Origin of the sequence: Pseudomonas sp. 44 R 15, assembly GCF_900004965.1 — a bacterium.
Taxonomy (GTDB): Bacteria; Pseudomonadota; Gammaproteobacteria; order Pseudomonadales; family Pseudomonadaceae; genus Aquipseudomonas; species Aquipseudomonas orientalis_A.
Window position 1 is genome coordinate 1 of the sequence record NZ_CVTU01000112.1, and the last position, 57671, is coordinate 57671.

The following is a 57671-nucleotide window of genomic DNA, read 5'->3' on the forward strand; positions in this document are numbered from 1 at the left end:
GTGTGCCCGAACGCAGGCTTGAATCCGTGGGCCGCCGCAATGGGCCATCCCTGGCCCAGTGCGGCTAACCCGGCGTCCTGCCGGGTTGCCCACGTATTCAAGCCTGCGTTCGGCCAGCGTGGTTTAACGGGGCGCCTGAGATCAAGATCAAGAGCGACTCGCTGCGCATCGTGGTTACGGGTGGCGCGGCTGCGTTGTGTAGGAGCGAGCTTGCTCGCGAAAAACGTCAACGATAACGTGTGCGTCCTGAATGAACGCGGTGCCTGTGGGTTTTTCGCGAGCAAGAGCTAGGCGCCCCCCTCGCTCCTACAAAAAAGCCTTGAACTGACTGGCCTCAGGGTAGGCCATGGTGTCAGAGCGCACTCAGCAGGACTTCGATCTCGTCGAAACTCGGTCGCGCCAGCACCTGTGGCTGACAGCAGCGGATTTGCAGATCAACCAGCTCATCCGCAACTGCGCCCTCGACCCGCTCCAGCAACTCCCCCAGCAGCACGCCGAACGCGCGTACTTCAATGCGCTGCAGCGCTTTGGTTTCCGCGGTGTCCGCCGTGGCATGGAAGGACGCCGCGCCAAAGTCCCCAAGCAAACAATCACCCGCCGCATTCCATAAAATATTGTGGCCATACAGGTCGCCGTGGGTAATGCCGTGCCGGTGCAGGTGCGCGGCGACTGAGGCGATACCGCGCGCCATGCGCAGTGCCACGTCCAGGCTGAAACGGGTGTCGGGTGCGTAGATGTCCCGCGTGCAGGACGCCAGGCTTGGCAACGCCGCGAGGTTGCGGTAACTCGGGTCGATCAGGTCCATCACCAGTGCAGCCTGGTCATCGGGGTGATCGCTGACGCGGCCTTCGACCTTGATCAGGTTGGGATGCAGCCCGGCGGCGATGCACGCTTGCATTTCATGCAGCGGTGAACCGTCGCTGGTGATGCTGCCTTTGTACAGTTTGACCGCGACCGGCAACGCCCGGGGTTTCCACAGCGCCTTGCGAATAATCCCCGACGCCCCTTCGCCGAGCACTTCGCCCAGTTGCAGTTCGGCCCAGGGAATGTCCGGTGTTCCGTCGGCCGTCACCTCAACGGCCATTTCCACCGGATTGCCGGCGTACGCCAGCCACGTCAGGCTCGGCAGGGTCAGCAGCCACTGCGGCAGGTGGGTCAGGCGGTTGGACGCGATGCGGATCAATTCAAGGTTTTCGCACTGGGCCAGGCTGGGCGGCAGCTGCGTCAGTTGGTTGCCGGCCAGCATCAGCTTTTGCAGCAGCGGGCGTTGGCCGAGTTCGTCGGGCAATTGGCTGATGCAGTTGTCGGTGAGGATCAGCCAGCGCAATTGCGGCGGCAGAGCGGCTGCCGATACCCGCTCGATGCGGTTGGCCTTGAAGCCGATCATGCTCAACTGGGCGCAGCGGCCCAGGCATTCAGGCAGTTCGGTGAAGGCGTTGTCCGAGCAGAACAGCACGCGCAGGTGCCGCAGGCGGTGCAGGTCGTCCGGCAGGCTGCTCAAGGCGTTGCCCGTGAGGTTGAGGATTTCCAGCGAGTCGGCCAGTTCGAAGATTTCCCGGGGGAATTCGGTCAAACCGCAGGCCAGGTCCAGGCGGGTAGTGCCGGCCAATTGGCCGGCCTTGAGTTGGGCGAGGGTATTGATCAACGGCGCGGTCACTCGACAAGGGGGCGTGAAAAGGCGCTCATGATACCGGGTCGCGCGCGACTTGCGTGCCGCACTGGCGTAATTGCCCCAGGCGGCTGGCGGTACGTGCAAGGTCGATGGCCTTGCCGCCCAGGGCCTGCTCCAGTGGCTGCGCGCCGATCAGGGTCAGCTGTTTGTCGCGGTCGTAAAGCACGTCCACCAGATTGATAAACCGTTGCTGCACGGCGATCGGGCAGTCGGCGAGGTGGGGCAGACCGTCGATGATCCAGTGGTCGAAGTCCTGGCACAGCAGCAGATAATCCATCACGGCGGTGAGCTGTTCGCACAGGTCGCCGAAGGTAAAGGCGATGCTGCGTGCTTCACGGCGGCGGCACTGCAATTGCCGGTTGCCAACGGTCAGGGGCAACGCCGGGCAATCGGCGGCAGGCAGCCCGAGCGCCTCACGTTGCGCCACGCTGCCTGGCCAGAGGTACCGGCCCGTGCTGAAGCGCTGCTCGGCATGGGCCTGGGGCAGGCGGCGGAAGTCCTCGGGGGCACTGACTTCCAGCACGTCCATGCGCGCCGCGATCAGGTCGATCACCGGCTTGAAGCGCTGGTGATACAACGGGTTGGGCAGCAGGCCCTCGGGCGCATAGTTGGACGTCACCAGCACCAGCACACCGCGCTGGAACAAGGCCTTGAACAAACGGCTGATGAGCATCGCATCGCCGATATCGTGCACATGGAATTCGTCGAAACACAGGACGCGACAGTCCGCCAGCCGTTCGTCCAGGGCCACGGCCAGCGCGTCGTCCTGCGCGCGGTGTTGGAACATGCCCCGGTGCAGCTCAGCGAAAAAGTCGTGAAAGTGCACGCGCTGCTTCTCGGCAATCGGCAGCGCCTGGAAAAAACCATCGAGCAGCCAGCTTTTGCCGCGTCCAACCGGGCCGTGCAGGTACAGGCTGCGGGCGGGCCGGCCGCTGAGCAGGTGTTCGGTTTCGCGGGCCAGCGCGGCAATGGCGCGGGTCTGTCCGGCGCTGAGGGTATAGCCCTGCTGCTCAGCCTTGTGCCGGAAAAATGCACGGATGGGCGATGCGCCCGCCTGTTGGGGGGTGGTGCCCAGCAGGCGACGGATCAGGGAAAGCACGGTCAAGGCGCGTCACTCTTGTTTCGGTGGTCGCTCACTGTAGGACGCTCGCCACGATTTGACCAATACCCAGGCGGCAGCCAGCCCTCCCGTAACAGCCGAACGCAGGGGTATTTCTGACCAGACTGGCAGATTTTCCCCAAGTGGCTACCCTTATACGCAGGAGCCACCCCTGTATAAGGATTTGGGGCAGTGAAGGAACGCACAGTATTGGCAGTCATGGGCATGATGCTCTGCAACACGGTGTTTGCGGCGCAGGTCCAAGTGGTGGTGCGCATCGATGTGCAGCGCGGTTGCCAGTTGGTGGGTACCACGCGCACTGCGGGCATCGAGCAGCTTGGCGTGTTGGATTTCGGCAGCGGCTCGCGTCTGGATGACCCGGCCGGGCCCTTGAGTGCGGCGCTGATCAGCCAGCGCCAGCCACGCCTGGAATGCAATCCCGATACACCCTATCAAGTGCGCGTTGACGGCGGCCTGCATGGCGGCGTTGGCGAAGTGCGTTTTCTGGCCAATGGCGCGCCGGCGAGCAAGCCCATCCCCTATCGCATTTATGCCGACGCCGCGCGGTTGATCCCGTTGCCGGTGGATGTGCCGGTCAGCGGTCGCGTGCCGGACAGCGGCTCCGTCGACCTGCCGCTGTTCGGCCGTATCGAGCCGCTCAAGGACATCCCCGCCGTCGGCCGTTATTCCGACCTGCTCAAGGTTACGGTCACATGGTAATCCGCTACCTGGCCGTAACGGCTCTGCTGTTGCTGGCCGAAGACGCGCACGCGGCCGCTGCCAGCGGGCAGATTCAGGCGCAGTTGGTGATCACCGCCAGTTGCGAGGTCAACAAGAGCGTCGACATGGCGCCCGTGACGCCCGAAGGCGGCACTGCGATGCTGGATTTCGGCAGCCAGGGCCCGACGTGGAACGATACCCTGGGCGCGGCCGTTTCCGCCGGCGACAAAACCCCCTTGTCGGTGTCCTGCAGCCCCTCGGTGGCCAACAGTTTCACCGTGACCATCGACGGTGGCACCAATGGCGACGGCATCACGCGGCGCCTGAGCAACGGTCGCCAGTCCATTCCCTATCAGCTGTGGGCAGACCCTCTGGGTCGCAGCGCCTACAGCATCGGTGAGCAACGAAACTTCGCCATGACCCACGACGCCCAGGTACCGATCCCGGTCTTCGGCTCCGTGGTGGCGAATACCAGGGCCCTACCGGCCGGCATCTACACAGACACCCTGACGGTGACTCTGGATTGGTAAACCATGAGGATGGATATCATGCATGTACTCGTATCTCGATTGGGCGTCTGCGCCCTGGGCCTGGCGATGGCCTCCAGCCTCAACGCGGCGACCACCGTGACCGGGCAGATCAGCTCCAGCCTGACCTTGATTGCCAGCTGCCAGGTCAACGGCTCCGGTGCGGCGACCGGGTTGAACTTCGGTAGCCTCAACTTCGGTACCACCAACAGCCTGTTCACCAGCGCCAACGCCCAGTTGCTGGGCGGCACCGGCACCGGCGGTGCGTTGTCGATCCTGTGTTCGGCCGGCACCACACCGGCCGTCAAAGTGCGCGCCGGTGCCCATGACGGCGCATCGCCGGGTGGTACTCGCGCATTGGCCGATGGCGCGGGTAATTTCGTGCCCTATGACTTCTACACCGACAGCGGTTTCTCCTCGCTGCTGGCGATCGATGGCGTGATTACCCTCGCCGCCAGTACCGGTGTCGCGCAAACCGTAGGCTTGTATGGCCGCGCGGTGGGCAAGCCGGGCCTGCCGGCGGGCGTCTACACCGACACCGTGGCCGTGGAGCTGACGTTCTGACGATGTGGCTCAGGGTGTGGTTGGCCTGTGGGCTGGCGTTGCCACTGCCGTTGTCGGCGGTGACCAGCCAGAGCTTCCAGGTCAGCGCGACCATCACGCCGGGTTGCCTGATCGTGGGCAGCGCGAGCAACTACGGCACGCTGACCTATGGCAGCTATTCGGCCCTGGCCACCAGCACGGTGACGGCGGCCCTTACCGGCGGCGTGACCCTGCAATGTACGCCGGGCGTGGCGCTGAGCATGAGCGTCGACGGCGGGTTGCACAGCGGCACCGGGCGCAATTTGCTGCACAACAGCGGCAGCGCGCAGGTGGCTTACCAACTGTTTCGCGATGCGGCGTTCAGCCAGAGCCTGGGGATCGGCCAGAGCATCAGCGTGAGCTACAGCGATGCAAACACCATCAGCCTGCCGATCTACGGGCGGGTGGTACTGCCGGGCAATCAGCCTGGGGGGACGTACAGCGACACGTTGCAGGTGCAGCTGTCGTGGTAGGGCTATGGAAATAAGGAGTGGTTTTATGCGTTCACCTTCCCGGCGGCTGTGGGCCGCGGGTGTTGTCCTGGGTGCCCTGTGCACGAGCGGGCTTGTGCAGGCGGCCAGCTCGGTGCTGATCTGGCCCATCGACCCGGTGCTGGAGGCCGACCAACAGGCCAGCGCGCTGTGGCTGGAGAACCGTGGCAGCGAGACGGCCAACCTGCAGGTGCGCGTGTTTGCCTGGAGCCAGAACGGCTTCGACGAGCAGTACCAGAACCAGCGCGATGTGATCGGCAGCCCGCCGGTGGCCAGGATCGAACCCGGGCAGAAGCAACTGGTGCGCCTGACCCGCACCCGTGAAGTGCCGCCAGGCCGGGAGTTGGCCTATCGCATCATCATCGATGAAATTCCCTCGGCGCTGCAGGTGCCCGCGCCACCGGAGGGCAAGAATACGGCGGCGGCGATTCGTTTCCAGATGCGCTATTCGGTGCCGTTGTTTGCCTACGGCGCCGGCCTGTGGAGCAAGGACGACGCCACCCGCCAGCGCGACCCCACGGGCGCCGGGCAGCCGCAGTTGAGCTGGAAGAAGGTCAACGTGGCCGGGCGCAGCTATATCGAGGTGCGTAACCAGGGCGCCGTGCATGCGCGGTTGACCGATGCCTCGTTCAAACAGGGCGGCCAGACCCGGCCGCTGGTGGAAGGGCTGCTTGGCTACGTATTGCCGGGGGCGACCATGCGCTGGCCGATGCCGGGCGATGTGCCGGGCGATCAGCCGCTGCAGGTCAGGATCAACGGCGCGACGCAAGTGGAGAGCCTTGCGCCGACACGGTAAACGGTGTGTCGCGGGACGGGTGCAAGCCCGGGTTTTAACAGGATGGAGATGTCCATTGAAGGACGCAACGCCATGGTGAGTCGTGGTTGGGCTCGTGGTATATGGCCATCGATGGCAGTGGTAAGCGGGTTGTGGGGCGCTGCGGTAGCGGGCGATCTGCCGCCGCCGCCAAGCAGCATGGAGGCGGTCGCCGATGCACAGCTGTTTCTGCAATTGGTGGTCAACCAGATGGACACCGGCCGGGTCATCGCGGTCGAGCAACGCGCCGGGCAGCTCTTCGTGCCCGCCAGCGCCTTGCAGGACGTGGGCATGAAGCTGCCGGGAGATCCTGATGGCAGCGTGGCCCTGGACACCGTGCCTGGCCTGCACAGTGATTACGACAGCAATGGCCAGCGCCTGCTGCTGGATGTGCCACCGTCCTGGTTGCAGGAGCAGTTCATCGGCAACCGCAACACCTACCCGCGCACCCAGGCCATGAGCAGCTTCGGCGCCTTGCTCAACTATGACGTGTATTTCAACGACACCGACGAGGGCGGCAGTTACCTTGCGGCCTGGAACGAGGTGCGCCTGTTCGATAACTGGGGCACCTTGTCCAACACCGGGCAACTGCGCCAGACCCTGTCCAATGGCATCAGCAACAGCACGCTCAACAATGGTTATCGGCGCTACGACACCACTTGGCGCTTCTCCGATGATGAGCGGCTGCTCACCTACGAGGCCGGCGACGTGATCAGCGCTGCGTTGCCCTGGAGCAGCTCGGTGCGCCTGGGCGGGGTGCAACTGTCGCGGGACTTTGCCGTGCGTCCGGACCTGGTGACGTACCCCTTGCCGCAATTTGCCGGCGAGGCGGCGGTGCCCTCGTCGGTCGACCTGTTCATCAACGGCTACAAGACCGAAAGCGCGCAGCTGCAACCCGGGCCGTACACCCTGACCAACATCCCGTTCATCAATGGTGCCGGTGAGGCCGTGGTGGTCACCACCGACGCCCTCGGTCGCCAGGTGTCGACCACCGTTCCCTTCTATGTCACCAGCACCTTGCTGCAACACGGCTTGACGGATTTTTCCGTGGCCGCCGGGACCTTGCGTCGCGATTACACCCTGCGCGATTTCGGCTACGGGCCGGGCGTGGCCAGCGGTACGTTCCGCTACGGCTATTCCGACAACCTGACCCTGGAAAGCCACGCCGAAGCCTCCAGCGACCTGACCCTCGGCGGGCTCGGCGGCAACCTGCGCCTGGGCAATTTCGGCGTGCTCAATACCGCCGTCAGCCAGAGCCGGTTCGACAGCCGCAGCGGCCGGCAACTGAGCCTGGGCTATCAGTACAACAGCGCGCGCTACAGCCTGATGTACCAACGTGTCGAACGGCGCGACGCGTATGCCGACCTGACCCTGGTCGACACGCCCTACGCTCGCCTCAGCAAGCGCAGCGAGCAAGTCACCCTGAGCCTCAACCTCGAGCGGTTCGGCAGCCTCGGCCTGGGCTATTTCGACGTGCAGGCGGCGGACGACTCGCGCACGCGCCTGCTCAACCTGAGCTGGAGCAAACCGCTGTGGCGCAACTCCAGCGTGTACCTGTCGGCCAACCGCGAAATCGGTGACAGCAACTGGGCGATGCAGGCGCAACTGGTGATTCCGTTCGACCTCAACGGCAGCCTGGCCTTGAGCACCGAGCGCGGCAAGGACGGCGCCAGCCGGCAACGCATCAACTACAGCCGTGCGGTGCCCAGCGAAGGCGGGGTGGGCTACAACCTCGGCTACGCCCAGGGTGATGCCCCGACTTATCGCCAGGCCGACCTGACCTGGCGCCTGCAATCGGTGCAGTTGCAGGCCGGTGTGTACGGCAGCAGCGATGCGCAGACACGCTGGGCGGATGCCAGCGGCTCGCTGGTGTGGATGGGCGGTAACACCTTCGCCGCCAACCGGATCAACGACGCCTTTGTGGTGGTAAGCACCCAAGGTTTCGCCGGCATTCCGGTGCGCTATGAAAACCAGTTGGTCGGCGAGACCGACCACAAGGGCCACTTGCTGGTGCCCTGGAGCAGTGCCTATTACCGCGCCAAATATGAAATCGATCCGCTGAACCTGCCACCGAACGTGCAGACCCCGAATGTCGAGCAGCGCGTGTCGGTGCGCCGTGGCAGCGGCTACCTGCTGGAGTTTCCATTGCGCCGGGTGCTCGCCGCGAGCATCACCCTGGTCGACGGCCAGCACCAGGAGTTGCCGCTGGGCAGCCTGGTGGTGCATGAACAGAGCAACACCCAGGCAGTCGTGGGCTGGGACGGGTTGGTGTATCTGGAAAACCTCAGCGCCCACAACACGCTGCACGTCACCCTCGGCGAGGGTCGCAGCTGCCAGGCGAGTTTCGATATCAATGAGCAGCAACAGGACGTGCCGCTGATCGGGCCGTTGGTCTGCCAATGAAGGATTGAACAGGGAGTGTCCAGGTGAAGGGCAAGGGATGGCTGTGTGGGGTAGGGCTGTTTGGCTTGGGGCTGTTGTGTTCGGGCAAGGCATTGGCCGTGTGTTCGGTGGCGCCCACAGTACCGGCCAGTTTCGGCTCGATCAGTTCGATGACCGTACGCACCGCTGCGCAAACCAGCTCCACCACCAATGCCGGGCTGAGCTGCACCTCGGCGCTGATCTCGCTGCTGGTGTCGACCGACCATTTCTACGCCACGATCACGTCGACTCAGGGCGGCATGCGCGGGCCGACCGGGGATGTGATCGGCTACACGATTTATGGCACCAACAGCACCAGTTATCCCATCACCCGGGGGGCGCAGTTCGATTTTGGCGGCGCCGGCGGTATCGCCCAGATCATCGGGCTGCTCGCAGGCCCGGGTGCGAAAACCGTACCGCTGTACCTGGGCAGCATCACCGGCAGCAATGTCGCCGCCGGCTTGTATACCGAGACGCTGAACATCGCCTGGAACTGGAACTACTGCTCGGGAGTCGGTCTTGGCGGCGTCTGCCTGGGGCGTGACATCGGCAGCGGCACGGCGGCGCTGACCGTCAGCATGAACGTGACCAATGACTGCCAGATCACCGCGCCCAATGTCAGCTTCGGCAGCGCGCCGGTGGTCAGCGGTTTCGCCGCCGTGACCGGGCAGACCATCAACATTGCCTGCACCAAGGGCAGCGCCTACACCGTGGGCTTGAGCGACGGCCAGAACGCGGTCAGCGTCGGTGGCCGGCGGCGCATGATTTCCGGCGGCAACTACCTGGCCTACGACCTCTTCAAAAGTGCCGGCACCACCCGTTGGGGCAGCGTTGGCGCGGCGCGGCGGGCCAGCTCCACGGCCGAGGTCAACCCCGGCAATGGCTTGGGCACGGGCAGCCAGGTGTACAACTACAACGCCAGGATCTACACCGACCAGCCCACGCCACCGGCCGGTATCTATGTGGATAACGTGGTGCTGGACGTGGGCTTCTAGAACTTCATTTGCCCGGGGCTGGCCTGATCCACGGGACTGACCATCGCGTAGTTGTACCCACCGCCCGACCAATAGTCGGCCTGCAAGCCGTCGGCGCTGCGGCTGCCGCGCGGCAGGAAGCCGTTGTTCGGGCCCGGTGGGCGGATATAGAAACTGATGCGCCGACCCTGCGGGTCTTCGTACAGCACCATGGCCGCTGCGCCTTGGTCGGTGGTGAGCAGGCGCCCGCTGACCGGCTTGAACCCCGCCTGGCTCAAGTCGGGCAAGCGATGGGCCTGGTTGAAGTAGCGATCGAGCCAGGCCTGCATGGTGCTGCGGTCCTGAGCGTTGTAGTCGGCGGGCATGATGCCGTCCTGGGCAAACAGACGGTATGCCTGCATCGCATCGGCCATCGGCAACAGCCCTGGCTGGGTGGCCTCGCGGGCGTGCCAGCCGCCCAGTCCGCCGAGGCTGACGGCGATCAGCAGCAGCGCCGCAGTGGCGAGATGGCGGCGGGATTGATGCTTGACGCGCTGGCGAATCAGCGCCGGGTCCAATGCCGGGTTGCCCGGTTGTTGCAGGGCACCGCTCAAGGACGCACGCAGCAATTGCGCATCCTGTTGCCAGGCATGCACCTGGGCGGCCACCTCGGGGTGGCTCGCCAGCCAGGTTTCAAGGACACGGCGATCACTGTCCGGCAACTGGTGATCGACGTAGGCGTGTAAGTCACGTTCGCTGGGAGGCAGGCTGATCATTTGAGTATCCGCAGGGAAGGGCTGGCAATTTCGCCATCGCTGAGTTGACGCAAGGCCTGGCGGGCGCGTGAGAGACGCGACATCACCGTACCGATGGGCACGTCGAGTATTTCGGCGACTTCCTTGTAGCTCAAGCCTTCGACCGACACCCACAGCAGCAGGGCGCGCTGCTCGGCAGTGAGTTGGTCGAAGGCTTGCAGGGTGGATTGGGCCATCACCGTACGCTCCACCGAGGGCTGCGCATCGTCGCGACCGGTGAAGAATTCGAGCATGCGCGCGTAGCGTCGGTTGCGTCGATGGGCATCGAGGAATTGTCGGTACAGGATCGAAAACAGCCACGCGCGCAGGTCGCCTTCGATGCGCTTGTCGGCCCAGGCGGTGATGGCCCGTTCCAGGGTTGACTGCACCAGGTCGTCGGCGCTGCTGGCGTTACGGGTCAGGGACACGGCAAAGCGCCGCAGCCTGGGGATGAGTTCGCGTAACTGTTCGTCGAGTTCGTGCATGGGTGTCCGGCTGGTTGCTACGCTGCTGTGACTGGCTGTGACTGGCTGTGACTGGAGAGACGTTCGGCGCCGAAGGTTATTCCATGGGCCGAAAAATAAAATGCGGCCAGGGAATAGAGTGTATCGGCGTGCGTCTCAATGCTCCGACCTTATGTTTCACCCCCTAAGGCCTCAGGCCCTGGAGTTCATTCATGGTAGATCACTCACCACCGCCCCGTCCTCCGTTAAGCACTGCGAGCCTGATCGCGCGACTCGCGGGTATCGGTGCCGTGGTTGCCGTTGTTGCCGGGGCATTTGCCTACGTCAACGGCACCCTCGACCCACAGCGTCTGCGGCCAAAAACCCTGGTCAATGCCCTTGAAACCAATAACGGCGTGCACCCGGGGTTTCGGCGTAACCATGCCAAGGGCGTGTGCGTGGCCGGCTACTTCGAGAGCAATCCCGAGGTGCGCACCTACTCCAGCGCCCAGGTGTTCAACGAGGCGAAAACCCCGGTGATCGGGCGTTTCGCCTTGCCCAGCGGCAACCCTTACGCGCCGGACAGCAGTGTGCCGATCCGCAGTTTTGCCGTGCAGTTCAGCCAGGCCAACGGCCAGCAGTGGCGCACCGGGATGAACAGCATGCCGGTGTTCCCGGTGGGCACGCCCGAGGCGTTCTACCAATTGCTCAAGGCCGGCGCGCCGGACCCGGCCACCGGCAAGCCGAACCCCGCGAGCATGCCGGCGTTTTTCGCCGCCCACCCGGAGACAGCACCGTTTCTGGCCTGGGTCAAAACCGCCAGGCCATCGGCCAGTTACGCGACCGAAACCTATAACGGCATCAACGCGTTTTACCTGGTGAGCGCCGACGGCAAACGCCAGGCCGTGCGCTGGTCCGTGGTGCCACAGAGCCAGGATGCAGCGGGCGATACCGCGCCTGAGGGTGGCGACTTCCTGGAAAAAGACCTGGTGCAGCGCCTGGCTGCGGGGCCGCTGCAGTGGCAGTTGAACATGACGCTGGCCAATCCCGGCGACCCGCTCGATGACGCCAGCAAGACCTGGACCGGCGCGCACAAGGTAGTCACCGCCGGCACCCTGGTGCTGCAGAGCAGCCAGCCACAAGCCGACGGCGATTGCCGCGATATCAACTTCGACCCGCTGATTCTGCCCAGCGGTATCGAGGCGTCCAATGACCCGCTGCTGGCGGCCCGCTCGGCGGCCTATGCCAGTTCCTACCTGCGCCGCGCCGGTGAAGTCAGCCCGTTGCACAGTGCCTCCCAGGAGTCGAAGCCATGAAAGTTCAACCACGCTTTTTCGTCCCGCTGGCGCGTTTGCTGCACTGGCTGATGGCGTTGATGGTCATCGCCATGCTGTTTATCGGCGCGGGCCTGGCGGCGTCGGTGTCCGAGCGCCACGAGTGGCTGATTCACCTGCACAAGCCGCTGGGCATCGCCATTCTGGCGCTGGTCATCGTGCGCCTGGTGGTGCGTTTTTCCACGCGCCAACCGCCGCTGCCGGCTGACTTGCCGCGCTGGCAAGTGCTCGCGGCCAAAGCGTCTCACTGGGTGTTGTATGGCTTGATGCTGGTGTTGCCGTTGTTGGGCTGGGCAATGATTTCGGCGGCCGGTGACCCGGTGATGCTCAGCAGTTCCGTGCAACTGCCGGCATTGGTCTCGGCGAATGCACCGTTGTTTGCGCTGTTGCGCAAGGCCCATGGTTATCTTGCCTACCTGCTGTTCCTGACGGTGCTGGTGCATCTGGCGGCCGCGCTGTTCCACGGGTTGATTCGCCGCGACGGCGTGCTGCAAAGCATGACCGGCACCCGCCACTGATCAGCTTTGACCGATAGTCAACGCACGTGGCCGATGATATCGGCCACGCTGCTCAGGACATCCTTGCCCAGTTGCCTGGAGCGATCACCGGACCAACCGGTTTTCGCGTTGGGCGCGTCGTCGTTGTCCTTGAACGGCATCTCCAGGGTCAGTGACAGGCAGTTGTACTGTTCACCGACCGCATTGCACGCCAGGGTCATATTGGCTTCGCCCGGCAGATCGCGGGTGTAGCCGTAGGTGGTCTGAAAGTCACGGGTCAGTTGGCTCAGGTGACTGCGGAAGTGCTTTTCCAGGGCTTCGATACGCGGATTGTAGCCGGGGTTGCCTTCACAGCCGGCGGTGAACACGTAGGGGATTTCTTCGTCGCCGTGGATATCGAGGAACAGGTCGACGCCATATTTTTCCATCTGCTGTTGCACGAACAGGACTTCCGGGCTGAGTTCCTGGCTGGCGCTCTGCCAAGCGCGGTTGAGGTCCTGGCCCATGGCGTTGGTACGCAGGTGGCCATGAAATGCGCCGTCGGGGTTCATGTTGGGCACCAGGTACAGGTCGGCGACGGCCAGGAGCTTTTTCAACTCGGTGTCACCGCTCTGTTGCAGGCGTTCGATCACGCCCTCCATAAACCATTCGGCCATGTGTTCGCCGGGGTGCTGCTGGGCGATGATCCAGACCTTGCGGCGGCCTTCGCCGCCTTTGCCACGGCGCAGCAGTTGGATATCACGGCCCTCGACACTTTTACCGGTGGCCAGCAGCTTGACGCCGGCGTACTTCAGCGCCTGTTCGATCAACCAGTCGTGGCGTTCACGGCTGTAGGGTTCGAAGTAGGCGAACCACGCGTGTTTTTCCCGGGTCTGGAGGCTGATATGCAGGATTTCGCCATCAAAGCGCGATGGCACGCGGAACCAATTGACGTGGTCGTAGGACGCCACGGCGTTATAGCCGGTCCATGCATGCTTGTAGGATGACCGGCCCGCGTTGCTCAGGCGAAATGTGTGGGTGTGCCCCACATGCATGCCTTCGGCCTTGAAGTGGAACCACTGGTAGTGTTGGCTACGGGTGTCGGGTTTGATTGCCAGCAGCAACTGGTAGGCATCGCTGGCATCCAGGACCTGGATATTGCCGCTGTCGAAGTCGGTGCTGATTTTGATGGACGTCAAGGCCACGGTCATAGTCTGGTTGCCTGAATATGAGGTTGTGGCGGCTATCTTACACAGGCGGCAGGCAATGACTGGAAGCAAAATTGTTGCACGGGGGAGGGGGCGTCATCCGTGACGCTGCGGCAGCTTAGGGTCTATGAGATTGATTCTCAAGCGCTAAATCGTGAAGAAATGGGCTGAAGCCTGGCTGCGGCTTTCTTTACGCAGTGGTCTTTTGCTACCATCCGCGCCATCAAGCAACACACAGTCTTCATTAGCCTGAAGCCATGCCAGAACAACTGGCAAAAAAAAGACCCGGCCAAAGAGCCGGGTCAAAAACCGTGATTAGCCTGATGAGGAGATATTCCAAGAGTCCGACCTAAGGGCTCTTGGTCTATCGACTGATCTCGCGATCAGCTGGGTCCAATAATAATCATTATCATTTGCAAGTCAAATGTTTTTATCCGTTCGATAGAAATATTTTTCGCCTGCGCCCGTCATCCGTTTGCCTGAGCGTTCGGCGCTCGCAACGACCGCTCCACCATCGCCTTCGCCATATCAATCAAATACACCACCGAAAATGCCAGGTCACGCTGATTGCCCTGATGGCTGCTCGCCGACTCGTAGGCGGTTGCCGCCGCGCTGCGCAGCAGGTCGGAGGCGTGCACCAGCGCTTCCTCCTGGCTGATGCCCGGCTTGAGGGTGAAAAAGCTCGGGTCCGAGTCCGGCGCAGACATTTCTTCTTTCAAATAGTAGTCCAGCGCGCGCTGTGCGGCGCCGCTGCAGCGCATGTCGTGCAGCTCGGTGTTTTCAGGTATTTCAGGCAGGTGATACGGGCTCGTCGTCATGAGGGGAGGTACTCTGGGTGGGTGTCGAAAACCTTGTACCGATGATAGTACGTATCGTATTTATGTCGTTTCATGGATTACTACAAACTGTTTATTGCCCTGGCAAATACGCAACGTATTGTCAGTGCCATGGATAACTGGATAGCGTTGGTGCGAGCCAACATGAAAGACCGCAAGGTCACGCAGGATGAACTGGCGGAGCGCCTGGGCATGTCCCAGGGCGGCGTGGGTCATTGGCTCAACAAGCGCCGCGTGCCGAGCCTGGCGGATATGAACCGGGTGCTGGCGGAGTTGGGGCTGGGCTACCTTGAGGTGGCGCTGGAGATTCGTGAGCGGGCAGATACACAGGCGGCCCTGGAGCACCACTACAACCCGTATTTTCGCTACCCGGTCAACGACTGGGGCGGTGTGTGCGAACTGCGCGAAGCACGCGCAAGCTATGGGCCGGAACGCTTTGAATTGACCGATTACCATGCCCACGGCGACGCCTTCTGGCTGCCGGTGATCGGCGACGCCATGACTGCGCCCACTGGCCTGAGCATCAGCGCAGGCATGCTGATCCTGGTCGATCCGGCCATCGAGGCGCAGCCCGGCAAACTGGTGGTTGCGCAATGGCTGGACAACCCCCAGGCGACCTTTCGCCAGTTGCAGGCGGACAGCGGCCAGCTTTACCTGGTGCCGCTCAATCCCACTTACCCCAAACTGCTGTTCACCGATGATTGCCGCATCCTGGGCGTGGTCGTGCAAGCCATGGCGAAGTTCTAGTGCGCCGGCTCCAGTTCCACCAGCGCACTGCCTTCGGCGACCATCTCGCCCTCCTGGCAAAACAAGGCCTTGACCACGCCCGCCTCGGGCGCGCGGATGCTGTGTTCCATCTTCATCGCTTCAAGTACCACCAGCTGCGCACCGGCTTCGACGCGTTGGCCGATGTCCACCAGCACGCGCACAATGCTGCCGTTCATGGGGGCGCTAAGGCCACCTTGATCGGTGTGACCGGCCTCGGCCGCCGCAATCGGGTCGAACAGGCTGACCGCCTGCATCTCGCCATCCCAGCGCAGGTACACCGTGCCTTCATTGCGCACGGCCAGATGGGCACGACGGATACCCTGGTGTTCGATGACCAGTTGCTCGTCCATGAGTGACGACGATGGCCCGGCCAGCGTGACCAGTCGATCCTGGCCATTACAGCTCAAATGCAGTGAAACCTGCGCCGGCAGCCCCGCGCGAAAGCCGTGGGTCGCGGCCCACGGCCCGTCACCGGCCGGCAAGGTTCGCATAAAGGCCGAACCTGCCGCCTGCCAGAACTCATCGCTCAACGCCCCGGCCACCGGCAGCAGCTCAGCCTGATAGCGCGGAATAAACCCGGTATCCAGCTCGGCGGCGGCAAAGGCCGGATGGCCAATGATGCGCCGCAGGAAGCCCAGGTTGGTCTTGAGCCCGCCCACCGCAAATTCGTCGAGCATACTCAGCAACCGCAGCCGCGCCTGTTCACGGTCCTCGCCCCAGGCAATCAACTTGCCGAGCATCGGGTCGTAGAACGGCGAAACACTGTCCCCTTGCTCGACGCCGCTGTCCACGCGCCGCCCCGGGCCGGGCCTGGACTCGCGGTACAGGGCCAGCCGTCCGGTGGCGGGCAGGAAATCAGTGGCCGGGTCTTCGGCATACAGCCTGACCTCAATCGCATGCCCCTTCAGCGGTACCTCTGCCTGGCTGATCGGCAGCACCTCGCCCTGGGCCACGCGGATCTGCCAGGCCACCAGGTCGAGGCCGGTAATCGCCTCGGTGACCGGATGCTCGACCTGCAGGCGGGTGTTCATCTCCATGAAGAAAAACTCGCCGCGCGCATCCAGCAGGAACTCCACGGTCCCCGCGCCCACGTAACCAATTGCCTGCGCCGCACGTACCGCCGCTTCGCCCATGGCCTTGCGCTGCCCGGCACCGAGTCCCGGCGCGGGGGCTTCTTCCACGACCTTTTGATGACGCCGCTGGATCGAGCAATCGCGCTCATTGAGGTACAGGCAGTTGCCGTGTTGATCGGCAAATACCTGGATTTCCACATGGCGCGGTTTGAGCAGGTATTTCTCCACCAGCATTTGCCCGTTGCCAAAAGACGACAGCGCCTCACGCTGGGCGGAGGCGAGGGCTTCTGCCAGCTGGCTGACGTCCTCGACCACTTTCATGCCCTTGCCGCCGCCGCCGGCCGTGGCCTTGAGCAGCACCGGGTAACCGATACGCGCGCAGGCCGCGCGGAAGGTCTCCAGGTCCTGGGCTTCGCCGTGATAGCCCGGCACCAGCGGCACACCGGCGGTTTCCATCAGCGCCTTGGCCGCCGACTTGCTGCCCATGGCGTCAATGGCCGAGGCGGGCGGGCCGAGGAAGATCAAGCCCGCTGCCTCGACGGCCCGAGCGAACCCGGCGTTTTCCGATAGAAACCCGTAGCCTGGATGAATCGCCTGGGCGCCGCTGGCGTGGGCGGCGGCGATCAGTTTATCGATCTGCAGGTAACTGTCGGTGGCCTTGCTGCCGCCCAGGTCGACACGAATATCGGCTTCGCGGCTGTGCCGCGCATCACGGTCGATTGCACTGTGCACAGCCACGGTGGTCAGGCCCATCGCCTTGGCGGTGCGCATGATTCGGCAGGCGATTTCGCCACGGTTGGCCACCAGCACGCTTGTCAGTGGGCTCATGGGTGCGGCTCCTTGGATTGCCAGCTGGGTGCGCGTTTTTGCAGAAAGGCGCGCAAGCCTTCCTGGCCCTCGGCACTGACCCGAATACGCGCGATAGCGTTTTCACAGTAACGCCGCAGTGCCGGGGTAAGGGCACCGCTGCCCACCTCACGCAATAAGTCTTTGCTCGAACGCATCGCCGCCGGGCTGTTGTGCAGCAGGTTGGCGATCCACTCATCCACCCGTTGCTCCAACGTCTCGAGCGGGTAGCTTTCCGCCAACAGGCCGATCTCTCGCGCACGCTGGCCGTCGAATCGCTCGGCCGTCAACGCATAGCGACGGGCTGCGCGTTCACCGATGGCCTGCACCACGAATGGGCTGATCACCGCCGGTGCCAGGCCGATACGCACTTCCGACAGACAGAACTGCGCGTCATCGGCGCCAATCGCCATGTCACAGCAACTGATCAAGCCCAGCGCGCCGCCGTAAGCGGCGCCTTGTACCACCGCCAGGGTGGGGATTTTCAGCTTGGCCAGGTTGTACATCAACTCGGCCAGTTCCCGGGCGTCGTCCAGGTTGGTGTGGTAATCCAGCTCGGCCGACTGCTGCATCCAGGCCAGATCGGCGCCGGCGCTGAAGTGCTTGCCGCGCCCGCGCAACACCAGAAAGCGCAGGGACGGGTCGCCCTGGACGTGGTCGAGGGCGATGATCAGTTCGCGGATCATTTGGGCGTTGAACGCGTTGTTCTTGGCTTCACGACTGAGCCACAGCGTGGCAAAGCCACGGCTGTCGGTGATCAGTTCGAGGGTGTTGAAATCGCTCATGGAATACAGCTCCGATTACATGCGGAACACGCCGAAGCGGCTCGGCTCGATAGGCGCATTGAGGGCGGCGGACAGCGCCAGGGCCAGCACGTCGCGGGTCTGCAACGGGTCGATGACGCCGTCATCCCACAGGCGTGCGCTGGAGTAGTACGGATGGCCCTGGGTTTCGTACTGGTCGAGGATCGGCTGCTTGATCGCCGATTCTTCCTCGGCACTGAACGGGTTGCCGGCGCGCTCGGCCTGCTCGCGCTTGACCTGCACCAGCACGCCCGCCGCCTGTTCGGCGCCCATCACGCCGATGCGTGCGTTGGGCCACATCCACAAAAAGCGCGGGTCATAGGCGCGGCCGCACATGCCGTAGTTGCCGGCACCGAAACTGCCGCCGATGATCACCGTGAACTTCGGCACCTTGGCGCAGGCTACCGCCGTGACCAGTTTGGCGCCGTGCTTGGCGATGCCGCCGGCTTCGTATTTCTGGCCGACCATGAAGCCGGTGATGTTCTGCAGGAACAGCAACGGAATCCTGCGCTGGCAGGCCAGTTCGATAAAGTGCGCGCCTTTTTGCGCGGCTTCGGCGAACAGGATTCCGTTGTTGGCCAGGATCGCCACCGGGTAACCGTGCAGGTGCGCAAAGCCGCACACCAGCGTGGTGCCGAACAGCGCCTTGAACTCATCGAACACCGAACCGTCCACCAGCCGTGCAATCACTTCGCGCACGTCGAACGGCTGCTTGGCATCGGCCGGGATCACGCCATACAGCTCTTCGCCGCTGTACAACGGCGCGACGGGCGTGCGTTGGCGCAACTCGCCCAGCTTGCGCCAATTGAGGTTGGCCACGCTGCGGCGGGCCAGGGCCAGGGCATGTTCATCGTTGTCGGCGTAGTGGTCGGCCACGCCGGAAATCCGGCAGTGCACATCGGCGCCGCCGAGGTCTTCGGCGCTCACCACTTCGCCGGTGGCGGCCTTCACCAGCGGCGGGCCGGCGAGGAAGATAGTCGCCTGCTGGCGCACCATGATCGCTTCGTCGGCCATGGCCGGCACATAGGCGCCACCGGCGGTGCAGGAGCCCATCACCACGGCGATCTGCGGGATGCCCTGAGCGCTCATATTCGCCTGGTTGAAGAAGATCCGCCCGAAGTGCTCGCGGTCCGGGAAGACTTCGTCCTGGCGCGGCAGGTTGGCACCGCCGGAGTCCACCAGGTAAATGCACGGCAGGCGGTTCTGCTCGGCGATGGTCTGGGCGCGCAAGTGCTTCTTGACCGTCAACGGGTAGTAGGAGCCGCCTTTCACGGTTGCATCGTTGGCGACGATCATGCACTCGACGCCTTCCACGCGGCCGATACCGGCAATCACGCCGGCGGCAGGCACGTCTTCGCCGTACACCTGATGGGCGGCCAACTGGCTCAATTCGAGGAACGGCGAGCCTGGGTCGAGCAAACGATTGATGCGCTCACGCGGCAGCAGTTTGCCGCGCGAGGTATGCCGCTCCTGGGCCTTGGCGCCGCCTCCTTGTTGTACCTGCGCGAGCAGGGCGTGCAGCGCGTCGACCTGTTGGCGCATCGCTGCACTGTTGACGGCGAACTCCGCCGAGCGCGGATTGAGCTGGGTATGCAGGGTAGCCATGAGCAGCTCCTTCAGCGGGTTTCGTTGAACAGTTCGCGACCGATCAACATCCTTCGAATCTCACTGGTACCGGCGCCGATTTCGTACAGCTTGGCATCACGCAACAGGCGCCCGGCGGGGAATTCATTGATGTAGCCGTTGCCGCCCAGAATCTGGATCGCATCCAGGGCCATTTGCGTAGCGCGTTCGGCGCTGTACAGGATCACGCCAGCGGCGTCCTTGCGCGTGGTCTCGCCGCGCTCGCACGCCTGGGCCACAGCGTAGAGGTAGGCGCGGCTGGCGTTGAGCTGGGTGTACATATCGGCGACCTTGCCCTGGATCAGCTGGAACTCGCCGATGCTCTGGCCGAACTGCTTGCGGTCGTGGATGTAGGGCACGATCAGGTCCATGCAGGCCTGCATGATTCCGGTGGGGCCGCCGGAGAGCACCACGCGTTCGTAATCGAGGCCGCTCATCAGCACTTTGACGCCGCCGTTGAGCACGCCGAGGATGTTTTCCTCGGGGACGTGCACGTCATCGAAAAACAGCTCGCAGGTGTTGGAGCCGCGCATGCCCAGCTTGTCGAACTTGCTGCTGCGGCTGAAGCCTGTCCAGTCACGCTCGACGATGAATGCGGTGATGCCATGGGCGCCCTTTTCCACATCGGTCTTGGCGTAGATCACGTAGGTGTGGGCGTCGGGGCCGTTGGTGATCCAGGTCTTGCTGCCGTTGAGCACGTAGGCGTCACCGCGCTTGTCGGCGCGCAGTTTCATCGACACCACGTCGGAACCGGCATTCGGCTCGCTCATGGCCAGGGCGCCGATGTGCTCGCCGCTGATCAACTTGGGCAGGTACTTGAGTTTCTGGGCGTGGGTGCCATTGCGGTTGATCTGGTTGACGCACAGGTTGGAGTGGGCGCCGTAGGACAACGCCACCGAGGCCGAGCCACGGCTGATTTCTTCCATGCTCACCACATGCGCCAGGTAACCCAGGCCCGCGCCGCCGTACTCCTCCGGCACGGTGATGCCCAGCAGGCCCATGTCGCCGAACTTGCGCCACAGGTCAGCGGGAAACAGGTTGTCGATATCGATCTGGGCTGCGCGGGGCGCGATTTCCTTGGCCACGAAGGACTGCACCTGGTCGCGCAGCATGTCGATGGTTTCGCCGAGGGCGAAGTTCAGGGACGGGTAACTCATGGACAGGCACCTTAATGTGAGCTTTTGTTGTTGTGTAGGCACGCGCGGGGGAGGGCGCTGACCTTTACGTTAACGTAAGCTTGCGTTGCGGCGCTGTCAATCGTAGTTTACGTTTACGTCAACCTACAAAAAAGACAACCGGGGTCGTTATGGATCAACCGAATCCGAGCTACAGCCGTGGCTCCCAGGACAAAGCCTTGCTGGCCATGACCATTGGCGAGGCGTTCGATCTTACCGCTGCGCAGTATCCTGATGGCGAAGCCTTGGTGGTCCGTCACCAACAGCGACGCTACACCTGGCGAGAGCTGGCCGAGACGGTTGATCTGCACGCGCGGGCGTTCCTCGCCCTGGGCATGCAAACCGGCGACCGCCTGGGCATCTGGGCACCCAATTGCGCCGAATGGCTGGTCTGCCAGGTGGCGAGCGCGAAACTCGGGGTGATCCTGGTCAATATCAATCCGGCGTACCGCAGTAGTGAATTGGACTACGTGCTCAAGCAATCCGGCTGCCAGTGGCTGGTGTGTGCCGGTGCGTTCAAGACCTCCGATTACCACGCCATGCTCCAGGCGCTGAAGCCCGACCTGCGTGGCCTCATCAGCCTGGACCCCAATCCGCCGCCCGCATTCATGCCCTGGTCGCAACTGTCGGCGCTCGGTGCCGATGTCCCGCCCGGGCACTTGCACAGTCGCCAGGCCAGCCTGCACTTCGACCAACCCGTGAACATCCAATACACCTCCGGCACCACCGGCTTCCCCAAGGGCGCTACCCTCAGTCACCACAATATCCTCAATAACGGCTACATGGTCGGCGAAAGCCTCGGGCTTGCCGCGCAGGACCGTTTAGTCATTCCCGTGCCGCTGTACCACTGTTTTGGCATGGTGATGGGTAACCTCGGTTGCATCACCCACGGCACCACCATGATCTATCCCAACGACGGCTTCGACCCCCTGCTGACGCTGACCGCCGTCGCCGAAGAGCGCGCCAGCGGCCTGTACGGCGTACCGACCATGTTTATCGCGCTGCTCGATCACCCACGCCTGGGCGAGTTCGACTTGTCCAGCCTGCGTACCGGGATCATGGCCGGCTCAACCTGCCCGATCGAGGTGATGCGCCGGGTCATTGGCGAGCTGCACATGCGCGAAGTGCAGATTGCCTATGGCATGACCGAAACCAGCCCGGTGTCGTTGCAGACCGGAGCCGACGACGATCTGGAGCGCCGCGTGACCACCGTAGGTCGCACCCAGCCGCAGCTGGAAAACAGGATCATCGACGCTGATGGCAACACCGTGCCACGCGGTGAAATCGGCGAGCTATGCACGCGCGGCTATAGCGTGATGCTCGGCTATTGGAACAACCCAGAAGGCACCCGCGATGCCGTCGATGAGGAGGGATGGATGCACACCGGCGACTTGGCGACCATGGACGAGCACGGTTATGTGAGCATCGTCGGGCGCAACAAGGACATGATCATTCGCGGTGGCGAGAACGTATATCCACGGGAGCTTGAGGAGTTTTTCTTCACCCATCCGGCCGTGGCCGATGTGCAGATCATCGGTATCCCCGATGAACGCTACGGTGAGGAAATCGTCGCCTGGATCAAGTTCCACCCGGGGCAGGTGGCGAGCGAGCTGGAACTGCAGACTTGGTGCAAGGGCCGCATCGCCCACTTCAAGATGCCCAGGCATTTCAAGTTCGTGGACGCGTTTCCGATGACGGTGACGGGCAAGATCCAGAAGTTCCGCATGCGCGAGATCTCAATCGAAGAGTTGCAAACACTCTCGCAATAACACACAGAAAGCACAAAGGGGACCCGAAGGTCCCCTTTAATTTGTCGTTGCGTGCTCTTTTTTTATTATTGAGGGGCGGCCTGTTGTTGTTTTTGGTAGCCGTGACCCGTACCGCTGTTGTGGCGACCCCCATCCGGGGTCAAGAGCAAACGTATTTTTTTGAGCGCTGATCTGCTTTTTCGTAAACGATCCAACCAGTGGGTAGCTACCTGAGGTAGTTTTATTTTTCTCTAACCGGTTGCGGGTTTCGGCACGCCGTACCCTGCAAAGCACATCTTCTCCAAAAAAATCTGTTAGCTGCGTCTCTGCCGTGTTGTTTTTGTTATGTCAGAGTCGTTTCGTCTTATTTTTATTAGGTTTGGTGCTTTTTATTCTTGTTATGCCATAGAGATAGCAGAAGCCGTGCCAACTTTTTAAAGCCCTTTAAAATCAATGACTTGATTTTTTGCCATGGTCTATTTTTTTGGATGGGCGGCGGATTATGTTCCCGCGTTACCCGTTATGTCGGGCTGCGGTAACACATTGTCACAGCTGTGCTACTCAACCGAGATTACGCGCCTTCGCCACCCGCGATCCGCTTGCCCGTCCCAGCACCTGACTGATCTGCTGGCCCGCGCCAATCAGGCGCTCCAGGTCGATGCCGGTGTCGATCCCCAGTCCATTGAGCAGGTACACCACATCTTCGGTGGCGACGTTACCGCTCGCGCCCTTGGCATAAGGACAGCCGCCGAGGCCCGCGATAGAGCTGTCGAACACCTGGATGCCTTCCAGCAGGCTGGCGTAGATGTTGGCGATCGCCTGGCCGTAGGTGTCGTGGAAATGCCCGGCGAGCTTGTCGCGCGGCACCTGTGCGCCGACCACCTCGAACAGCCGCCGTGTCGCGCCCGCCGTGCCGGTGCCGATCGTGTCGCCCAGGGACACTTCGTAGCAGCCCATGGCATACAGTTCGCGGGCGACCGCCGCCACCTGTTCCGCAGCAATATCCCCTTCGTAGGGGCAACCCAGCACACACGACACATACCCGCGCACGCTGACGCCGTGCTGCCGGGCCGCGGCCATGATCGGCGCAAACCGCTCCAGGCTCTCGCTGATGGAGCAGTTGATATTGCGTTGGGAAAACGCTTCTGACGCCGCCGCAAATACCGCGACTTCCTTGACCCCGGCCGCCAGTGCATCTTCAAAACCGCGCAGGTTTGGCGCCAGCGCGCCATAGGTCACGCCTGGCTTGCGCTGGATCTGCGCGAACACCTCGGCGGAGCCGGCCATCTGCGGCACCCATTTGGGCGACACGAAACTGCCGACCTCGATATAGCCCAGGCCGGCGGCACTCAAGGCGTCCACCAACCGCACCTTGTCGGCTACGCTGATCGGTTGGGCTTCGTTCTGCAATCCGTCGCGCGGGCCGACTTCCACCAGGCGTACGTGTGAGGGGAGGGTCATGGCGGTTACCTTCTGGTTAATGGCCGGCCTGGCGCATGGTGTGTGCCAGGGCCTGGGTGCACCGCTCTTCGGCGGTGTCCAGTTCCAGCTTCATTTGTTCGATATCCAGCAACTGTTGCTCAAGCTGTTCACGGCGCTCGGCGATCTTTGCCAGCATGCTGTTGAGTTGAATGTGGTTGCCGCTGGTGGGGTCGTAGAGCTCGATCAGCTCGCGGCATTCGGCCAGGGAAAAGCCGATGCGCTTGCCGCGCAGGATCAGCTTGAGGCTGACCTTGTCCCGCGCCGAGTAGATGCGCTCCTGGCCGCGGCGTTCGGGGGCGAGCAGGCCTTGCTCCTCGTAGAAGCGAATGGCGCGGGTGGTGATGTCGAGCTCGCGGGCGAGGTCGGAGATGCTGTAGGTGGTGCTCATGGGGGTGCTCGAGAAAGTCCTGGGGCTAAGCTAATGGCAGGTTGACGTGAACGTCAAGGGATCCCTTGCTGGTGCTCCACAATTCAATATGGGAGGGGCTTGCGCCCGATGGCGGCCTCAGGGCCGACCGGGCTTTTGTGTCGATCCCGGTGCAAATGTGGGAGGGGGCTTGCCCCCGATGGCGGCCTCGGGGCTGACCGGGCTTTTGTGTCGATCCCGGTGCAAATGTGGGAGGGGGCTTGCCCCCGATGGCGGCCTCAGAGCCGACCAGGATGTTGGATTGGACCGAGTACATATCTGTTTCTGCGGTAACGGCTGCTTAGGGTTCCGCCCTGACGGCGGCTCACTTTTGAAAAGCGCAAAAGTAAGCAAAACGCTCTTGCCCCACCACTCGGCACCTCGCCTAGGCTCGGTGTGCCCGAACGCAGGCTTGAATCCGTGGGCCGCCGCCACGCGCCATCCATGGCGCGGGGCGGCTAACCCGGCGTCCTGCCGGGTTGCCCACGGATTCAAGCCTGCGTTCGGCCAGCGTGGTTTAACGGGGCGCCTAAAATCAAAAGCAGATCAAGAGCGGCTCGCTTCGCATCGTGGTTAGCGGTGGGCGCTACGGCGTCATGGTCATCGGGGGCAGGCCCCCCCCACACTGGGGCCTCCTGCAACTTCAAGCCTGTTGCTTATCCAGTTTCTTCTCGTGGGCGGTGACTTGCTGGCACAACTCGATCATCTGTTCGCGCATCCAGCGGTTCGCCGGGTCCTGGTCGGTGCTTTCATGCCAGTACAGATGGGTTTCCACCGGCGGCACGTCATTGACGGGCAGGTTGAACCAGTGCAGTTCATGGCGACGGGCGAAGCGTTCGGGCACGGTCATGACCATGTCGGTCTGCTGCAATACTTGCGACGCCATCAGGTAGTGCTGGGAGCGCAGGGCGATTTTGCGCTGGATGCCCATCTTGCCCAGGGCTAGGTCGACATGCCCCAGGCCGTTGCGGCGGCTGGAAATATGGATATGGGTCAGCGACAGGTAGTCATCCAGGGTGAATTTGTCCTTGCCCGCCATCGGGTGGCCCTTGCGCATGGCGCACACGTAGCGGTCTTCCATCAGCTTGACGTGACGCACTTGCGGGTCGGTGTTGAGCGGCGCATCCACGGCGAAATCCAGGCGCCCGGCGGCCAGTTCCTTGGTGGTTTCGCGGCGTTTGGACAGGAAACTCTCGATGACCACCGTCGGCGCGAGGCGGCGCAGGCGTTGGAACAGCAGCGGTAAAATCACCGCTTCGGTCAGGTCGGTCATGCTGATGCGATAGGTCTTGGCCGCCTGTTGCGGGTTGAAAATCCGGCTCTCTTGCACGGAAACCCGCAGCAACGACAACGCGTTGCGCACCGGGCCGATGATGTTCTGCGCCATCGGCGTGGGCACCATGCCCTGGGCGGTGCGCACGAACAGCGGGTCGTTGAAGGTCTCGCGCAGGCGTGCCAGGGCGTTGGACACCGCCGGCTGGGTGATGCCGACAATCTGCCCGGCCCGGGTGAGGTTGGCTTCGGTGTAGATCGCGTCGAAGACGATAAAGAGATTGAGGTCGACCTTGCTCAGATTCATGGGGGTTGCGCTCTTATTATCAGGTGGCGATTTTTTACGTCTTCAGACGTCAATCATATATCGGTGATGAATGTTAATACACGCCGAGAATAGGCTAGGTAAATTATCAACGCTGTTCTAGCATCGATTGCATGACCTAAACAACCTCTCAGAGAAGGGAGCCGCTCATGGATTTCGCTTATTCGCCCAAGGTTCAGGAACTGCGTGAACGCGTCAGCGCATTCATGGACGCTTACGTCTACCCGGCCGAGCCGGTGTTCGAACGCCAGGTCAGCGAAGGTGACCGCTGGCAGCCCACTGCGATCATGGACGAGCTCAAAGCCAAGGCTAAAGCCGAGGGGTTGTGGAACCTGTTCCTGCCGGAGTCCGAGCTGGGCGCCGGCCTGACCAACCTCGAATACGCGCCGCTGGCCGAAATCATGGGCCGCTCGTTGCTGGGTCCGGAACCGTTCAACTGCTCGGCCCCCGACACCGGCAATATGGAAGTGCTGGTGCGTTACGCCAATCAAGAGCAGAAACAACGCTGGCTCGAGCCGCTGCTGCGCGGCGAGATTCGTTCAGCCTTCGCCATGACCGAACCCGACGTGGCCTCCTCGGACGCCACCAACATGGCCGCCCGCGCCGAACGCCAGGGCGATGAATGGGTGATCAACGGCAAGAAGTGGTGGACCTCCGGCGCCTGCGATCCGCGTTGCAAGATCTTGATCTTCATGGGCCTGAGCAACCCGGATGCGCCACGTCACCAGCAGCATTCGATGATCCTGGTACCGGTGGACACGCCCGGCGTGACAATCCTGCGCCCGCTGCCAGTGTTCGGCTACGACGATGCGCCCCACGGCCACGCCGAAGTGCTGTTCGACAACGTACGCGTGCCTTACGAAAACGTGCTGCTGGGTGAGGGGCGCGGGTTTGAGATCGCCCAGGGCCGTCTTGGCCCGGGCCGTATCCACCACTGCATGCGCTCGATCGGCATGGCCGAGCGCGCGCTGGAATTGATGTGCAAACGCTCGGTCAGCCGCAGCGCCTTCGGTAAGCCGTTGGCGCGCCTGGGGGGCAATATCGACAAGATCGCCGACTCGCGCATGGAAATCGACATGGCGCGGCTGCTGACCCTGAAAGCGGCGTACATGATGGACACGGTGGGCAATAAAGTCGCCAAAAGCGAAATCGCCCAGATCAAGGTGGTTGCGCCTAACGTGGCACTCAAGGTTATCGACCGCGCCATCCAGATTCATGGCGGTGCCGGTGTGTCCAATGACTTCCCGCTGGCTTATATGTACGCCATGCAGCGCACCCTGCGCCTGGCCGACGGCCCGGATGAAGTGCACCGGGCGGCGATCGGCAAGTTCGAGATCGGCAAGTATGTGCCCAAAGAGATGATGCGCGGCGGGCAGTGAGACCGCGTCGCCTGCTATCGGCGGCAAGCCCCCTCCCACACTTGGATGTGTGAATACAGGCAAAGTGTGGGAGGGGGCTTGCCCCCGATGAGGCCGGCTTGACCCCCCCAAAAACCCGCCTCAGTACACCCAGACCTCCACCCGCCGATTCTTGATCCGGCCCTCATCCGCCGTATTCGCCGCCACCGGCATCTGTGCGCCGAACCCGCGAATATCGCGCAGTATCACGCCGCTTTTCACCAACTCCCGGCGCACCGCCATGGCCCGCAACTTCGACAGCAAGGCCGCCCGCTGCGGATCATTCTTGGCATCGCCAAACCCCACCAGCGTCACTTGCTTGTGCAGTTTGCCGTGGCTTTTCAGGTAGGCCACCACCCGCTGCACATCCTGGCGCGCCTTGTTGTCCAGGCTGGCGCTGCCTTCCTCGAAACGAAAGTTCACCGTCAAGCGCTGGGCGTTGCGCACAATCGCCTGGTAATCCTCGGGCATCGAGGCGCGGGGCTCCACGCCGATTGCCTGCACGTGCTGGGCGATAAAACCATTGGCCGCCACGATCGCCTGGCCCTGGCTGCTCTGGGCAAAGTCCACCAGTGCCTTGGCCCAAGGATTCTGCGTCGCCGGCGGCAGATAAACGTACAGTCGCCGTGACAGTGGGTAATCCTCGGTGGCGATCAGGCTGCCCAGTGGCAGCATCGGTTGCGAGTCTCCATCGACAACCGCCACCGTCTTGGCCTTGCGCACGTAGGGCAGCCCGATAAAACCGATGCCTTGAGGGTCCTGGCTGACCGCATCGGACAGCGCTTCACTGGACTCGAAACGCCGGGCTGACGCCACCAGCGGTTTGTCGCGGCGGTTCAGCACCAGGTCCTTGAAGGTGTCATAGGTGCCGGACCGGTCGTCGCGGGCGTACACATGAATGGCGCCGCCACTGCCGCCCAGGGCTTCCCAGGTGCTGATCTGACCATTGAAGATCTGCGCCAGTTGCTCGGTGTCCAGCGTATTGAGCGGGTTGCGGGGGTTGAGGATGATTGCCAGGCCATCGATGGCGATCACCTGTTCGGCTTCCGGGCTTTTCAGGTCGCCCAGGGTTTCCAGGTCGACCAGTTCGCTGTCTTTGATCGGGCGCGACGATGCGGCGAGGTCGGCACTGTGGTTTTTCAGCGCGGCAAATCCTGTACTGGAACCATGGGCGGCTACGTCGATGCTCACGGTTTTACCCTGACGGGTCTTGCCGATCACCTGCTGTTCATTGGCGCCCTCGGCGGGTTCGATGTGCACGCCCTGCAAACCCTGGCGCTCCATCAACCCTTTGACCAACGCCGGGCCCAATCCCGCGCCGATGGTGTTGGAACCCTGGATACGCAATGCCGGGCCTTGGTCGGGAAGCGGGAGAGGGGCGGACACAGCGAAAAACGGGAAAAGCGTCAGCAGTAACAGAACGCGCAGCCTCATGCCGGCACCTTTTTGCGCCAAAGGAAGTGCTGCGAGATTAAGTCAGTTGGATTGCAGCAATATGACTGACGCCCCACAGATCTAAGTGTGGGAAGGGGCTTGCCCTGGCCCTCTGTAGGAGCGAGCTTGCTCGCGAAAAACGTCAACGATACCGCGTGTTTACTGAACGAACGCGGTGCCTGTGAGTTTTTCGCGAGCAAGCTCGCTCCTACAAGAGGGCCAGGGCGTGCCCCCTCCCACAAGTTGACTGAGTAGTGTCAGGAATCAACTCAATTCCAACCAGATCGGCGCATGGTCCGACGGCTTTTCCAATGCCCGCAAATCATAATCGACGCCGGCATCCTTGACCCGCGGGAGCAAGCCATTGGACGCCATGATCACGTCGATGCGCAGGCCGCGCTTGGGCTCGTCCTCAAAGCCACGGCTGCGGTAATCGAACCAGCTGAAACGGTCGGTCACCTCAGGGTGCAAGTGGCGGAAGCTGTCCACCAGGCCCCAGTTTTTCAGGCGGGCCATCCATTCGCGCTCTTCCGGCAGGAAGCTGCATTTGCCGGTTTTCAGCCAGCGTTTGGCGTTGTCGGCGCCGATGCCGATGTCGCAGTCTTGCGGGGAAATATTCACGTCGCCCATCACCACCAGTGCCTGGTCATTGCTGAACTGACTTTCCAGCAACTGTTGCAGGTCTTCATAGAAGCGCTGTTTGGCCGGGAACTTGGTGGGGTGGTCGCGGCTTTCGCCCTGGGGGAAGTAGCCGTTCATGATGATGACCGGGTTGCCGTTCTCGTCGGCGAAGGTGCCCCAGATAAAACGGCGCTGCGCGTCTTCTTCATCGGTGGCAAAACCTTTGTGCACACTCAACGCTTCCTTGCGCGAAAGGAGAGCTACGCCGTAGTGGCCTTTCTGGCCGTGGTAATACACGTGGTAGCCCAACGCCTGGACGTCGGCCAGCGGGAACTGGTCGTCGTGGACCTTGGTTTCCTGCAGGCCAATGACGTCCGGCTGGTGTTTTTCAATCAGCGCCGCCAGCTGATGAGGGCGGGCACGCAGCCCGTTGATATTGAAGGAGACGATTTTCATGGTCGGCGGTCCAGTCTGGCAAAAGGGCGATGCTAGCCGACAAGTCGGACGGGGGCCAGCGTGGCGGTAGGACGCATGCGCTGCTAATGTCTGGGAACGACTGGCGCTGCGCAGGTTCGTACCCATAAGAACGCCATCTTTTTGAATGGCGTCCAGGAGATTGATTGTTATGCCTGACACCTCGACGGCCGTTGCCGAGATTCGCCTGCTCAACAGCGGTTATTCCCGCGAAGCGCGTTCCCTGTTGTACCAGGCCTACCGTCACGAGCCAACCTTCGCCTACATCTTCGAAGCCGAGCGTCCAGGTTATGAACAGCGGGTACGCGCAACAGTGCGCGAGCTGGTCAAGCAGCACTTCTTTCAGAAACTTCCGGCCATCGGCCTGTTCGTCAACGACCGTTTGATTGGCGTCGCCCTCATCGCGCCGCCGCAGCGGCGCCTGGGCATCACCGAGAGCTGGGCCTGGCAGATTCGCATGTGGTTGAGCACCGGCGTGCGCGGTACGCGGCGTTACCTGGAATACCATCAGGCCGTGCTGGCGTGCCTGCCCGGTGAGTCGGTGCATGTGTTGCCGTTGCTCGGTATTCATCCGCAGTTGCAAGGTCAACACTATGGCGAACAGTTGCTTGAGGCGGTCCATAACTGGTGCGCCGAAGACCCGCACTCATCGGGCGTGGTGCTCGACACGGGCAATTCCCGTTACCTGGATTTCTACAAGCGCCAGGGCTATGAGGAAATCGGTGAAATTGCCGTAGGACCTGTCCTGGAGCATGTGTTTTTTCATCCCAATCCCCAGGCGTTACATGTTGCAACGGCCTGAGACAGAATTATTCAGATAAATCCGAGTTCAAAGTACCTCTCTCGCTCGTGTAGCATCCGCGCCTATGAAGTTTCCAGGAAGATTTACCAGCAGCTTGATCCTGCTGTTCACGAGCTGTGGCGCATTGGCGCAAAGCGAACTGGACGTGCGGATCAAACCCTCAAATGACGCGCTGAAAGCCAACATTGAAGGCTACATCGGCAGTGTTGGCGATCGTGACGAAGAAGCCCTGCTGCGATTCAGCCGTGGTGCCGAAGAGCAGGCGCGCAAAGCGGCCCAGGCGCTGGGCTTCTATCAGCCCCGGATCGCCAGCGAGGTGAAGGGCGGCAAGAACCCGCGCCTGACCCTGACCGTCGACCCGGGCGAGCCGGTGCATCTGCGCAACGTGATCTTGCGCGTCGATGGCCCGGCGGCGAGCCTCAAGGCCTTTCGCGTGCCCGCCAGTGATGACCTCAAGCCCGGCGCGGTGCTCAATCACGGGCATTACGATGACGCCAAGCGTTTGATCCAGAATCAGGCATCGCGCTATGGCTTTTTCAGCGGGCGTTTTACCCACCAGAAACTGGCCGTAGACCCTCAAGCGGGCGTGGCTGACATCGAACTCATTTACGACAGCGGCCCACGCTACAGCATGGGCAAGGTCAGCTTCAGCGGCGACACGCCCTTTGACGAAGAACTGTTGCAACGCATGGTGCCGTTCAAGCCAGGTACACCCTATGACTCCGAACTGATCGCCGAACTCAACCAGAACCTGCAAGCCAGTGGCTTCTTCGAAAGCGTGCGCGTGGACGCAAGCCCCGCTGCCTCAAGCAATGACGTGATTCCGGTGGCCGTGCAATTGGACACGCGCAAGCCCCGCACCATGGGCCTGGGCCTGGGGTTCTCGACGGACGTCGGCCCGCGGGGCAAGGCCAACTGGACGCGCCACTGGGTCAATCCCCAGGGCCACAGTTATGGCTGGGAAGCCGAGTTGTCGGCGCCGCGCCAGAACGTCGGCCTGTGGTACGACATTCCGCTGGACCCTCCGCTCACCGACAAATTGCGTTTTGCCGGCGGCTATCAGAATGAAGAGATCGCCAACACTGACACCTTGAGCAAGCTGCTCACCCTCGGCCCCGAATGGCACAGCAAGTTGCCCAGCGGTTGGACCCGGGTCATCTCGCTCAAATACCAGCGCGAGGAATATCGCCTGGGCAATGACTCGGGCTTGAGTAACCTGGTGATGCCGGGCATCAGCTACTCCTACCTGCGCAGCGACAACCGCATCGATCCGCACAACGGCTATCGCCTGATGTTCGACAGCAAAGTTGCCAAGGAAGGGCTCGGTTCCGACACCAACCTGCTGTATGGCACCGCCACGATCAAGGGCTTGACCACCTTGTGGGATAACCACCGGTTCCTGGGCCGCGCGCAAGTGGGCGGCAGTGCCACCAATGGCTACCAGTCGGTGCCGCCGTCACTGCGCTTCTTCGCCGGTGGCGACCAGAGCGTGCGCGGTTATGAATACCAGACCCTGTCGCCGGAAAACGACCGTGGCGACCGCATCGGCGGCCGCTACATGGTGGCGCTGAGCGCCGAGTATCAATATTCCATCACCGAAAAATGGCGGGTCGCGACCTTTATCGACCAGGGCAACTCGTTCAACACACTGGATATGCCCAGCCTCAAAACCGGCGTGGGTGTGGGGGTGCGCTGGGTCTCGCCCGTGGGCCCGATCCGCCTCGACCTGGCCCATGCCCTGGAAGATCCGGGCGGCGTTCGATTGCACTTTTCCATGGGGCCTGAGCTGTGATGCGTGGTTTGAAAATAGCGGGGCTGGCATTGATCGCCGTCCTCGCGCTGGTGCTGTTGACGCTGTGGACGCTGCTCGGTACCCAGGCCGGCAGTCGCTGGGCGCTGGGCCAGGTGCCGGGTTTGAGCGTGGAGAATTTTCACGGACGCCTGGGCGGGCAGTGGAGCGCCGACCACCTGCTGTGGCAGCAGGACGGCAGCCGCGTCGAGCTCAATGCGCCGACGTTTGACTGGTCGCCGGGCTGCCTGTTGCGCATGACCTTGTGCATCAACCGGTTGGATGTGGACCAGGTCAGCCTGACGGTTGCCCCCAGTACCGAAGAAAGCGCCAGCGGGCCGATCCAACTGCCCGACCTGAAGCTGCCGGTTGCTATCCAATTGGGCGATGTTCGTATCGGCAGCCTGCTGTTCAACGGCAGTGAAGCACTCAAGGGCTTGCAACTGGCGGCGCATTGGACCGCCGCCGGCATGCAGATCGACTCCGTTCATCTGCAGCGCGACGACCTGGTGCTGGACCTCGCCGGCCTGCTGCAACCCACAGGCGATTGGCCGCTCAATGCCACCGGCACGCTCAGTTTGCCCTACGCTCCGGGCGGCGCACCCTGGACCGTCGCGCTCAACATCGACGGCGACTTGCTCAAGACCCTCAAGCTCGACGCCGACAGCAGCGGCTACCTGCCGGCCAAGCTCAGCGGTGAGCTGCAACCCCTGGCGGAAAACCTGCCGGCGCAGTTGCGCATCACCTCCGAGGCGTTCAAGCCCAGCGCCGATCTGCCCGACACCTTGCAACTCAACCAATTGGACCTGAGCGCCAAGGGCGACCTTAAAGCGGGTTATCAGTTGCTGGGCAAGGCGGTATTACCGGCGCAAAAAGGCCCGGTGGATTTACTGCTGCAAGGCAAGGTTGACGCCAAGGGTGCGCAGATCGCCGGCCTCGACCTGAATGCCGGCGACAAGCAAAGCCTCAAGCTCAGCGCCAACCTGGACTGGCAGCAAGGTTTCAGCGCCGATGCCAAAATCGACTGGCTGGGCTTCCCCTGGCACCGCCTCTATCCCCTGATCGATGAACCGCAGGTGGCCTTGCGCACCTTCAACGGTGAAGTTTCCTATAAGGATGGCAACTACCTGGGCAACCTCAAGGCCGACCTTGACGGCCCGGCGGGCGCCTTCACGGTGGTCACGCCGTTCAGCGGCGACCTCAAGCAAGTGTTCCTGCCCGAACTGAAGTTGAGCGCCGGCCAAGGCAAGGCCGAGGGCCATCTGAACGTACAGTTTGCCGACGGTATCGCCTGGGACACCGCGCTGGACCTGTCGGCATTGAACCCGGCGTACTGGGTCGCCGAATTGCCCGGCACCCTGGCCGGGCCGCTGCGCAGCAAAGGCGAATTCAAGAACGAGCAGCTCAAGCTCAACGCCGACCTCGACCTCAAGGGTCGCCTGCGCGGACAGGCCGCCGTGTTTGCAGCCAAGGCCGAAGGCGCGGGGCAGCAATGGACCCTTGCCAACCTGGACATCCGCCTGGGCGACAACCGTATCAACGGCAGCGGCAGCCTGCAGCAACGCCTGGCCGGGCAGATCGACATCAAGCTGGCGCGCCTGGCCCAGCTCTGGCCGCAACTGCGCGGGCAGGTCAATGGCCGCCTCGATGTCGCCGGCACCTTGCAGGCGCCCCAAGGCAAGCTCGACCTCAAGGGCCAGCAACTGGCATTGGCCGACAACCGCCTGCAAAGCCTCAACCTCGACGCCACACTGGACAGCGCCCAGCGCGCCAGGCTCGACCTCAAGGGCAGCGGCATCCAGAGCGGCGAGACCCAGGTCGGCACGCTCACCGCCAGCGCCCAGGGCGATATCAAGAACCAGAAGGTTCAACTGGACCTGGCCGGACCGTTGCTCAAGCTGGCCCTGGCCCTGGATGGCAACCTCGACAACGGCAACTGGCGTGGGCGCCTGGCCAGTGGTGACGTACAAGCCGGCGGCCAGGACTGGCGGCTGCAAGCCCCGGCGAAAATCGAGCGCCTGGCCGATGGCAAGCTGACCTTCGCCGCGCACTGCTGGGTGTCCGGTGGCGCCAGCCTGTGTGGCGAAGACCAGCGCCTGATGCCCGAGCCCAAGCTGCGCTACCACCTCAAGCAATTCCCTATCGACAGTCTTGCGGCGTTCCTGCCCAAAGACTTCGCCTGGCAGGGCAGGCTCAATGCCGACGTACAACTCGACCTGCCGGCCAGCGGCCCGAAGGGTGTGGTCTCGGTAGACGCCGGTGGCGGCAACCTGCGGGTGCGGGACAAGGGCCAATGGCTGGATTTCCCCTACGACACCCTGAAGCTGGAAACCACGCTCAACCCCAAGCGCATCGATACCCAGCTCAACTTTCGTGGCGGCAAGCTCGGCGAATTGCTGTTGCAGGCGCAGATCAACCCGCTGCCGGCCAACAAGCCGATCACCGGCAATTTCAGCCTCACCGGCCTGGACCTCGCCGTGGCGCGACCCTTTGTGCCAATGGTGGAAAAGCTCAACGGCAAGCTCAACGGCAATGGCCGCATCTCCGGCGGTTTGCTCGCGCCCCTGGTTAACGGCAACGTGAATCTGGTGGACGGTGAAGTCTCGGGTCCTGAACTGCCCATCAGTCTCGAGGGCCTGAACCTGCAGGCGCAGATCGCCGGCGAAAGCGTGCAGCTTGACGGCGGCTGGCACAGCGGCAAGGCCGGGCAGGGCAGCCTCAAGGGCCAGATCGACTGGGGCCGCGCCCTGGTGGTCGACCTCAGCCTCAAGGGCTCGCAACTGCCGGTCACCGTCGAGCCCTATGCCAAGCTGGAAGTGGCCCCCGACCTGAAGATCAGCCTCAAGGACGACAAGCTGGCGATTGCCGGCAAGGTACACATCCCGCGCGGCGATATCACCGTGCGCGAGCTGCCGCCCTCGACGGTCAAGGTGTCCGATGACACGGTGATCGTCGGCAGCCAGACCGAAGAAGGCAAACCGCCGATGGCGATGGCCATGGATATCGACGTGGAAGTGGGGGAAGACCAGCTCAACTTCGCCGGTTTCGGCCTCACCGCCAAAGTGCAGGGCCATGTGCATATCGGCGACAACATGGACACCCGTGGCGAGCTGTGGCTCAACGACGGCCGCTACCGCGCCTACGGCCAGCGCCTCAACGTGCGCCGTGCACGGCTGTTGTTTGCCGGGCCGTTGGACCAACCGTTCCTGGATATCGAAGCGGTGCGTGTGGTGGTCGAATCGTCCCGCACCGTGACCGCCGGTATTCGCCTGAGCGGCAGCGCCGAGCAGCCGACCACGCAGATCTTCTCCGAGCCCGCCATGGCGCAGGAGGACGCGCTGTCCTACCTGGTGCTGGGACGTTCGCGCACCAACAACGGTGAAGACAACAACATGCTTGCCGAAGCCGCCTTGGGCCTGGGCCTGATGGGCAGCGCCGGAGTGACCTCGGACATCGCCAATAAACTCGGCATCCGCGATTTCGACCTGGATACCCAAGGCACCGGCAACAGCACTGCCGTGGTCGCCAGCGGCAAGATCAACGACAAACTCAGCCTGCGTTACGGCGTAGGGGTGTTCGAACCGGCCAACACCATCGCCTTGCGCTATTTGCTGAGCAAGAAGGTGTACCTGGAAGTGGCCACAGGCGTGGCCAGCTCCCTGGATATCTTCTACAAGCGCGACTTCTAAACCCAACTGGGTCAAATGTGGGAGGGGGCTTGCCCCCGATAGCGGTCTTTCAGTCAGCTAATCTGTAGCTGACCCACCGCCATCGGGGGCAAGCCCCCTCCCACATGGACAACTATTTGCACTCAAGCTTTTGGCCAATTACCAAGCAACCTAACTATTCCATTTGACATTCGCTGCCTAAGCAGTAATATCTCGTCACACATTCACTGCCTAGGCAGTAATAAGGTGACTTTCAATGCCTCACTTCACCCCTGACAACTTCCACAACTGCCATCTCGGCCTGTTGCTGGGCCGCGCTGCGATCCTCAAGGACCGCATCATCGACACCCATATGGAACCCCACGGCATCACCGCCGCGCAGTTCAAGGTGTTGATCATCATGGCCCAGTTCGGCGTCGACACCCCGGCCGAGTTGTGCCGCCACTTGTCCCTGGACAGCGGCTCGATGACGCGCATGCTCGACCGGCTCGAGCAGAAAGGCTTGCTCAGCCGCAAACGTTCCGAGCTGGACCGCCGCCAGGTGCAGCTGGTGCTGACCGCCGACGGCCAGCGCCTGGCGGACATGCTGCCGCAGATCGGTGCCCAGGCCCTCAACCAACTGGCCGGCGTCCTCGAGTCGGGCGAGCTGGAAACCCTGGAACGGATCCTCAAGAAAATCCTGATCGCTGCGGGTGACCCCATCACGATCCTGCGGGTAGGTAACCAATGAACACACGCGCACTCAGCCTGGTGCTGGCGGCGATGACGCTGGCCGGTTGTGCCAACTACAGCGGCCTCGACACGCAGGGTCAACGCCTGGACGCCAACACCCTGCAAACCGGCAAGTCCTTGAGCGGCGTGACGCTGTCGGATGCCGCCTGGCCCAGCGCCGACTGGTGGAAAAGCCTTGGCGACCCACAGCTCGACGGGCTGATCCAGGAAGCCCTGCAGAACAGCCCCGACATGCAAGTGGCCAGCGCCCGCGCCCATCAGGCCGAAGCCGCAGCCTATGCCGCCAACGCCGCGCGCCTGCCGACTGTGGATGCCAGCGCCGGTGTCAGCCGTTCGCGCCTGGCCAGGGACCAGGACCCGCGCGGGCAGGGCGATGCCTACTCGACGGTGCGCAACATCGGCGCCAGCTTCAACTACAACTTCGACCTCTGGGGCGGCCAGCGTGCAGCCTGGGAAGCCGCCCTGGGCGAGGCCCGGGCCGCCGAAGTCGACCAGCAGGCCGCACGCCTTACCCTGGCCGCCAACGTCGCCAAGGCCTACAGCGATCTGGGCCAGGCGCACATCGTGCGTGACCTGGCCGTGGACGACCTCAAGCGCACCCGCCAGATGCTCGACCTGAGCAAGCGCCGCCTGAGTTCCGGTATCGACAGCGAGTACCAGTACCAGCAGACCGAAAGCCTGGAGGCCAGCGCCCAGTCGCAACTGATCGATGCGGAAAAACAACTGCAAAGCGCCAGGATCGCCCTCGCGGTATTGCTCGGCAAAGGCCCCGACCGTGGCAACGAACTGGTCCGCCCGGCGGTATTGAAACCCGCTGCTGTCGCCGTGCCTTCCGTGTTGCCCGCCGAGTTGCTTGGCCGGCGGCCGGACCTGATCGCCGCGCGGTGGCGCGTGGAAGCCGCGAGCAAGGACATCGCCGCCAGCAAGACCCGCTTCTACCCCAACCTCAACCTGAGCGCGAGCGCCGGCGCCGAGTCGTTGCTAGGGGACGCGATGTTTGGCTCGGCCAGTCGTTTCTTCAACATTGCACCCACCGTATCACTGCCGATCTTCGACGGCGGCCGCCTGCGCGCCGACCTCGATGCCCGCGACGCCGATTACGACCTGGCCGTGGCCCAGTACAACAAGACCCTGGTGCAAGCCCTGGGCGATATCGGCACCACCCTGTCGCAATTGCGCGACACCGGGCGGCAGATCCAGGCGCAGCAACATGCCGCCGACATCGCCCAACAGTCCTACGACACCGGGGTGCAACGCTACAGCTCCGGTATCGGTAATTACCTGGATGTGCTCAGCATCGAGCAGCAATTGCTGCAGGCCCAGCGTCAGTTGGCGACCCTGAATGCTGCGCAGATCGACCTGTCGATTCAATTGATGCAGGCCCTGGGTGGCGGATTCAACGCCCACAACGTCGCCGCGACCACCCCAGCCACCCGCACGGAATAATTTGAGGTATTTGTCATGGCCACTGCCGACAGCAACAACGCAACTGAACAACCCAAGGACACCAACCCGCGCAAACGCAAAGTCATGCTGATCGGCCTGGCGCTGATCGTCATCTTGGGTGTCGTCGGCGTGTGGGCCTGGTACGAGCTTTACGGACGCTTCAACGAAAGCACCGACGACGCCTATGTGAACGGCAACGTGGTGGAAATCACCCCGCTGGTCACCGGCACCGTGGTCAGCATCGGCGCCGACGATGGCGACCTGGTCCACGAAGGCCAGGTGCTGGTCAACTTCGACCCCAACGACGCCGCCGTCGGCCTGCAAAGTGCCCAGGCCAACCTGGCCCGCACCGTGCGCCAGGTGCGTGGCTTGTACAGCAACGTCGATGGCATGAAAGCCCAGGTCAACGCGCAGAAAGCCGACGTGCAGACCGCCCAGGACAACTACAACCGCCGCAAGACCCTGGCCCAGGGCGGCGCGATTTCCCAGGAAGAACTGTCCCACGCCCGTGACAGCCTGACCGCGGCAAAGAACGCTTTGACCAACCTTGAGCAGCAACTGAAAACCACCAACGCCCTGGTGGATGACACGGTGATTTCGTCCCACCCGGATGTGCAAGCCGCCGCCGCGCAACTGCGCCAGGCTTACCTGACCAACGCGCGCAGCACCTTGATCGCACCCGTCACCGGCTATGTGGCCAAGCGCACCGTGCAGCTGGGCCAGCGCGTCCAGCCAGGTACCGCGTTGATGGCGGTGATTCCGCTGGATCAGCTGTGGATCGATGCCAACTTCAAGGAAACCCAGCTGCGTGATATGCGCATCGGCCAGCCGGTGGACATCGAGTCGGACATCTACGGCAGCGACGTGAAGTACAGCGGCACCGTCGACAGCCTCGGCGCCGGCACCGGCAGCGCGTTTGCCCTGTTGCCCGCGCAAAACGCCACCGGCAACTGGATCAAAATCGTGCAACGTGTGCCGGTGCGCATCCATATCAACGCCGAGGAACTGGCCAAGCATCCGTTGCGGGTGGGCTTGAGCACCGTGGTCAATGTGGACCTGCACGACCAGAGCGGCCCGGTGCTGGCGCAACAGCCACCGCAGAAGGCTTCGTTCACCACCACTGTGTATGACCGCCAACTGGTCGAGGCCGATGCCATGATCAACCAGTTGATCCATGACAACAGCGTCGCCGCTCCCAAGGCTGCGCAACGCTGATGAGCAATAACGCCTCGTTCACCCCACCCAGCCTGCTGATGGCCACTATCGGGCTGTCGCTGGCGACCTTCATGCAGGTGCTCGACACCACCATCGCCAACGTGGCGTTGCCGACCATTTCCGGCAACCTGGGCGTGAGTTCGGAGCAGGGCACCTGGGTCATTACCTCGTTTGCGGTGAGCAACGCCATTGCCTTGCCGCTCACCGGTTGGTTGAGCCGACGCTTCGGCGAGGTGAAGCTGTTCCTGTGGGCGACCATGCTGTTCGTGCTGGCCTCGTTCCTGTGCGGTATTTCCACCTCGATGCCCGAGTTGATCGGCTTTCGCGTGCTGCAGGGACTGGTGGCGGGGCCGTTGTACCCGATGACCCAGACGCTGCTGATCGCGGTCTACCCACCGGCCAAGCGCGGCATGGCCCTTGCGCTATTGGCGATGGTCACGGTGGTGGCGCCGATTGCGGGACCGATCCTCGGCGGCTGGATCACCGACAGCTACAGCTGGCCGTGGATCTTCTTCATCAACGTGCCGATCGGCATCTTTGCGGTGATGGTGGTGCGTGCGCAGTTGAAGAAACGCCCGGTGGTCACCAGCTACCAGCCGATGGACTATGTGGGGTTGTTGAGCCTGATCGTCGGTGTCGGCGCCTTGCAGATCATCCTCGACAAGGGCAATGACCTGGACTGGTTCGAATCCAACTTCATCATTATCGGTGCAGTGATCTCGGCGATTGCCCTGGCGGTGTTCGTGATCTGGGAGATGACCGACAAGCACCCGGTGGTGAACCTGCGCCTGTTCGCCTACCGCAACTTCCGCATCGGCACCATTGTGTTGATCGGCGGGTACGCGGGCTTCTTTGGCATCAACCTGATCCTGCCGCAGTGGCTGCAAACCCAGATGGGCTACACCGCCACCTGGGCCGGCCTGGCGGTGGCGCCGATCGGCATTCTGCCGGTGCTGATGTCACCGTTCGTGGGCAAATACGCGCACAAATTCGACTTGCGCCTGCTGGCGGGGTTGTCGTTCCTGGCGATGGGCTTGAGCTGCTTCATGCGCGCAGGCTTCACCAATGAGGTGGACTTCACCCACATCGCCCTGGTGCAGCTGTTCATGGGGATCGGCGTGGCGCTGTTCTTCATGCCGACCTTGAGCATCCTGATGTCCGACCTGCCGCCGCAGCAGATTGCCGACGGCGCGGGGCTGGCAACGTTCTTGCGCACCTTGGGCGGCAGCTTCGCAGCCTCGCTCACCACCTGGATCTGGATTCGCCGCGCCGACCAGCACCATGCGTACATGAGCGAGAACATGACCACTTATGACTCGGCCACGCGCGACGCGATACAGGCCCTCGGCGGGGCGGGACACAAAGCGTATGCGCAGTTGGACCAGATCCTCACCAGCCAGGCCTACATGATGTCTACCGTGGACTATTTCACCTTGATGGGGTGGATCTTCGCGGGCTTGATGTTGCTGGTGTGGCTGGCCAAACCGCCGTTTACCGCGAAGGCCGGGCCTGCGGCTTCGGGGCACTGACTGCCCAGGGCTGAAATGCAATCAACTGTGGGAGGGGGCTTGCCCCCGATGGCGGTGGGTCAGTCACAGATGCATCAACTGACACTCCCTCATCGGGGGCAAGCCCCCTCCCACATTGGATGTGTGTTGTCAGGTATCAAGCGCCAGGCAGGGCCAGCTGCGGATTGTTGCCGGTATGGCTGGCCAAGCCGCCGTTTGGCGCGAAAGCCGGGCCGGAAGCAAGCGGCCACTGATCCGAACAGATTGGAACGCAATCAACTGTGGGAGGGGGCTTGCCCCCGATAGCGGTGGGTCAGTCACAGATGCATCAACTGACACTCCCTCATCGGGGGCAAGCCCCCTCCCACAGTTTGATCTCTGTTCACATGGGATCAGTGGTGTTGCGGATCAAGCGCCGGGAAGGGCCAACTGCGGATTGACGAAGTCAAACGCCGCCAGTTGAAAGCCTTGCTCATCCACCTGCAACGCCCAGCCTTGCTTGTCCCAATCCCCCAGCACAATCCGCTTGGCCGCCTGGTCGCCAATCTGCAACTTATGAATGGCGGGGCGGTGGGTGTGGCCGTGGACCAGGGTGCGCACGCCGAATTGCTGCATCACTCGCGGTACTTCTTCGGCGGTGACATCGACAATGTCGTTGGCCTTCATGCGCGTCTGTGCACGGCTTTCGCTGCGCAGCTTTCGCGCCAGCTTGTGGCGTGTGCCCAGGGGCAGGTGGCGCAGGATAAACAGCACAATCGGGTTACGCAGGATGCGCCGCAGCTTCATATAGCCGAGGTCGCGGGTGCAGAGGCTGTCGCCGTGCATCAGCAGCACGGGCTCGCCATAAAATTGCACGACACTCGGGTCCTTGAGCAAGCTGGCGCCTGCGGCTTTGCAGAACGCCTTGCCGATCAGGAAATCGCGGTTGCCGTGCATGATGAAAATCGCGGTGCCGCTGTCGCTCAGTTCGCGCAGCGCGTCACAGATGGAGCGCTGGAACGCGGTCATCCCATCGTCGCCAATCCAGGCTTCGAAGAAGTCCCCCAGAATGTACAACGCCTGGGCACCACGGGCGCGGCCATGGAGCAGATCCAGAAACGCCCGGGTAATGTCCGGGCGCTCCTCTTCCAGATGCAAGTCTGAAATCAGCAATATCACCCAACGATCTCGGCTTTCTCGACGATGACGTCTTCGGCTGGAACGTCCTGGTGACCGGCTTTGGACGTGGTGGACACGCCTTTGATCTTGTCGACGACGTCCTGGCCTTCGGTGACTTTACCGAATACGGCGTAACCCCAGCCCTGCACGTTCTTGCCGCTGTGGTTGAGGAAAGCGTTGTCAGCCACGTTGATGAAGAACTGCGCGGAGGCCGAATGCGGCTCCATGGTACGGGCCATGGCGACGGTGTACTTGTCGTTGGAAAGGCCGTTGTCCGCTTCGTTCTGGATGCTTGGGCGCTTGTCTTTCTTCTCTTTCATGCCTGGCTCGAAACCGCCGCCCTGGATCATGAAGTTGCCGATGACACGGTGGAAAACGGTGTTTTCGTAGTGGCCGGCGTTGACGTACTCGATGAAGTTGGCGACGGTGATCGGCGCTTTCTCGGCGTTCAACTCGATGACGATGTCACCGTGGTTGGTGGTCAGTTTGACTTGAGTCATGTTCACTACTCTTTTCAGGGAATTCGTGGGTTTGAGTGCCTGGGGCACCTTACCTGTCTGGCTTAAACGACGGCCAAGGCGCGCAGTTTAGCGTGCCCCGCAGGAATTTCGAGGTGGTTTTTTACCGCCCCGGCCATAAAAGCAGTAATTAAACAGCAGTTTTTGGTCCCGGCCTGTCAGTGTCTTGACTGCATCGGCTATTATGAGCCCTTTGTTTTATCTGGCCCCACCCGGCCACGAACCTGTCTGTTCAAGGATCCTATGAGCAAGCCCACTGTCGACCCTACCCCGAATGCCAAGGCCGGACCTGCCGTCCCGGTCAACTTCCTGCGCCCGATCATCCAGGCGGACCTGGATTCGGGCAAGCACACGCAGATCGTCACCCGTTTCCCGCCAGAGCCCAACGGCTACCTGCACATCGGTCACGCCAAGTCGATCTGTGTGAACTTCGGTCTGGCCCAGGAGTTCGGTGGCGTCACGCACCTGCGTTTCGACGACACCAACCCGGCCAAGGAAGACCAGGAATACATCGACGCCATCGAAAGCGACATCAAGTGGCTGGGCTTCGAGTGGTCCGGTGAAGTGCGCTATGCCTCCAAGTATTTCGACCAGTTGTTCGACTGGGCCGTGGAGCTGATCAAGGCCGGCAAGGCCTACGTCGACGACCTGAGCCCGGAACAGGCCAAGGCATACCGTGGCACTCTGACCGAGCCGGGCAAGAACAGCCCGTTCCGCGACCGTTCGGTGGAAGAGAACCTGGACTGGTTCAACCGTATGCGCGCCGGCGAATTCCCGGACGGCGCCCGCGTACTGCGCGCCAAGATCGACATGGCCTCGCCGAACATGAACCTGCGCGATCCGATCATGTACCGCATCCGCCATGCCCACCACCACCAGACCGGTGACAAGTGGTGCATCTACCCCAACTACGACTTCACCCACGGTCAGTCGGACGCCATCGAAGGCATCACCCACTCCATCTGCACCCTGGAGTTCGAGAGCCATCGTCCGCTGTACGAGTGGTTCCTGAGCAACCTGCCGGTGCCGGCCCAGCCGCGCCAGTACGAATTCAGCCGCCTGAACCTGAACTACACCATCACCAGCAAGCGCAAGCTCAAGCAGCTGGTGGATGAAAAGCACGTGCATGGCTGGGATGACCCGCGCATGTCGACCCTGTCGGGCTTCCGCCGTCGCGGCTATACCCCGGCGTCGATTCGCAATTTCTGCGACATGGTCGGCACCAACCGCTCCGACGGCGTGGTCGACTTCGGCATGCTCGAGTTCAGCATCCGCCAGGACCTCGACGCCAATGCCCCGCGCGCCATGTGCGTGCTGCGTCCGCTGAAAGTCGTGATCACCAACTACCCGGAAGATCAGGTCGAAAACCTCGAACTGCCGCGTCATCCGCAGAAAGAAGAACTCGGCGTGCGCAAGCTGCCGTTCGCCCGTGAAATCTACATCGACCGCGATGACTTCATGGAAGAGCCGCCAAAAGGCTACAAGCGCCTGGAGCCGAACGGCGAAGTGCGCCTGCGTGGCAGCTACGTGATTCGTGCCGATGAAGCGATCAAGGACGCCGACGGCAACATCGTCGAACTGCGCTGCTCGTACGACCCCGACACCCTGGGCAAGAACCCTGAAGGCCGCAAGGTCAAGGGCGTGGTCCACTGGGTGCCGGCCGCTGCCAGCATCGAATGCGAAGTGCGTTTGTACGATCGTCTGTTCCGCTCGCCGAACCCCGAGAAGGCCGAAGACAGCGCCAGTTTCCTCGACAACATCAACCCTGACTCCCTGCAAGTGCTCACCGGTTGTCGTGCCGAACCCTCTTTGGGCGACGCACAGCCGGAAGACCGGTTCCAGTTCGAGCGCGAAGGTTACTTCTGCGCGGATATCAAGGACTCCAAACCTGGTCGGCCGGTATTCAACCGTACCGTGACCTTGCGTGATTCGTGGGGCCAGTGATTCTGTTTAAGGAACTGTCGTGCTAACGATCTACAACACACTCAGCAAGACCAAAGAAGTCTTCAAGCCGCTGGATGGCAACAAGGTGCGCATGTACGTGTGCGGCATGACCGTGTACGACTACTGCCACATCGGCCACGGCCGCAGCATGGTTGCCTTCGACCTGGTGACCCGCTGGTTGCGGTTCAGCGGCTATGACTTGACCTATGTGCGCAACATCACCGACATCGACGACAAGATCATCAACCGCGCCAATGAAAACGGCGAGTCGTTCGACGCGCTGACCGAGCGCATGATCGCCGCGATGCACGAGGACGAGGCACGCCTCAACATCCTCAAGCCGGACATGGAACCGCGTGCCACGGACCACATCCCTGGCATGCACGCGATGATCCAGACCCTGATCGACAAGGGCTACGCCTACGCCCCGGGCAATGGCGACGTGTACTACCGCGTCGCCAAGTTCATGGGCTACGGCAAGCTGTCGCGCAAGCGGATCGAAGACCTGCGCATCGGCGCACGCATCGAAGTCGACGAAGCCAAGCAGGACCCGCTCGACTTCGTGCTGTGGAAAGCCACCAAGCCCGGCGAGCCGAGCTGGGAGTCGCCATGGGGCGCCGGGCGTCCGGGCTGGCACATCGAATGCTCGGTGATGTCCACCTGCTGCCTGGGCGAGACCTTCGACATTCATGGCGGCGGCAGCGACCTGGAGTTTCCGCACCACGAAAACGAAATCGCCCAGAGCGAAGCCGCCACCGGCAAGACTTACGCCAACGCCTGGATGCACTGCGGCATGATCCGCATCAATGGCGAGAAGATGTCCAAGTCCTTGAACAACTTCTTCACCATTCGCGACGTGCTGGAAAAGTACCATCCGGAAGTGGTGCGTTACCTGCTGGTGTCCAGCCATTACCGCAGCGCCATCAACTACTCGGAAGACAACCTCAAGGACGCCAAGGGCGCCCTGGAGCGGTTCTACCATGCGTTGAAAGGCTTGCCAGCTGTGGCCCCGGCCGGCGGCGAAGCCTTCGTGGCACGCTTCACCGAAGTCATGAACGACGACTTCGGCACTCCCGAAGCCTGCGCCGTGTTGTTCGAGATGGTGCGTGAGATCAACCGTCTGCGCGAGACGGATATCGACGCAGCGGCAGGTTTGGCGGCACGCTTGAAAGAGCTGGCCAGCGTGCTGGGCGTGTTGCAGATGGAGGCCGATGACTTCCTGCAAGCCGGCGCTGAAGGGCGTGTGGATGCGGCGCAAGTGGATGCCTTGATCCAGGCGCGTCTGGCGGCTCGGGCTGGTAAAGACTGGGCGGAATCCGACCGTATCCGTGACCAACTGACTGCGATGGGTGTGGTCCTGGAAGACGGGAAGGGCGGGACGACGTGGCGGTTGGCTGATCAGGCCTGATCGGTACCTCGCTCCAAATGTGGGAGGGGGCTTGCCCCCGATAGCGGTAGTTCAGTCAGTTCATCAGCAACTGACCCACCGCCATCGGGAGCAAGCCCCCTCCCACTTTTGACCGTGCTCACTTTGTTCAGTCTTCAGATTCAGATCTATCTTTGAACGGGTATATCTTTGAGGTTTAGCGTTTTATCCACCATCAGCTGAATCCCCTCCAGCATCCGGCAAATTCCCAAGGCCACGCTACGCGTGGTGCCTTCGATCTCAAAAGCCAAATGACTTGCCAGCGCTTGAACCGACGCAAGATCCTCCGACGCGTTGACCAGCAACGTCTCGGCGTCTAATCCTTCACGTACGGTAAACACACCATGATCCTCAGCAGATGGATCTGGTTTTTCAGACGGGTTCAGGTAGTGATTTATTGCTCGATGAGCGGCAGTGTGAAACGCGGTTGAATCTGACGGCGGATTTGGGCTGTCTTTAATCATGGCAGAGCTCCTAGAGTATTGGAGTCACCACCCATCGCTGCGAAACGATATTGGGGTGGCAGCTGTACGCAGGTTCGCAGACCGGGACTCTAGGCACCCGGCATACCCGAAGGTATCCCGCGCACAGCCGCCATAACATCAGGCATAAAAAAGCGCCCGCTATCTTGAGGTGGACGCTGTGCGTCTAGAGTTTAACCGGGCTGCGAAACCCGGTCGCTGAATTTACAGCGACCACTGAAGATTAGGCAGCCAGCTTCCCAGCGGCAACCCTAAAACGCTGTCAGAAATTTCCGTGCGTGGCGATGCGGCAATATCCAGATTTTAGGATATTTTCCAAAATGCCCATTGAGTTTGACGCTTGTTCGCTCCTAGCTTTAGATGGTTAACACGACCAAACCCAAGACGAAATTGGCGGTGATTCAAATGGAGTGAAAACCTCCCCAGCCCATATCCTGTGGGAGGACGAACATCACATGGCGTTCCTCTCGATTTTCCCCAACACCCCAGGCTTTAGCGTGGTCATCCCCAAGCAACATTACGGCAGTTATGCGATTGCGCAGTCGGATGAGGTGCTGGCTGATCTGATCGTGGCCACCAAGAAAACCGCCTTGCTGATCGACCGAGCGTTTCCCGATGTGGCGCGTACGGGGATGATGCTGGAAGGGTATGGGGTTGATCATCTGCATGCGAAGTTGTTTCCCATGCATGGGACGGGGCAGGACAGTGCGTTCAAGCCGTTTAGCTCGAAATTGGATAAGTTTTTTGAGGCTTATGAAGGTTATATCTCGTCCCACGACCACGTGCGGGCGGATGATGCCGAACTGGCAGAATTGGCCGAGCGAATCCGATCTTTCGCCTAGTACAGTTCCAAATGTGGGAGGGGGCTTGCTCCCGATAGCAGTGGATCAGTCAGTTCATCGGTAACTGACCCACCGCCATCGGGGGCAAGCCCCCTCCCACATTTGGATTGTGTTCTCTTCAGCGCTCAGCGGCGGCTGCTTACTTCGGCCGGGACATCGTCACCGGCCATGCGCTTGCGGAACAGCGCCGTGCGCGCCAGCAGCAGGGTGGTCACCGGCACGGTGATCGACAGCAGAATCGGAATCAACCACCCGTGCAGCACCGGCCCGGACTTGAGTACCGAAAAGTAGATAATCGATGCCAACGCCACGCACCATGCGCCCAGTGTCGAGGCCAGCGCCGGCGGGTGCATGCGCTGGAAAAAATCCTTCATGCGCAACAACCCGAGCGCCCCTATCAGCGCAAACACGCTGCTCAGGACCAGCAGCACTCCGACGACGGCTTCCATCCATAACGGCATCATTCAATCACCTCCCCACGCAACAGGAATTTGGCCAGGGCGAACGAGCCGACAAAGCCGAACAGCGCAATCAGCAGCGCCGCTTCAAAGTAGGTGTCACTGGCGTAACGGATGCCCAGCACCAGCATCATAAGCATCGCCAGGATGTACAGATAATCCAGCGCCAGTACCCGATCCTGGGCCGACGGGCCCTTGAACAGGCGGATCAACGTCAGCACCATCGCCAGGGAGAACAGGAACAGGCTCAACAGGATCGCATTGGAGAGCAGGGCGCTCATTCGAAGATCTCCATCAGGGGCCGTTCGTAGGCGGATTTGAAATGCTCGATAAACTGCGCCTCATCGTCCAGGTCGAACACATGCAGCAGCAGGACGCTGCGGTCCAGCGCCAGTTCCGACCAGATCGTGCCGGGAACGACCGTCGTGATCATCGACAGCGCCGCGAGGCCGTTGGGGCTGCGCAGGTCGATGGGGATTTTGATGAAGCGCGCGCGCGGCGGGCGTGAGCCGCAGGTCAAGACGCCCCAGGCCACTTGCAGGTTGGAAACAATCACGTCGCGGCCCACCCGCAGGAACAGGCTCAGGATCACGCCAGGACGGCGCAGGCTGATCGGTTGCGGGCGCAGTGGCGCCATCATCAGCGGCGCCAGCACGCCCAGCAATGCACCGAGCAACAGGTTGCCGGGGCTCATGGACAGGTTCAGCACCAGCCACAAACCCAGCAGGGCCAGCGACAACCACGGGGCAGGAAACAGGCGCTTCATGGTTGCACCTCCAGGGCGGCTGCCTGGGCTTCCGGGCTCGGCACCGGACGCGTCGCCATCACCGCCATCACGTAGCTTTCCGGGTTGTTCAGGCTCTTGGCGGTGGCCAGCGTGTAGCGCATCAGTGGCTCGGCCTTGAAGGTCAGCGCGATGCTCAGGCCCAGCAGCAGGAAGATCGGCACACATTCATAGCGGCGCAGCAGGGGCGAGGGCCGTTCTTCCGGGGTCCAGAAACGCTGGATGCCAAGCCGGGCGAAGGCGATCAGCGAGGCCAGCCCCGACAGGATCAACAGCGCCACCAAGCCCCAGGCCGCCGGGCGGATGGGTTCATCCACCGCGTTGCCCAGCCCCAGCGGATTGACCAGCGCATGCAGCAGGCTGAGCTTGCCGATAAACCCGGACAGGGGCGGCATGCCGATGATCAGCAGCGCGCAGGCAATAAAGCTCAGGCCCAGGAACGCCATGGTCCAGGGGATCACCTGGCCGATCACGGCTTTCTGTTCATCGTCGAGGTTGACGCCGGGCCGTGGATGCAGGGATTCCATGGCCTTGGGCAGGGCGTCGATTTCCTCGTCCAGCGGCAGGTCATTGGCCGAGCGCGAGCGTTCGATCAATTCCGCCAGTAAAAACAGCGCGCTCAACGCCAGGGTGGAGCTGACCAGATAGAACAGCGCCCCGGCCGTCAGGCTGGGCTGGGCAAACCCCACGGCCGACAGCAGGATGCCGGCCGATACCAGGATGCTCAGGCTCGCCATGCGTTCCAGGCGTTGCGCCGCGAGCATCGCCAGCGCCGCGCAGAGGATGGTCGCCATGCCGCCGTACACCAGCCAGTCACCGCCAAACAACGCCGAAGCGCCGGCCTGGCCGGAAAACAGCAAGGTCCACAGGCGCAGCACAGTGTACACGCCGACTTTGGTCATGATCGCGAACATCGCCGCCACCGGCGCGCTGGCCGATGAGTAGGCGGGCGCCAGCCAGAAGTTCAGCGGCCACATGCCGGCCTTGGCCAGGAACGCGGTGGCCAGGATCGCCGCGCCGGCGTGCAGCAGGCCGCGATCGGCCTCCGGCACCAGCGGGATTTTCAGTGCCAGGTCAGCGAAGTTCAGCGTGCCGGTCACCCCATAGATCATCGCCGCGCCAATCAAAAACAGCGACGACGCCAGCAGGTTGATCGCGATGTAATGCAGCCCCGACGACACTCGGGCGCGCCCGGAACCGTGCAGCATCAGGCCGTAGGAGGCCGCCAGCAACACCTCGAAGAACACGAACAGATTGAACAGGTCGGCGGTGAGGAAGGCACCGTACAGGCCCATCATCTGCACCTGGAACAGCGCATGGAAACTGGTGCCGGCACGGTCCCAGCGGGCCATCGCGAACAACAGCGCGCTGACGCCGATGATCCCGGTCAGCACCAGCATCAGCGCCGACAGTTGATCCACCACCAGCACGATACCGAACGGCACTTGCCAGTTGCCCGGCAGGTACACGCCGATCGAGCCGGGGCCGCCTTGTTGTGTCCAGTACAGCAGCAATACGGCGATGCCCAGGCCGATGATGCTGGAGAACAGATTGATCCTGGCTTTGAGCGGGCGGCGTTTCTCGCCGAGCATCAGCATCAGCGCTGCGGTCAGTAACGGCAGCAGGATCGGCGCAACGATCAGTTGGTTGACCCAATTCATTCCTTGGGCTCCCGGCCGTCCACATGGTCAGTACCGGTCAGGCCGCGGGAGGCCAGCAGCACCACCAGGAACAGCGCGGTCATGGCGAAGCTGATCACGATGGCCGTGAGCACCAGCGCCTGGGGCAGGGGATCGGTGTAGTTGAGCAGGTCTTGCGGCACGCCGTCCTTGATGATCGGCTCCTTGCCGATAAACAGGCTGCCCATGCTGAAAATGAACAGGTTGACCCCGTATGACAACAGGCACAGGCCCATCACCACCTGGAACGTCCGTGGGCGCAGGATCAACCAGACGCCGGAGGCCGCCAGGACCCCAATGGCAATTGCAATGACTTCTTCCATCAGGCGGCAGCTCCTTGTGGGTTGACGACGGCTTTGGGCTGGTTGCTCGGTTTATGCGCGCGCACCGACTGGTGGCCGAGGGCGGTGAGCATCAGCAGGGTCGAGCCGACGACCATGGCGTAGACGCCGACGTCGAAGAACAGCGCGCTGGCCACATGGATATCGCCCAGCACCGGCAAGCTCAAATGCCAGGTATGGGTGGTGAGGAACGGATAGCCGGCAAACAACGCGCCGAGCCCGGTGAACGTCGCCGCCAACAGGCCGAAGCCCATCCAGCGCATCGGCCGCAGGCTCATCTGCGCCTCGACCCACTGCGTGCCGGCCACCATGTATTGCAGGATAAACGCCACCGACATCACCAACCCGGCGACAAAACCGCCGCCCGGCTGGTTATGGCCGCGCATGAACAGGTAGAACGACACCACCATCGCGATCGGCAACAGCAGGCGCACCAGCACCGCCGGCACCATCATGAAGCCCAGGGCGGTGTCGCTGGCCTGGCGCGGGTTGACCAGGTCGGTGGCCACGTCCGGCGCCAGCTGGCGCTGTTGCGGCGGCAGTTCCATGCTTTCTTTCGACGGGCGGAAGCGCCGCAGCAGGGCATACACGGTCAGCGCCACGGCGCCGAGCACGGTGATTTCGCCAAGGGTATCGAAGCCGCGGAAGTCCACCAGCATCACGTTCACCACATTGCTGCCGCCGCCCTCGGGCAGGGCGCGACTGAGGTAGAACGAGGAGATATCGTTGGGGGTCTGGCGCGTCAGCATCGCGTAGGACAACAGCGCCATGCCGCCACCCACCACGGTGGACAGCAGGAAGTCGCGCACCCGGCGAATCCGCGCCTTGCGCAGCGTGTTGGGCAGTGGCGACACCTCTTCGATCCGCCGTGGCAGCCAGCGCAGGCCGAGCAGGATCAACACTGTGGTGACCACTTCCACCACCAGTTGCGTCAGGGCCAGGTCCGGCGCCGAGAACCACACGAAGGTAATGCACGTCATCAGGCCGCACACGCTGACCATGGTCAGGGCTGCCAGCCGGTGATACTTGGCTTGCCAGGCGGCGCCCAGCGCGCAGGCAATCGCCAGCACCCACAGGGTGACGAACACGATGGAGCCGGGGATCTTCGGCCGGTCACCCCAGGTCAGGCCACTGTTGAGCATCGGGATCAGGGCGCCGATCACCGCCACGGTCACCAGCAGGAACAATTGGGTTTGCAGGCGCTTGGTGCTGATGCGTTTTTCGATCTTGCGCACCCCGCGCATCATCACCACCAGGCAACGCTCGAAGCCGCGCTTGCCGTTGAAGTAGCCAATCAGCGGCGGGTAGGTGAAACGGCCACGCTTGAGTTGCTTGCGCAGCATCAGGTACAGCACCACACCGCCGGACATCGCCACCAGGCTCATGATCATCGGCGCGTTCCAGCCGTGCCAGATCGCCAGGCTGTATTCAGGCAGCGCGCCGCCCACCACCGGCAAGGCGGCGGCGGCCAGGATCGAGCCGACCATCTGCGCCGGGAAGATACCCACCAGCAGGCAGGCGAACACCAGCAGTTCAACCGGTGCGCGCATCCAGCGTGGCGGTTCGTGGGGGGTGTGCGGCAGGTCGGTGGCCGGTGGGCCGAAGAACACGTCCACGGTGAACCGCAACGCATAGGCCACGCTGAAGGTGCCGGCGATGGTCGCGATCACGGGCAGCATGACTTCCACCCATTTTGTCGACGAGATGAATACGGTTTCGGCGAAGAACATCTCTTTGGACAGGAAGCCATTGAGCAACGGCACGCCGGCCATCGAGGCACTGGCCACCATCGCCAGGGTCGCGGTGAACGGAATCAGGCGCACCAGCCCACTGAGCTTGCGGATGTCCCGCGTGCCGCTTTCGTGGTCGATAATGCCCGCCGCCATGAACAGCGAGGCCTTGAAGGTGGCGTGGTTGAGGATATGGAACACTGCCGCGACGGCGGCCAGCGGGCTGTTGAGGCCCAGCAGCAGGGTGATCAGCCCGAGGTGACTGATGGTGGAGTAGGCCAGCAGGCCCTTGAGATCGTTCTGGAACATGGCGCAGTAGGCGCCGAGGAGGAGGGTGAGCGCGCCGGCACCGCCGACGATCCAGAACCACTCTTCGCTGCCGGACAGCGACGGCCACAGGCGGGCCAGCAGGAACACGCCGGCCTTCACCATCGTTGCCGAGTGCAGGTAGGCCGAAACCGGTGTCGGCGCGGCCATGGCGTGGGGCAGCCAGAAGTGGAAGGGGAACTGTGCGCTTTTGCTCAGGGCGCCGATCAGCACCAGGGCCAGCATGACCGGGTACAGCGAATGCGCGCGAATTTGATCGCCCGCCACCAGCACCTGGTCCAGGTCGTAGCTGCCGACGATGTGCCCCAGCAGCATCACCCCGGCCAGCAGGCACAAACCCCCTGCGCCGGTGACCATCAACGCCATGTACGCACCCCGTCGCGCATCGGCGCGGTGGTGCCAGTAACCGATCAACAGGAAGGAAAACAGGCTGGTCAGTTCCCAGAAAAACACGATCTGGATCAGGTTGCCGGAAATCACCAGCCCGAGCATGGCGCCCATGAAGGCCAGGAAGAACGCGAAGAAACGCGGCACCGGATCGTCCGGCGACATGTAGTAACGCGCATACAACGCCACCAGCGTACCGATACCCAGCACCAGCATCGAGAACAGCCAGGCGAAGCCATCCAGGCGCAGCACGAAGTTCAGGCCGAGGCTGGGCAGCCACATGAACTCTTCACGGATGACGCCACCGTGGGCGATCTGGGGGTAGAGCAGGGCGACTTGAACGGTGCCGACCAGAGCCACCAGGCCGGCCAGCAGGGATTCGCTATTACGTGCGTTGTGCGGCAGCAAGGCCGCCAGACAGCTGCCAATGAATGGCAGAAGCAGTAGAACTATCAGGGACATAGGCTTCTAATCTGCGGGAGTTTGGGATGCATCATACGTGCCGCTTTCGCGATCACCAAACGGCAAGATGTGGCAGGATCCTACAAGGTAGGCTGAAATTGCTCATTTGGCATTAGATCGTTCCCACGCTCTGCGTGGGAATGCTTCCTGTGACGCTCTGCGTCACCATGGCGCAGGGCTCAAGTTGCGAGCTTGGACGCGGAGCGTCCGGGGCTGCATTCCCACGCAGAGCGTGGGAACGATCAAGCCACCGCTACATTCGGACCCTACCCTTGCTGTTCCTGTTCCCTTTCATCGCGCAACTCGACGGCTTTTTGTCCGCGTGTCTTCAACTCACTCACAATCACCGCCACCACAATCAACACCGCGCCTGCCATCGCAATCGGCGGGAAGCGCTCGCCGGCAATCCGCCCGACTACGCCGGCCCACACCGGCTCGCCGGCATAGATCAAGGTGGCGCGGGTCGGCGATACACTCTGCTGCGCCCAGTTCATCGCCACCTGGATCACCGCACTGGTCAGGCCCAGGCCCACCGCGCTGAACAACAGCAGCCAGGAAAAGCCCGGCAACGGCTCGCCCATCGGCACCACCATCAGGAATGACAGCAGCGACGCCGTGGCCAGTTGCACCACGGTCACCCGCCGCACGTCCACTTGCCCGGCAAAAGCGCTGATCAGAATGATTTCGGCGGCAATCGCCACGGCACCGATCAGCGTGGCGATTTCACCGGGGCTGAAATTCAGCGACGCACCGGCCGGGCCGGTCAACAGCATCAACCCGGCAAACGCCAGCATGATGCCAATGCTCGGCATCAACCCCGGGCGACGACCCAGCACCAGCCACTGCAACAACGGCACAAAGGGCACATAGAGCGCGGTGATGAACGCCGACTGGCTGCTCAGGATCGTCTGCAGGCCAATGGTCTGCAAGCCGTAGCCGAACATGATCGCCACGCCGATGAACACCCCGGCCTTCAACTCGAACAGCGTCAGGTCGCGTAGCGTACGCAGGGAGAAGAAGCCGACCACAATGGCCGCTGCCGCAAAGCGCAGCCCCACGAAAAACATCGGCCCGCTGACGCTCATGGCATGCTGCACCAGCAAGAAGGTGCCGCCCCAGATCATGGTGATGACCACCAGGATGCATTCGGCTTTGCTGAAGCGATTGAAACGCGAAGGGGAGTTCGGGGCAGTCATGGCGGCTCGGTCTTGCAAGGGAAAGGCACGGACCGCACAATGCGCCGCACGCTGGGCAGTATACTGCGCACACCTACCCATTGAGCAATATAGTGCACAAAGAAAATCCACACCGGGCTTCGGTCCTGCAACACGTCAGCCAGAACGTTCGGCGCCTGCGCCATGCCGCCGACCTGAGCCAGACCGCGCTTGCGGAAAAATCCGGGGTCAGTCGGCGCATGCTGGTGGCCATCGAGGCCGGCGAAAAGAACGTCAGCCTGTCCACCCTGGACCGTGTGGCCGAAGCGCTGGAGGTGGCGTTCAGCGATTTGATCCAGGCGCCGGACGCCGGCGACCACAGTCGCATCAACGAACTGGCCTGGGCGGGTGATATCCCCGGCAGCAAAGCCGTGTTGCTGGCCAAGGCCACGGCGCGGCGTGAAGTCGAACTATGGGAGATGCGCCTGGAGCCGGGTGATCGCTATCGTCCTGAACCTGATCCGCAAGGCTGGAGCGTGCAGGTCTTTGTGTTCGAAGGCTGTTTGACCCTGACGCTGGATGGCACGAACAAACACATAGCGGCGGGTGAGTTCTTTATGTTTTCCAGCGATCAAACCCACGTCTATTGCAATGATGGCGTCGGGGCTGTTCGGTTTGTTCGCAATGTGGTGATTTGAAGCAACACCGAAAGTTCTGTCGCGATTCTCGGATTAGTCATCGCGACGTCCCAAGTTGGGTGCATTACTTTTTTCCCGAGTTCTCCAAATGGAGAACACTGGAATAAGGGGAGATGCCCATGGCTGTAAGCCCACTTGGTATGACCAGACCGCCTTCGCCGTTAGATAATGATGCGTCATTAATCAACACGCACGCCAGTCCGGTCAAGTCCAACAGTGAGTGCCCGCCACACTGGCGTAGCTGGGAGGCTGAGCATGTGGTCGGCGCAGAAGAAAAGAAACGGGCCACGTTCGCCACACCTTTACGGTATCGCAACTACCGCGAGGATAAAGGCGTCAATCTCCCTCCCGTTGATAGAACCGCCCTGGCCCGAGCCCCATTGTGCTCAAAAAAATCCGCCGATAAATACAACATGCCTCAAGTAGGGCTCGTCTCCGAGGCCGGCTTGGAAACACGCATCGCTCGCTATACGCACAATCAGGTGCTGCCTGATTTCATCTACAATTTTTTTACGCAGGCTGACGACAAAAAGTTCCTCGCTTTCCGGCAACACCCCGAGCAGTTTCCAGTAACGCCGTTCACTTCGCAGGGCGGCATCGTATTGATGCCCAATACGCGATACATAGAAAAATATCCCGAGATTTTTCCAGAGCCCTTGAACTTGAGCGCCCGCACTCGTGATACCGGCGGCTTTGCGCTGGTGGGATACTGGATACCACCTGATCTGTTTGAACATCGCCAGGCGTTTCAAGAGATTTTCAAAAATCCCCTGATTACCGGTGAGGGTGTGAATGTGCGCGAACGTGTAGGCGAATATGAAAGACGTACAAAGCGCACGTTTTTGGTGAATCCCATCGATGTTAAAAAAGAACACCTTGGCCTGCTTAAATCCTTTAAGGAAGTGAGCATGCGTTCCATCGAGCAGGTTTACGGTTATCAACCGGGCAAGGACACTGTGCAAATATATTTGCACAGCCCGATCTACGGAGACTCAACCGCCGGCCTGCATATTCATGTGCGGGTGAATCAGCGGCTTCCGGCAGGTGAGGCCGACGCCGGCAGTATCGCACTGGATAAAATTATTGACGTGCTGGAGGACGAGGCGTTTGGCAGCGGCACTATCAAGGGCAAGGTGTTGGAGATGATGCCTAAAACGCGCTCGGGACTTTGGGTGTCGTTTAATTCGGCTTCGAATAAAAAGCAGTTTGAAGGGATTCCTGTTACCTATGTTTCCAATCCATGGAAGCAACCTTGAAAAAGTAAATACAGCATGCGTCGGGTCAGTAATTGAATGCTGTGCTGATATTGGAATCCCCTTCGCCGACTTTGAGTGGGTGAAGCGATCGTTAGAGTGTGTCTATTTTATGCAGAGGTCATGGCTATGTTAGTTTCTTCCACGTCACCGTCATTGGTTCCTTATACCTCGACGACCGCGCCTTCGAGTACATCAACAACCAACACCGATACAGAGCGCGCTCGCGGGACGATGCCGAAGGCGCCCGTCAACCTCTCGGGTGGAGTGCCCGTGGAGCGCAGCAGTAATGGGATTTTATTCACGCGTGATGCCCAGTTTATCGAACATGATAATGAGCTATATCGCGTAAAAAACCCTTACTACACCAATTACGTCGCCGCTGAAGAAGTGGTAATGGGTAATCTGTTCTCGATGACCGGCTTGGGCGCGCCCAAGATGATGCTGTGCAATGGTTGTGAAGGTTTTTTTGACTTTAATAAAGCCACCAGAGGGGACTTTTCCGCGAATGCGGACTTGTCAAAATTTGCGTGTGTTGCGTCCAAGGTCGAGCCTAGCTTCAAGGACCTCGGTACATTCCTGTTAGATACCAAGGTGATGCCAGAGTTACTCAAGGCCGAAGGTGAAAAGTCGCTCGTCAGCGCGCCAGCCGTCAAGAAAGTCATCGATTCTTATCATGCGCTCGTTCAGTCCTATAACAAAGCGGACAGCCGTCTTGAAGATATTTATCAAGCTTTTCCTGACGGCCAGCATCGGCAGGCGCCGGGCGTTCTGGATAAAGTAAAGGCTGAAAACCTGATCAAGTTTTCGGTGCTGGAAAAACTCAATGACTTGTTGCCGCCAGAACTCAAGCAGGAACAGCAGCAGCACTACTTTGCCTCGCGGTTGATTAATAACTGGGATTACCTGAATTTTTCATTTTGCAATTTTGGTTATTTTCAACCCGACACGGCCAAAGACCAATACAGGGGTATGACCGTTGATTTTGGCGGGAGCGGGACGTTGGGATTTGGCGGGCTTTCCAAGGCGGAGAGCTTTGAACGTGCAACCC

Annotated in this window: 50 protein-coding genes (1 of these 50 running past the window's edge); 25 read left to right on the forward strand and 25 right to left on the reverse strand. The window is 62.0% G+C overall.

What is annotated here, in order from left to right; all coding sequences use genetic code 11:
• Positions 1–352: 352 nt before the first annotated feature.
• Together BFP93_RS21680 and zapE are read right to left on the reverse strand one after the other, a co-directional pair.
• Entirely contained in the window at positions 353–1642 is a 1290-nt protein-coding gene (locus BFP93_RS21680) for a protein kinase (protein ID WP_065894983.1), read from the reverse strand.
• 40 nt (positions 1643–1682) lie between these two features.
• Positions 1683–2777, reverse strand: a complete 1095-nt coding sequence (zapE, locus tag BFP93_RS21685) for a cell division protein ZapE (RefSeq protein ID WP_065894876.1) — start codon at positions 2775–2777, stop codon at positions 1683–1685.
• Positions 2778–2999: 222 nt separating this feature from the next.
• On the opposite strand from zapE, the gene BFP93_RS21690 reads away from it, so the two are divergent.
• The 7 genes from BFP93_RS21690 to BFP93_RS21720 all read left to right on the forward strand — a co-directional run bounded on the left by BFP93_RS21690 (position 3000) and on the right by BFP93_RS21720 (position 9321).
• On the forward strand, positions 3000–3491 hold the full coding sequence (locus BFP93_RS21690) for a Csu type fimbrial protein (RefSeq protein ID WP_083205711.1): 492 nt from the start codon (positions 3000–3002) through the stop codon (positions 3489–3491).
• On the forward strand, positions 3485–4021 hold the full coding sequence (locus tag BFP93_RS21695) for a Csu type fimbrial protein (RefSeq protein WP_065894878.1): 537 nt from the start codon (positions 3485–3487) through the stop codon (positions 4019–4021). The genes BFP93_RS21690 and BFP93_RS21695 overlap by 7 nt, the downstream gene beginning before the upstream one ends.
• Positions 4022–4039: 18 nt before the next feature.
• Positions 4040–4582: a Csu type fimbrial protein gene (locus BFP93_RS21700; protein ID WP_065894984.1), complete on the forward strand. Its 543-nt coding sequence runs from the start codon at positions 4040–4042 to the stop codon at positions 4580–4582.
• A gap of 2 nt (positions 4583–4584) precedes the next feature.
• A complete protein-coding gene (locus BFP93_RS21705; protein WP_065894879.1) occupies positions 4585–5073 on the forward strand; it encodes a Csu type fimbrial protein in 489 nt (162 codons plus the stop codon).
• A gap of 25 nt (positions 5074–5098) precedes the next feature.
• Complete coding sequence (locus BFP93_RS21710) at positions 5099–5887, forward strand: fimbrial biogenesis chaperone (RefSeq protein ID WP_065894880.1); 789 nt, start codon at positions 5099–5101, stop codon at positions 5885–5887.
• 72 nt (positions 5888–5959) lie between these two features.
• Entirely contained in the window at positions 5960–8308 is a 2349-nt protein-coding gene (locus tag BFP93_RS21715; protein WP_065894985.1) for a fimbria/pilus outer membrane usher protein, read from the forward strand.
• A gap of 23 nt (positions 8309–8331) precedes the next feature.
• Entirely contained in the window at positions 8332–9321 is a 990-nt protein-coding gene (locus tag BFP93_RS21720) for a Csu type fimbrial protein (RefSeq protein ID WP_065894881.1), read from the forward strand.
• On the opposite strand, the gene BFP93_RS21725 is transcribed toward BFP93_RS21720, so the two are convergent.
• Together BFP93_RS21725 and BFP93_RS21730 are read right to left on the reverse strand one after the other, a co-directional pair.
• On the reverse strand, positions 9318–10055 hold the full coding sequence (locus BFP93_RS21725; protein ID WP_065894882.1) for an anti-sigma factor family protein: 738 nt from the start codon (positions 10053–10055) through the stop codon (positions 9318–9320). The two genes, BFP93_RS21720 and BFP93_RS21725, sit on opposite strands and share 4 nt — an antisense overlap.
• Positions 10052–10558, reverse strand: coding sequence for an RNA polymerase sigma factor (locus tag BFP93_RS21730; RefSeq protein WP_065894883.1), 507 nt, complete (start codon positions 10556–10558; stop codon positions 10052–10054). The genes BFP93_RS21725 and BFP93_RS21730 overlap by 4 nt, the downstream gene beginning before the upstream one ends.
• 191 nt (positions 10559–10749) lie before the next feature.
• Here BFP93_RS21730 and BFP93_RS21735 point away from each other — a divergent pair, with 191 nt between their 5' ends.
• Together BFP93_RS21735 and BFP93_RS21740 are read left to right on the forward strand one after the other, a co-directional pair.
• Positions 10750–11832: a catalase family peroxidase gene (locus tag BFP93_RS21735; protein ID WP_065894884.1), complete on the forward strand. Its 1083-nt coding sequence runs from the start codon at positions 10750–10752 to the stop codon at positions 11830–11832.
• Complete coding sequence (locus BFP93_RS21740) at positions 11829–12368, forward strand: cytochrome b (RefSeq protein ID WP_065894885.1); 540 nt, start codon at positions 11829–11831, stop codon at positions 12366–12368. The genes BFP93_RS21735 and BFP93_RS21740 overlap by 4 nt, the downstream gene beginning before the upstream one ends.
• A 17-nt stretch (positions 12369–12385) precedes the next feature.
• Here BFP93_RS21740 and BFP93_RS21745 read toward each other — a convergent pair whose 3' ends face one another.
• On the reverse strand, positions 12386–13537 hold the full coding sequence (locus BFP93_RS21745; RefSeq protein ID WP_065894886.1) for a M14 family metallopeptidase: 1152 nt from the start codon (positions 13535–13537) through the stop codon (positions 12386–12388).
• A gap of 464 nt (positions 13538–14001) precedes the next feature.
• The gene (locus BFP93_RS21750; RefSeq protein ID WP_065894887.1) at positions 14002–14352 is read right to left on the reverse strand and encodes a DUF6124 family protein; all 351 of its coding nucleotides are present in this window, start codon (positions 14350–14352) and stop codon (positions 14002–14004) included.
• Between the two features lie 129 nt (positions 14353–14481).
• Between BFP93_RS21750 and BFP93_RS21755 the strand changes: the two genes are divergently transcribed.
• Positions 14482–15117: a LexA family protein gene (locus BFP93_RS21755; protein ID WP_065894986.1), complete on the forward strand. Its 636-nt coding sequence runs from the start codon at positions 14482–14484 to the stop codon at positions 15115–15117.
• Here the strand turns inward: BFP93_RS21755 and BFP93_RS21760 are convergent.
• From BFP93_RS21760 to BFP93_RS21775, 4 genes are read right to left on the reverse strand one after another with little or no spacing between them, the layout of a single operon-like run.
• Positions 15114–17039: an acetyl/propionyl/methylcrotonyl-CoA carboxylase subunit alpha gene (locus BFP93_RS21760; RefSeq protein ID WP_065894888.1), complete on the reverse strand. Its 1926-nt coding sequence runs from the start codon at positions 17037–17039 to the stop codon at positions 15114–15116. The genes BFP93_RS21755 and BFP93_RS21760 overlap by 4 nt on opposite strands.
• Positions 17036–17842 (reverse strand): gamma-carboxygeranoyl-CoA hydratase, encoded by an 807-nt coding sequence (locus BFP93_RS21765; RefSeq protein WP_065894889.1) that lies wholly within the window; start codon positions 17840–17842, stop codon positions 17036–17038. The genes BFP93_RS21760 and BFP93_RS21765 overlap by 4 nt, the downstream gene beginning before the upstream one ends.
• 15 nt (positions 17843–17857) lie before the next feature.
• Positions 17858–19465, reverse strand: a complete 1608-nt coding sequence (locus BFP93_RS21770; RefSeq protein WP_065894890.1) for a carboxyl transferase domain-containing protein — start codon at positions 19463–19465, stop codon at positions 17858–17860.
• A gap of 11 nt (positions 19466–19476) precedes the next feature.
• The gene (locus BFP93_RS21775) at positions 19477–20640 is read right to left on the reverse strand and encodes an isovaleryl-CoA dehydrogenase (protein WP_065894891.1); all 1164 of its coding nucleotides are present in this window, start codon (positions 20638–20640) and stop codon (positions 19477–19479) included.
• Between the two features lie 149 nt (positions 20641–20789).
• Between BFP93_RS21775 and BFP93_RS21780 the strand changes: the two genes are divergently transcribed.
• Entirely contained in the window at positions 20790–22427 is a 1638-nt protein-coding gene (locus tag BFP93_RS21780; protein WP_065894892.1) for an AMP-binding protein, read from the forward strand.
• 540 nt (positions 22428–22967) lie between these two features.
• Here the strand turns inward: BFP93_RS21780 and BFP93_RS21785 are convergent.
• The 3 genes from BFP93_RS21785 to BFP93_RS21795 all read right to left on the reverse strand — a co-directional run bounded on the left by BFP93_RS21785 (position 22968) and on the right by BFP93_RS21795 (position 25873).
• Positions 22968–23867 (reverse strand): hydroxymethylglutaryl-CoA lyase, encoded by a 900-nt coding sequence (locus tag BFP93_RS21785; protein WP_065884893.1) that lies wholly within the window; start codon positions 23865–23867, stop codon positions 22968–22970.
• Between the two features lie 16 nt (positions 23868–23883).
• On the reverse strand, positions 23884–24276 hold the full coding sequence (locus tag BFP93_RS21790; RefSeq protein ID WP_057721728.1) for a MerR family transcriptional regulator: 393 nt from the start codon (positions 24274–24276) through the stop codon (positions 23884–23886).
• Positions 24277–24937: 661 nt separating this feature from the next.
• On the reverse strand, positions 24938–25873 hold the full coding sequence (locus tag BFP93_RS21795) for a LysR family transcriptional regulator (RefSeq protein WP_027606275.1): 936 nt from the start codon (positions 25871–25873) through the stop codon (positions 24938–24940).
• Positions 25874–26040: 167 nt separating this feature from the next.
• On the opposite strand from BFP93_RS21795, the gene BFP93_RS21800 reads away from it, so the two are divergent.
• Positions 26041–27270: an acyl-CoA dehydrogenase gene (locus BFP93_RS21800; protein WP_065884894.1), complete on the forward strand. Its 1230-nt coding sequence runs from the start codon at positions 26041–26043 to the stop codon at positions 27268–27270.
• A gap of 120 nt (positions 27271–27390) precedes the next feature.
• Here the strand turns inward: BFP93_RS21800 and BFP93_RS21805 are convergent, their stop codons facing one another.
• Positions 27391–28722 carry a substrate-binding domain-containing protein gene (locus tag BFP93_RS21805; RefSeq protein ID WP_065894893.1) on the reverse strand — a complete coding sequence of 444 codons (1332 nt, stop codon included), beginning with the start codon at positions 28720–28722 and terminating at the stop codon, positions 27391–27393.
• Between the two features lie 264 nt (positions 28723–28986).
• On the reverse strand, positions 28987–29799 hold the full coding sequence (xthA, locus tag BFP93_RS21810) for an exodeoxyribonuclease III (protein WP_065884896.1): 813 nt from the start codon (positions 29797–29799) through the stop codon (positions 28987–28989).
• Between the two features lie 169 nt (positions 29800–29968).
• On the opposite strand from xthA, the gene BFP93_RS21815 reads away from it, so the two are divergent.
• The 7 genes from BFP93_RS21815 to BFP93_RS21845 all read left to right on the forward strand — a co-directional run bounded on the left by BFP93_RS21815 (position 29969) and on the right by BFP93_RS21845 (position 40998).
• Positions 29969–30619: a GNAT family N-acetyltransferase gene (locus tag BFP93_RS21815; RefSeq protein WP_065894894.1), complete on the forward strand. Its 651-nt coding sequence runs from the start codon at positions 29969–29971 to the stop codon at positions 30617–30619.
• Positions 30620–30683: 64 nt separating this feature from the next.
• Positions 30684–32411, forward strand: a complete 1728-nt coding sequence (locus BFP93_RS21820; RefSeq protein ID WP_065894895.1) for an autotransporter assembly complex protein TamA — start codon at positions 30684–30686, stop codon at positions 32409–32411.
• On the forward strand, positions 32411–36097 hold the full coding sequence (locus BFP93_RS21825) for a translocation/assembly module TamB domain-containing protein (RefSeq protein ID WP_176717575.1): 3687 nt from the start codon (positions 32411–32413) through the stop codon (positions 36095–36097). Before BFP93_RS21820 ends, BFP93_RS21825 begins: the two co-directional genes overlap by 1 nt.
• 235 nt (positions 36098–36332) lie before the next feature.
• A complete protein-coding gene (locus BFP93_RS21830; protein ID WP_065884900.1) occupies positions 36333–36806 on the forward strand; it encodes a MarR family winged helix-turn-helix transcriptional regulator in 474 nt (157 codons plus the stop codon).
• Positions 36803–38254, forward strand: coding sequence for an efflux transporter outer membrane subunit (locus BFP93_RS21835; RefSeq protein WP_065894897.1), 1452 nt, complete (start codon positions 36803–36805; stop codon positions 38252–38254). The genes BFP93_RS21830 and BFP93_RS21835 overlap by 4 nt, the downstream gene beginning before the upstream one ends.
• A 15-nt stretch (positions 38255–38269) precedes the next feature.
• The gene (locus BFP93_RS21840; protein ID WP_065894898.1) at positions 38270–39469 is read left to right on the forward strand and encodes an HlyD family secretion protein; all 1200 of its coding nucleotides are present in this window, start codon (positions 38270–38272) and stop codon (positions 39467–39469) included.
• Positions 39469–40998, forward strand: a complete 1530-nt coding sequence (locus BFP93_RS21845) for a DHA2 family efflux MFS transporter permease subunit (protein ID WP_065894899.1) — start codon at positions 39469–39471, stop codon at positions 40996–40998. Before BFP93_RS21840 ends, BFP93_RS21845 begins: the two co-directional genes overlap by 1 nt.
• A 387-nt stretch (positions 40999–41385) precedes the next feature.
• On the opposite strand, the gene lpxH is transcribed toward BFP93_RS21845, so the two are convergent.
• A complete protein-coding gene (gene lpxH / locus BFP93_RS21850; RefSeq protein WP_065894900.1) occupies positions 41386–42135 on the reverse strand; it encodes a UDP-2,3-diacylglucosamine diphosphatase in 750 nt (249 codons plus the stop codon).
• A complete protein-coding gene (locus BFP93_RS21855) occupies positions 42132–42635 on the reverse strand; it encodes a peptidylprolyl isomerase (protein ID WP_057721741.1) in 504 nt (167 codons plus the stop codon). Before BFP93_RS21855 ends, lpxH begins: the two co-directional genes overlap by 4 nt.
• A gap of 261 nt (positions 42636–42896) precedes the next feature.
• Between BFP93_RS21855 and BFP93_RS21860 the strand changes: the two genes are divergently transcribed.
• Positions 42897–44597: a glutamine--tRNA ligase/YqeY domain fusion protein gene (locus tag BFP93_RS21860; RefSeq protein WP_065894901.1), complete on the forward strand. Its 1701-nt coding sequence runs from the start codon at positions 42897–42899 to the stop codon at positions 44595–44597.
• Positions 44598–44616: 19 nt separating this feature from the next.
• Entirely contained in the window at positions 44617–46005 is a 1389-nt protein-coding gene (gene cysS / locus BFP93_RS21865; RefSeq protein ID WP_065894902.1) for a cysteine--tRNA ligase, read from the forward strand.
• Positions 46006–46151: 146 nt separating this feature from the next.
• On the opposite strand, the gene BFP93_RS21870 is transcribed toward cysS, so the two are convergent.
• Positions 46152–46487 (reverse strand): DUF6124 family protein, encoded by a 336-nt coding sequence (locus BFP93_RS21870; protein ID WP_065894903.1) that lies wholly within the window; start codon positions 46485–46487, stop codon positions 46152–46154.
• 473 nt (positions 46488–46960) lie between these two features.
• Here BFP93_RS21870 and BFP93_RS21875 point away from each other — a divergent pair, with 473 nt between their 5' ends.
• Positions 46961–47347, forward strand: coding sequence for an HIT family protein (locus BFP93_RS21875; protein WP_256095236.1), 387 nt, complete (start codon positions 46961–46963; stop codon positions 47345–47347).
• Positions 47348–47472: 125 nt separating this feature from the next.
• On the opposite strand, the gene BFP93_RS21880 is transcribed toward BFP93_RS21875, so the two are convergent.
• From BFP93_RS21880 to BFP93_RS21910, 7 genes are all read right to left on the reverse strand, one after another.
• Positions 47473–47811, reverse strand: a complete 339-nt coding sequence (locus BFP93_RS21880; protein ID WP_065894905.1) for a Na+/H+ antiporter subunit G — start codon at positions 47809–47811, stop codon at positions 47473–47475.
• On the reverse strand, positions 47808–48086 hold the full coding sequence (locus BFP93_RS21885; RefSeq protein ID WP_010209507.1) for a K+/H+ antiporter subunit F: 279 nt from the start codon (positions 48084–48086) through the stop codon (positions 47808–47810). The genes BFP93_RS21880 and BFP93_RS21885 overlap by 4 nt, the downstream gene beginning before the upstream one ends.
• The gene (locus tag BFP93_RS21890; RefSeq protein ID WP_065894906.1) at positions 48083–48571 is read right to left on the reverse strand and encodes a Na+/H+ antiporter subunit E; all 489 of its coding nucleotides are present in this window, start codon (positions 48569–48571) and stop codon (positions 48083–48085) included. Before BFP93_RS21890 ends, BFP93_RS21885 begins: the two co-directional genes overlap by 4 nt.
• On the reverse strand, positions 48568–50250 hold the full coding sequence (locus tag BFP93_RS21895) for a monovalent cation/H+ antiporter subunit D (protein WP_065884914.1): 1683 nt from the start codon (positions 50248–50250) through the stop codon (positions 48568–48570). Before BFP93_RS21895 ends, BFP93_RS21890 begins: the two co-directional genes overlap by 4 nt.
• A complete protein-coding gene (locus BFP93_RS21900; protein ID WP_003192163.1) occupies positions 50247–50591 on the reverse strand; it encodes a Na+/H+ antiporter subunit C in 345 nt (114 codons plus the stop codon). The genes BFP93_RS21895 and BFP93_RS21900 overlap by 4 nt, the downstream gene beginning before the upstream one ends.
• A complete protein-coding gene (locus BFP93_RS21905; RefSeq protein ID WP_065894907.1) occupies positions 50591–53515 on the reverse strand; it encodes a monovalent cation/H+ antiporter subunit A in 2925 nt (974 codons plus the stop codon). Before BFP93_RS21905 ends, BFP93_RS21900 begins: the two co-directional genes overlap by 1 nt.
• A 266-nt stretch (positions 53516–53781) precedes the next feature.
• Positions 53782–54711, reverse strand: a complete 930-nt coding sequence (locus tag BFP93_RS21910) for a DMT family transporter (RefSeq protein ID WP_065894908.1) — start codon at positions 54709–54711, stop codon at positions 53782–53784.
• A gap of 92 nt (positions 54712–54803) precedes the next feature.
• Between BFP93_RS21910 and BFP93_RS21915 the strand changes: the two genes are divergently transcribed.
• The 3 genes from BFP93_RS21915 to BFP93_RS21930 form a co-directional block, all read left to right on the forward strand.
• Positions 54804–55367, forward strand: a complete 564-nt coding sequence (locus BFP93_RS21915; RefSeq protein WP_065894909.1) for a helix-turn-helix domain-containing protein — start codon at positions 54804–54806, stop codon at positions 55365–55367.
• Between the two features lie 119 nt (positions 55368–55486).
• Positions 55487–56623 (forward strand): hypothetical protein, encoded by a 1137-nt coding sequence (locus tag BFP93_RS28690; RefSeq protein WP_141688000.1) that lies wholly within the window; start codon positions 55487–55489, stop codon positions 56621–56623.
• A 126-nt stretch (positions 56624–56749) separates the two neighbouring features.
• Positions 56750–57671: the 5' portion of a hypothetical protein gene (locus BFP93_RS21930; RefSeq protein ID WP_141688001.1), read on the forward strand. The gene runs 542 nt beyond the window's last position; only the first 922 of its 1464 coding nucleotides appear in the window; its start codon is at positions 56750–56752; its stop codon lies off the right edge, out of view.

Excerpts from the sequence above, each read along its gene's own strand:
- BFP93_RS21690 (WP_083205711.1), top strand. The coding sequence starts at position 3,000 with ATGCTCTGCAACACGGTGTTTGCGGCGCAGGTCCAAGTGGTGGTGCGC.
- BFP93_RS21695 (WP_065894878.1), top strand. The coding sequence starts at position 3,485 with ATGGTAATCCGCTACCTGGCCGTAACGGCTCTGCTGTTGCTGGCCGAA.
- BFP93_RS21700 (WP_065894984.1), top strand. The coding sequence starts at position 4,040 with ATGCATGTACTCGTATCTCGATTGGGCGTCTGCGCCCTGGGCCTGGCG.
- BFP93_RS21705 (WP_065894879.1), top strand. The coding sequence starts at position 4,585 with ATGTGGCTCAGGGTGTGGTTGGCCTGTGGGCTGGCGTTGCCACTGCCG.
- BFP93_RS21710 (WP_065894880.1), top strand. The coding sequence starts at position 5,099 with ATGCGTTCACCTTCCCGGCGGCTGTGGGCCGCGGGTGTTGTCCTGGGT.
- BFP93_RS21715 (WP_065894985.1), top strand. The coding sequence starts at position 5,960 with ATGGTGAGTCGTGGTTGGGCTCGTGGTATATGGCCATCGATGGCAGTG.
- BFP93_RS21725 (WP_065894882.1), bottom strand. The coding sequence starts at position 10,055 with ATGATCAGCCTGCCTCCCAGCGAACGTGACTTACACGCCTACGTCGAT.
- BFP93_RS21730 (WP_065894883.1), bottom strand. The coding sequence starts at position 10,558 with ATGCACGAACTCGACGAACAGTTACGCGAACTCATCCCCAGGCTGCGG.
- BFP93_RS21735 (WP_065894884.1), top strand. The coding sequence starts at position 10,750 with ATGGTAGATCACTCACCACCGCCCCGTCCTCCGTTAAGCACTGCGAGC.
- BFP93_RS21740 (WP_065894885.1), top strand. The coding sequence starts at position 11,829 with ATGAAAGTTCAACCACGCTTTTTCGTCCCGCTGGCGCGTTTGCTGCAC.
- BFP93_RS21745 (WP_065894886.1), bottom strand. The coding sequence starts at position 13,537 with ATGACCGTGGCCTTGACGTCCATCAAAATCAGCACCGACTTCGACAGC.
- BFP93_RS21750 (WP_065894887.1), bottom strand. The coding sequence starts at position 14,352 with ATGACGACGAGCCCGTATCACCTGCCTGAAATACCTGAAAACACCGAG.
- BFP93_RS21755 (WP_065894986.1), top strand. The coding sequence starts at position 14,482 with ATGGATAACTGGATAGCGTTGGTGCGAGCCAACATGAAAGACCGCAAG.
- BFP93_RS21760 (WP_065894888.1), bottom strand. The coding sequence starts at position 17,039 with ATGAGCCCACTGACAAGCGTGCTGGTGGCCAACCGTGGCGAAATCGCC.
- BFP93_RS21765 (WP_065894889.1), bottom strand. The coding sequence starts at position 17,842 with ATGAGCGATTTCAACACCCTCGAACTGATCACCGACAGCCGTGGCTTT.
- BFP93_RS21770 (WP_065894890.1), bottom strand. The coding sequence starts at position 19,465 with ATGGCTACCCTGCATACCCAGCTCAATCCGCGCTCGGCGGAGTTCGCC.
- BFP93_RS21775 (WP_065894891.1), bottom strand. The coding sequence starts at position 20,640 with ATGAGTTACCCGTCCCTGAACTTCGCCCTCGGCGAAACCATCGACATG.
- BFP93_RS21780 (WP_065894892.1), top strand. The coding sequence starts at position 20,790 with ATGGATCAACCGAATCCGAGCTACAGCCGTGGCTCCCAGGACAAAGCC.
- BFP93_RS21785 (WP_065884893.1), bottom strand. The coding sequence starts at position 23,867 with ATGACCCTCCCCTCACACGTACGCCTGGTGGAAGTCGGCCCGCGCGAC.
- BFP93_RS21790 (WP_057721728.1), bottom strand. The coding sequence starts at position 24,276 with ATGAGCACCACCTACAGCATCTCCGACCTCGCCCGCGAGCTCGACATC.
- BFP93_RS21795 (WP_027606275.1), bottom strand. The coding sequence starts at position 25,873 with ATGAATCTGAGCAAGGTCGACCTCAATCTCTTTATCGTCTTCGACGCG.
- BFP93_RS21800 (WP_065884894.1), top strand. The coding sequence starts at position 26,041 with ATGGATTTCGCTTATTCGCCCAAGGTTCAGGAACTGCGTGAACGCGTC.
- BFP93_RS21805 (WP_065894893.1), bottom strand. The coding sequence starts at position 28,722 with ATGAGGCTGCGCGTTCTGTTACTGCTGACGCTTTTCCCGTTTTTCGCT.
- xthA (WP_065884896.1), bottom strand. The coding sequence starts at position 29,799 with ATGAAAATCGTCTCCTTCAATATCAACGGGCTGCGTGCCCGCCCTCAT.
- BFP93_RS21815 (WP_065894894.1), top strand. The coding sequence starts at position 29,969 with ATGCCTGACACCTCGACGGCCGTTGCCGAGATTCGCCTGCTCAACAGC.
- BFP93_RS21820 (WP_065894895.1), top strand. The coding sequence starts at position 30,684 with ATGAAGTTTCCAGGAAGATTTACCAGCAGCTTGATCCTGCTGTTCACG.
- BFP93_RS21825 (WP_176717575.1), top strand. The coding sequence starts at position 32,411 with ATGCGTGGTTTGAAAATAGCGGGGCTGGCATTGATCGCCGTCCTCGCG.
- BFP93_RS21830 (WP_065884900.1), top strand. The coding sequence starts at position 36,333 with ATGCCTCACTTCACCCCTGACAACTTCCACAACTGCCATCTCGGCCTG.
- BFP93_RS21835 (WP_065894897.1), top strand. The coding sequence starts at position 36,803 with ATGAACACACGCGCACTCAGCCTGGTGCTGGCGGCGATGACGCTGGCC.
- BFP93_RS21840 (WP_065894898.1), top strand. The coding sequence starts at position 38,270 with ATGGCCACTGCCGACAGCAACAACGCAACTGAACAACCCAAGGACACC.
- BFP93_RS21845 (WP_065894899.1), top strand. The coding sequence starts at position 39,469 with ATGAGCAATAACGCCTCGTTCACCCCACCCAGCCTGCTGATGGCCACT.
- BFP93_RS21855 (WP_057721741.1), bottom strand. The coding sequence starts at position 42,635 with ATGACTCAAGTCAAACTGACCACCAACCACGGTGACATCGTCATCGAG.
- BFP93_RS21860 (WP_065894901.1), top strand. The coding sequence starts at position 42,897 with ATGAGCAAGCCCACTGTCGACCCTACCCCGAATGCCAAGGCCGGACCT.
- BFP93_RS21870 (WP_065894903.1), bottom strand. The coding sequence starts at position 46,487 with ATGATTAAAGACAGCCCAAATCCGCCGTCAGATTCAACCGCGTTTCAC.
- BFP93_RS21875 (WP_256095236.1), top strand. The coding sequence starts at position 46,961 with ATGGCGTTCCTCTCGATTTTCCCCAACACCCCAGGCTTTAGCGTGGTC.
- BFP93_RS21880 (WP_065894905.1), bottom strand. The coding sequence starts at position 47,811 with ATGATGCCGTTATGGATGGAAGCCGTCGTCGGAGTGCTGCTGGTCCTG.
- BFP93_RS21885 (WP_010209507.1), bottom strand. The coding sequence starts at position 48,086 with ATGAGCGCCCTGCTCTCCAATGCGATCCTGTTGAGCCTGTTCCTGTTC.
- BFP93_RS21890 (WP_065894906.1), bottom strand. The coding sequence starts at position 48,571 with ATGAAGCGCCTGTTTCCTGCCCCGTGGTTGTCGCTGGCCCTGCTGGGT.
- BFP93_RS21895 (WP_065884914.1), bottom strand. The coding sequence starts at position 50,250 with ATGAATTGGGTCAACCAACTGATCGTTGCGCCGATCCTGCTGCCGTTA.
- BFP93_RS21900 (WP_003192163.1), bottom strand. The coding sequence starts at position 50,591 with ATGGAAGAAGTCATTGCAATTGCCATTGGGGTCCTGGCGGCCTCCGGC.
- BFP93_RS21905 (WP_065894907.1), bottom strand. The coding sequence starts at position 53,515 with ATGTCCCTGATAGTTCTACTGCTTCTGCCATTCATTGGCAGCTGTCTG.
- BFP93_RS21910 (WP_065894908.1), bottom strand. The coding sequence starts at position 54,711 with ATGACTGCCCCGAACTCCCCTTCGCGTTTCAATCGCTTCAGCAAAGCC.
- BFP93_RS28690 (WP_141688000.1), top strand. The coding sequence starts at position 55,487 with ATGGCTGTAAGCCCACTTGGTATGACCAGACCGCCTTCGCCGTTAGAT.